Origin of the sequence: Bradyrhizobium forestalis (assembly GCF_002795245.1) — a bacterium.
GTDB lineage: Bacteria > Pseudomonadota > Alphaproteobacteria > Rhizobiales > Xanthobacteraceae > Bradyrhizobium > Bradyrhizobium forestalis.
This window is the reverse complement of sequence record NZ_PGVG01000049.1, coordinates 1-46,220: the sequence shown is the minus strand read 5'-3', so window position 1 is coordinate 46,220 and position 46,220 is coordinate 1. Positions and strand designations below refer to the sequence as shown.

36 protein-coding genes are annotated in these 46,220 nt (G+C 65.5%); 13 read left to right on the top strand and 23 right to left on the bottom strand.

Annotation, left to right across the window (positions count from 1 at the left end):
• Positions 1-126: 126 nt before the first annotated feature.
• The 3 genes from CVM73_RS34340 to murJ all read right to left on the bottom strand — a co-directional run bounded on the left by CVM73_RS34340 (position 127) and on the right by murJ (position 3,392).
• Positions 127-621, bottom strand: coding sequence for a universal stress protein (locus CVM73_RS34340; RefSeq protein ID WP_100236197.1), 495 nt, complete (start codon positions 619-621; stop codon positions 127-129).
• Between the two features lie 104 nt (positions 622-725).
• On the bottom strand, positions 726-1,778 hold the full coding sequence (gene trpS / locus CVM73_RS34335) for a tryptophan--tRNA ligase (RefSeq protein WP_100236200.1): 1,053 nt from the start codon (positions 1,776-1,778) through the stop codon (positions 726-728).
• Between the two features lie 81 nt (positions 1,779-1,859).
• Positions 1,860-3,392 carry a murein biosynthesis integral membrane protein MurJ gene (gene murJ, locus CVM73_RS34330; RefSeq protein WP_100236196.1) on the bottom strand — a complete coding sequence of 511 codons (1,533 nt, stop codon included), beginning with the start codon at positions 3,390-3,392 and terminating at the stop codon, positions 1,860-1,862.
• 125 nt (positions 3,393-3,517) lie between these two features.
• Between murJ and CVM73_RS34325 the strand changes: the two genes are divergently transcribed.
• Positions 3,518-4,519 carry an adenosine kinase gene (locus CVM73_RS34325; RefSeq protein ID WP_100236195.1) on the top strand — a complete coding sequence of 334 codons (1,002 nt, stop codon included), beginning with the start codon at positions 3,518-3,520 and terminating at the stop codon, positions 4,517-4,519.
• A 264-nt stretch (positions 4,520-4,783) separates the two neighbouring features.
• Here CVM73_RS34325 and CVM73_RS34320 read toward each other — a convergent pair whose 3' ends face one another.
• Positions 4,784-5,980 (bottom strand): serine hydrolase domain-containing protein, encoded by a 1,197-nt coding sequence (locus CVM73_RS34320; RefSeq protein ID WP_100236194.1) that lies wholly within the window; start codon positions 5,978-5,980, stop codon positions 4,784-4,786.
• Positions 5,981-6,330: 350 nt separating this feature from the next.
• Here CVM73_RS34320 and CVM73_RS34315 point away from each other — a divergent pair, with 350 nt between their 5' ends.
• Both CVM73_RS34315 and CVM73_RS34310 read left to right on the top strand, forming a co-directional pair.
• Positions 6,331-6,651, top strand: coding sequence for a hypothetical protein (locus CVM73_RS34315; protein ID WP_100236193.1), 321 nt, complete (start codon positions 6,331-6,333; stop codon positions 6,649-6,651).
• 282 nt (positions 6,652-6,933) lie between these two features.
• Positions 6,934-8,427 (top strand): NAD-dependent succinate-semialdehyde dehydrogenase, encoded by a 1,494-nt coding sequence (locus CVM73_RS34310; protein WP_100236192.1) that lies wholly within the window; start codon positions 6,934-6,936, stop codon positions 8,425-8,427.
• A gap of 193 nt (positions 8,428-8,620) precedes the next feature.
• Here CVM73_RS34310 and CVM73_RS34300 read toward each other — a convergent pair whose 3' ends face one another.
• From CVM73_RS34300 to CVM73_RS34285, 3 genes are all read right to left on the bottom strand, one after another.
• A complete protein-coding gene (locus CVM73_RS34300; protein WP_100236190.1) occupies positions 8,621-10,837 on the bottom strand; it encodes an SLC26A/SulP transporter family protein in 2,217 nt (738 codons plus the stop codon).
• Between the two features lie 358 nt (positions 10,838-11,195).
• The gene (locus CVM73_RS34290) at positions 11,196-12,110 is read right to left on the bottom strand and encodes a phosphoribosylaminoimidazolesuccinocarboxamide synthase (RefSeq protein WP_100236188.1); all 915 of its coding nucleotides are present in this window, start codon (positions 12,108-12,110) and stop codon (positions 11,196-11,198) included.
• 63 nt (positions 12,111-12,173) lie between these two features.
• The gene (locus CVM73_RS34285) at positions 12,174-13,091 is read right to left on the bottom strand and encodes a pirin family protein (protein ID WP_100236187.1); all 918 of its coding nucleotides are present in this window, start codon (positions 13,089-13,091) and stop codon (positions 12,174-12,176) included.
• Between the two features lie 335 nt (positions 13,092-13,426).
• Between CVM73_RS34285 and CVM73_RS34275 the strand changes: the two genes are divergently transcribed.
• Complete coding sequence (locus tag CVM73_RS34275) at positions 13,427-14,482, top strand: helix-turn-helix domain-containing protein (protein ID WP_100236185.1); 1,056 nt, start codon at positions 13,427-13,429, stop codon at positions 14,480-14,482.
• A 146-nt stretch (positions 14,483-14,628) separates the two neighbouring features.
• Positions 14,629-16,056, top strand: coding sequence for a serine hydrolase domain-containing protein (locus tag CVM73_RS34270; RefSeq protein WP_100236184.1), 1,428 nt, complete (start codon positions 14,629-14,631; stop codon positions 16,054-16,056).
• Positions 16,057-16,263: 207 nt separating this feature from the next.
• On the opposite strand, the gene CVM73_RS34260 is transcribed toward CVM73_RS34270, so the two are convergent.
• Complete coding sequence (locus tag CVM73_RS34260) at positions 16,264-17,631, bottom strand: MmgE/PrpD family protein (RefSeq protein WP_100236182.1); 1,368 nt, start codon at positions 17,629-17,631, stop codon at positions 16,264-16,266.
• A 123-nt stretch (positions 17,632-17,754) separates the two neighbouring features.
• On the opposite strand from CVM73_RS34260, the gene CVM73_RS34255 reads away from it, so the two are divergent.
• Positions 17,755-18,870: an FUSC family protein gene (locus tag CVM73_RS34255; protein WP_100236181.1), complete on the top strand. Its 1,116-nt coding sequence runs from the start codon at positions 17,755-17,757 to the stop codon at positions 18,868-18,870.
• On the opposite strand, the gene CVM73_RS34250 is transcribed toward CVM73_RS34255, so the two are convergent.
• From CVM73_RS34250 to dnaA, 10 genes are all read right to left on the bottom strand, one after another.
• Positions 18,871-19,359, bottom strand: a complete 489-nt coding sequence (locus tag CVM73_RS34250) for a DUF2867 domain-containing protein (protein ID WP_100236180.1) — start codon at positions 19,357-19,359, stop codon at positions 18,871-18,873.
• Entirely contained in the window at positions 19,356-20,750 is a 1,395-nt protein-coding gene (locus tag CVM73_RS34245) for an MATE family efflux transporter (protein WP_100236179.1), read from the bottom strand. The genes CVM73_RS34250 and CVM73_RS34245 overlap by 4 nt, the downstream gene beginning before the upstream one ends.
• A gap of 255 nt (positions 20,751-21,005) precedes the next feature.
• Positions 21,006-22,301, bottom strand: a complete 1,296-nt coding sequence (murA, locus tag CVM73_RS34240; protein WP_100236178.1) for a UDP-N-acetylglucosamine 1-carboxyvinyltransferase — start codon at positions 22,299-22,301, stop codon at positions 21,006-21,008.
• Positions 22,302-22,442: 141 nt separating this feature from the next.
• The gene (locus CVM73_RS34235) at positions 22,443-22,910 is read right to left on the bottom strand and encodes a hypothetical protein (RefSeq protein ID WP_100236177.1); all 468 of its coding nucleotides are present in this window, start codon (positions 22,908-22,910) and stop codon (positions 22,443-22,445) included.
• 260 nt (positions 22,911-23,170) lie between these two features.
• Positions 23,171-25,606, bottom strand: a complete 2,436-nt coding sequence (gene gyrB, locus CVM73_RS34230; protein ID WP_100236176.1) for a DNA topoisomerase (ATP-hydrolyzing) subunit B — start codon at positions 25,604-25,606, stop codon at positions 23,171-23,173.
• 452 nt (positions 25,607-26,058) lie between these two features.
• A complete protein-coding gene (locus CVM73_RS34220; protein ID WP_100236175.1) occupies positions 26,059-28,218 on the bottom strand; it encodes a hypothetical protein in 2,160 nt (719 codons plus the stop codon).
• 141 nt (positions 28,219-28,359) lie between these two features.
• A complete protein-coding gene (locus CVM73_RS34215) occupies positions 28,360-29,103 on the bottom strand; it encodes a hypothetical protein (protein ID WP_100236199.1) in 744 nt (247 codons plus the stop codon).
• A 109-nt stretch (positions 29,104-29,212) separates the two neighbouring features.
• Positions 29,213-30,349, bottom strand: coding sequence for a DNA replication/repair protein RecF (gene recF, locus CVM73_RS34210; protein WP_100236174.1), 1,137 nt, complete (start codon positions 30,347-30,349; stop codon positions 29,213-29,215).
• Positions 30,350-30,551: 202 nt separating this feature from the next.
• On the bottom strand, positions 30,552-31,670 hold the full coding sequence (dnaN, locus tag CVM73_RS34205) for a DNA polymerase III subunit beta (protein WP_100236173.1): 1,119 nt from the start codon (positions 31,668-31,670) through the stop codon (positions 30,552-30,554).
• A 268-nt stretch (positions 31,671-31,938) separates the two neighbouring features.
• Positions 31,939-33,348, bottom strand: coding sequence for a chromosomal replication initiator protein DnaA (gene dnaA, locus CVM73_RS34195; RefSeq protein ID WP_027572414.1), 1,410 nt, complete (start codon positions 33,346-33,348; stop codon positions 31,939-31,941).
• A gap of 1,101 nt (positions 33,349-34,449) precedes the next feature.
• Between dnaA and CVM73_RS39885 the strand changes: the two genes are divergently transcribed.
• Entirely contained in the window at positions 34,450-34,599 is a 150-nt protein-coding gene (locus CVM73_RS39885) for a hypothetical protein (RefSeq protein WP_158237642.1), read from the top strand.
• A 23-nt stretch (positions 34,600-34,622) separates the two neighbouring features.
• On the opposite strand, the gene rpsT is transcribed toward CVM73_RS39885, so the two are convergent.
• Complete coding sequence (gene rpsT / locus CVM73_RS34185; protein WP_024338506.1) at positions 34,623-34,889, bottom strand: 30S ribosomal protein S20; 267 nt, start codon at positions 34,887-34,889, stop codon at positions 34,623-34,625.
• A gap of 421 nt (positions 34,890-35,310) precedes the next feature.
• Between rpsT and CVM73_RS34180 the strand changes: the two genes are divergently transcribed.
• From CVM73_RS34180 to CVM73_RS34170, 3 genes are all read left to right on the top strand, one after another.
• Complete coding sequence (locus tag CVM73_RS34180) at positions 35,311-35,628, top strand: hypothetical protein (RefSeq protein WP_100236171.1); 318 nt, start codon at positions 35,311-35,313, stop codon at positions 35,626-35,628.
• 164 nt (positions 35,629-35,792) lie between these two features.
• Positions 35,793-36,449, top strand: coding sequence for a peptide-methionine (S)-S-oxide reductase MsrA (msrA, locus tag CVM73_RS34175; RefSeq protein ID WP_100236170.1), 657 nt, complete (start codon positions 35,793-35,795; stop codon positions 36,447-36,449).
• 274 nt (positions 36,450-36,723) lie between these two features.
• A complete protein-coding gene (locus CVM73_RS34170) occupies positions 36,724-37,470 on the top strand; it encodes a polysaccharide biosynthesis/export family protein (RefSeq protein WP_100236169.1) in 747 nt (248 codons plus the stop codon).
• Positions 37,471-37,624: 154 nt separating this feature from the next.
• Here the strand turns inward: CVM73_RS34170 and CVM73_RS34165 are convergent, their stop codons facing one another.
• The 3 genes from CVM73_RS34165 to CVM73_RS34155 all read right to left on the bottom strand — a co-directional run bounded on the left by CVM73_RS34165 (position 37,625) and on the right by CVM73_RS34155 (position 39,601).
• Complete coding sequence (locus CVM73_RS34165) at positions 37,625-38,299, bottom strand: dienelactone hydrolase family protein (protein WP_100236168.1); 675 nt, start codon at positions 38,297-38,299, stop codon at positions 37,625-37,627.
• Between the two features lie 177 nt (positions 38,300-38,476).
• Positions 38,477-38,812 carry a hypothetical protein gene (locus CVM73_RS34160; RefSeq protein ID WP_100236167.1) on the bottom strand — a complete coding sequence of 112 codons (336 nt, stop codon included), beginning with the start codon at positions 38,810-38,812 and terminating at the stop codon, positions 38,477-38,479.
• A 24-nt stretch (positions 38,813-38,836) separates the two neighbouring features.
• Positions 38,837-39,601 (bottom strand): alpha/beta fold hydrolase, encoded by a 765-nt coding sequence (locus CVM73_RS34155; protein ID WP_100236166.1) that lies wholly within the window; start codon positions 39,599-39,601, stop codon positions 38,837-38,839.
• A 356-nt stretch (positions 39,602-39,957) separates the two neighbouring features.
• Between CVM73_RS34155 and CVM73_RS34150 the strand changes: the two genes are divergently transcribed.
• The 3 genes from CVM73_RS34150 (at position 39,958) to CVM73_RS34140 (ending at position 44,241) form a co-directional block, all read left to right on the top strand.
• Positions 39,958-40,449, top strand: a complete 492-nt coding sequence (locus tag CVM73_RS34150; RefSeq protein ID WP_036002624.1) for a (2Fe-2S)-binding protein — start codon at positions 39,958-39,960, stop codon at positions 40,447-40,449.
• Positions 40,446-42,740 (top strand): xanthine dehydrogenase family protein molybdopterin-binding subunit, encoded by a 2,295-nt coding sequence (locus CVM73_RS34145; protein WP_100236165.1) that lies wholly within the window; start codon positions 40,446-40,448, stop codon positions 42,738-42,740. The genes CVM73_RS34150 and CVM73_RS34145 overlap by 4 nt, the downstream gene beginning before the upstream one ends.
• A 406-nt stretch (positions 42,741-43,146) precedes the next feature.
• Complete coding sequence (locus CVM73_RS34140; protein WP_100236164.1) at positions 43,147-44,241, top strand: HD-GYP domain-containing protein; 1,095 nt, start codon at positions 43,147-43,149, stop codon at positions 44,239-44,241.
• Between the two features lie 107 nt (positions 44,242-44,348).
• On the opposite strand, the gene CVM73_RS34135 is transcribed toward CVM73_RS34140, so the two are convergent.
• Positions 44,349-45,929 (bottom strand): ATP-dependent acyl-CoA ligase, encoded by a 1,581-nt coding sequence (locus CVM73_RS34135; protein ID WP_100236198.1) that lies wholly within the window; start codon positions 45,927-45,929, stop codon positions 44,349-44,351.
• Positions 45,930-46,220 lie beyond the last annotated feature (291 nt).

Genomic DNA, 46,220 nt, shown 5'->3' with positions numbered 1-46,220 from the left:
GGGGTGGGGTGATCTCTCAACACGGGCAGTATTCTGCGAGGAGAGACCGTCACCCCACCCCGTCTCTCATCTTCGCTGCGCTCAGATGTGAGCCGACCCTCCCCCTCCAGGGGAGGGTAAGAGAGCCTACGACAGCGAATCCACGCTTTGGTCGCTCAGCGCGCCCGAGATGATCGTCACCGGCACCGGGAACGTGCCCAGCGCATGTGCGAGCAGTGAAACCAGCGGGCCCGGCCCCTCCGCGCCGGGACTCGCGGCCAGCACCAGCATGGCGATGTCGGGGTCCTCGTCGATCACCGCGAGCAGCTGTTCCATCGCGGCGCCTTCCCGAATCACCCGTTCCGGGGTGATCGCGGCGATGCCGTTGGCTCTACCGGCGGCGCGGTCGAGCGCGGCCTCTGCCGCCTCCTGCGCCTCGGCGCGCATGATGTCGGCGACACCAAGCCATTCCTGCGTCTGCTCCTCGGGCTCGATGATGCGCAGCATCACCACGCCGCCGCCGGCGCGGATCGCCCAGCGGCTGGCGTAATAGACCGCGCGATCCCATTCGGCGCTGTCGTCGACGATGACGAGGCATTTGGGCTTGTGACCCGGCTCGTAGCAAAGTCGCTTGCTGGTCATGCATGTCCCGGAATCTGCATGGCCGCATGCTGCCACACTCCCTCAATGTTTGGGAGAGGCGAAGCGGCCGGCGCCGTGGCGCCAGCCGGTCTTGCGGTCGTGCCTCAGCGCCGGCGGATGAAGCCGACGATGTCCTTGGACAGCTTCATGGTCTCGTCGGCGATGGCGCGGGCCCGGTCGGACCCGTCGTTCAGGATCGTATCGATATGGCCGGGGTCGGCGACGAGGCGCTTCATCTCGCCCGCAATCGGCGCGAGTTTTGTCACGCACAGCTCCGCCAGCGCGTTCTTGAAGCTGGAGAACTGGCCGCCGCCGAAATCCCTGAGCACGTCGGCCTTGGGGCGCCCGGAGAGCGCGGCGAAGATGCCGACGAGGTTGTCGGCCTCGGGGCGCGCCTCCAGGCCCTTCTCCTCCGTCGGCAGCGGCTCCGGATCGGTCTTCGCCTTGCGGATCTTCTGCGCGATGGTGTCGGCATCGTCGGTCAAATTGATGCGCGAATTGTCTGAGGCATCCGACTTCGACATCTTCTTGGTGCCGTCGCGCAGGCTCATCACACGCGTTGCCGGGCCCGTGATGAGGGGCTCCGGCAGCGGGAAGAACAAGCCGTCATTGGCGCCTTGCGCGCGGATGGAATCGCCGAAATCATTGTTGAACTTCTGCGCGATGTCGCGCGAGAGTTCGAGATGCTGCTTCTGGTCTTCGCCGACCGGGACGTGGGTGGCACGATAGAGCAGGATGTCGGCGGCCATCAGCACGGGATAGTCGAACAGCCCGACGGAGGCATTCTCGCGATCCTTGCCGGCCTTCTCCTTGAACTGGGTCATGCGGCCGAGCCAGCCCATGCGGGCGACGCAGTTGAAGATCCAGGCGAGCTCGGCATGGCCCGAGACCTGGCTCTGGTTGAACACGATGTGCTTCTTGGGGTCGATGCCGGCCGCGATGAACGCCGCGGTGACCTCGCGGGTGTTGCGCGAGAGCTCGGCCGGTCCGCCCCAGACGTCGACGCCTTGCGTGATCGCGTGCATGTCGACGACGCAATAGATGCAGTTGTGAGTTTCCTGCATCTTCACGAAGTTGACGATTGCGCCGAGATAATTGCCGAGGTGCAGATTGCCCGTCGGCTGGACGCCCGAAAAGACCCGTTCAACGAATGGCATGGTCAGCCTTCCCATAGGTATTCGGCCGTCGTTTCCAACAGCGGCGCTGCGCCGTCAAGGGTATTTCGCTGGGCTCGCGGTTTAGCTGGGCCGTTTCAGCGCGCTAACCGCCTCGCGCCAGGAGGCGGCACCGAGGATCTGCAGCAGCAGGCCGTAGACGACGATTCCGGCCGCGATCTGCACGCCGAGCGCGACGAATTTGATGAAGCCATGGGTCTCGGCAGGCACAAGGCCTCTGGTCAGCCAGAGCAGGGCGCCCATGACGATCGCGGCCAGCACGATCCGCGGCAATCGCGTGCGGGCGCTCGCGTCGACCGAGAAGCCGAACTCGCTCGTGCCTTTCCGGAGCAGCGAGAGCCCGCTGCTCCAGGCGCCGGCCGCGATGCTTGCCGCAATCCCGCTCGTGCCGAAGGCATGGCCGAGCAGGACAGCAAGCACGACAGCGACCACAAAGCCCTTGGCGGTGGCCATGAGCGGCGTCATCGTGTCGCTGCGGGCATAGAAGGCCGGCGACAGCGCCTTGATCAGAACATGCGCCGGCAGGCCTAGCGCCAGCCACATCAGCGCGCGCGCGGTGGCCGCGCTGTCCGCCGCGCCGAAGGCGCCATGCTCGAACAGCAGCCGCACGATCGGCTCGGCCAAGACGATCAGGCCGAGGGTCGCCGGCAGCGCCAGGCCGGTCGCCAGCTCCAGCGCGCGGGATTCGGCATGCGCCACCGCGTCGCGATCGCCGCTGCTCACGGCGCGCGTCAGCTCCGGCACCAGCACCGTGCCCATGGCGACGCCGACGATGCCGAGCGGCAGCTCGATCAAGCGGTTGGCGAAATAGAGCCAGGACACCGCGGACGGCGTCGCCGAGGCGATGATCGCGCCCGCGATCATCAGCCATTGCGGGCCCGAGCTCGCAATCATGCCGGGGATCGCCTTGGCGAAGAAGCCGCGCATTTCTTTGTCGAAACTCACGCGCAACGGTGCCGCGAGGCGTCCACTCCGCTGCGACAGAAGCATCAGCAGTTGCAGCAGGCCGGCGATACCGACGGTGGCCGCCAGCATCCAGGCCGCGAAGGTCGCGTCGGCATGCCCGACGAGCAGCGCTGCGATCGCGGCGATCAGCGCGATATTGAACAGCAGCGGCGAGAAGGCGGTTAGCGCAAAGCGCCCCTGCGCGTTGAGCAGTCCCATCAGCACGGTGACGGGACCGGCGAAGGCGAGATAGGGCAGCATCAGCCGCGCGTTCTCAACCGCGAGGTCGAGCGTGCCGCTGCCAAGGAATCCTGGCGCGATGACCGTGATGACCAGCGGCATCGACAAAGCGATCAGGATCGAGATCGCGATCAGGGCGGCGCTGACCGTGCCGAGCACGCGGCCGGCAAATGCGGAGGCGGCCTCCTCGCCATCGCGGTCCCGGGCGCGCAGCCAGGCCGGGATCAGCGCCGCGTTCAGCGCGCCCTCGCTGAGCAGCCGGCGCACCACGTTGACGAGCTGAAACGCCGCCAGAAACGCGTCGGCCACAGCGCCGGTGCCGAGCAGCGCCGCGATCAGGGAATCCCGGGCAAAACCCAGCAGCCGCGAGGCCAATGTTCCCGTCGAGACGGTGAGGAAGGAGCGGATCATTGCTCTCGAGAATACCGTTGCTTGCCCGCGAAGGCCCGGTCGTGATAGGCCGCGAGCTCAGATTTCAGGCCGACAGGAAGCGGATTTCCGCAGGGATCGCAATCCGGCAAACAGGATCAAGGTGAATGGCTGACGTGAAATATGACGTTCTCGGCATCGGCAACGCGCTGTTCGACGTGCTGGTCAGGACCGACGAGGCCTTTCTGGCCAAGCATGGCATGGCCAAGGGCAGCATGTCGCTGATCGATGAGGCGCAGGCGGCCGCCATCTACAAGGACATGGGTCCGGCCACGGAAGTCTCGGGCGGCTCGGCTGCCAACACCATCGTCGGCATCGGCAGCTTAGGGGCACGCGCCGCCTATGTCGGCAAGGTCAAGGACGACCAGATCGGCAACCTCTATATCCATGACATCCGTTCCGCCGGCGTCGCCTTCAACACGCCCGCCGCCACGGACGGCCCCGCCACCGGCTGCTCCTACATCCTGGTCACCGGCGACGGCGAGCGCACCATGAACACCTATCTCGGCGCCGCGCAGGATTTGTCGCCCGCCGACATCGACCCGGCCGAGATCGCTGCTGCCGGCATCGTCTATCTCGAGGGCTATCTCTGGGACCCCAAGAACGCCAAGGATGCCTTCGTCAAGGCGGCCAAGATCGCCCATGACGCCAAGCGCAAGGTGGCGCTGACGCTGTCGGATTCCTTCTGCGTCGACCGCTATCGCGACGAGTTTCTCGCGTTGATGCGTGGCGGCACCGTCGACATCGTCTTCGCCAACGAGTCCGAGCTGCATTCGCTCTACATGACCTCTGACTTCGACACCGCGCTGAAACAGCTGCGCAACGACGTCAATCTCGGCGTCGTCACCCGCAGCGAGAAGGGCTGCATGGTGGTCTCGGTGGAAGACGCCGTCGCAGCTCCAGCCTTCCCGGTCGACAAGGTGATCGACACCACCGGCGCCGGCGATCTCTTCGCCGCAGGCTTCCTCTATGGCCTGGCGCGTAACTTCGGCTACAAGCAGTGCGGCGAGCTCGGCGCGCTAGCGGCCGCCGAAGTGATTCAGCACATCGGCGCAAGGCCGCTGGTGTCGCTGAAGGAGCTGGCCGGCCAGCGTGGGCTGACGGTTTAAGTTTCGCTCTCTCGGCGTCATTGCGAGGAGCCCTTGCGACGAAGCAATCCAGAGTCTCGCCGCAGAGGCAGGCTGGATTGCTTCGCTACGCTCGCAATGACGATGTGGACGCAAGCGCGCGCCTCATCCTCCACTGTCATCGCCCGGCTTGACCGGGCGATCCAGTACTCCGAGGCGTCAGTGGTTTATCGAGAAGCCGCGGCGTACTGGATTCCCCGCCTTCGCGGGGAATGACAGTGTTCGCGTGGTGCGAGCGTCAACCCCTCACGCCGCCTTCTGCCCGCTTCCGGCAGCATCGAGCCCGGCATAGACCCCGCGCTCGAAGCCCGCGAACGCCTCCAGGCATTTCGCATCGGCGAACGGCAACAGCTGCATCAGGATCACGCCGGTGACGTCGCGCGAGGGATCGATCCAGTAATAGGTGTTGGCGAGCCCTGCCCAGGCGAGGCTACCCGCGCTGCGGCCCTCGGCGGTCTTGGCGGTGTTGATCATGAAGCTGAGGCCCCACTTCTTCACCTGCTCCGGATAGAGATCGACGTCGTTGGTGTACATCGGCGCCGCCGTCGTCATCTTGCCCATGGCGAGATCGCCGATGTGGTTCTGCGCCATCGTTGCGACGGTCTCGGCTTTCAGCACCTGGTTGCCGTTGCCGCGGCCCTTGTTCAGGATCATCTGGGTGAACTTGATGTAGTCGGCCGCAGTCGAGTAGAGGCCGCCGCCGCCCATGTGGAATTCCGGCTCCTGCTCGAGCTCGAACGGGATCGATGCGAGCTGGCCGTCCTCGCCGCGCGCATGCATGCCGACGAGGCGTTTGCGCATGTCGTCGGTGATCTTGAACGCGGTGTCGCGCATGCCGAGCGGGGTGAACAGATTGTCGCGCAGATAGGCGTCGAGCCGCTTGCCGCTGACGGACTCCACCGCCTTGCCGACGAAATCGATGTTGGTGCCGTATTCCCAGCGCGTGCCGGGGTCGGTCATGATCGGGGTCTTCAGCGCCGCATTCTGGCAGGTGGTGATGGCGGGAATGCCGTTCTTGTCCAGATAGACCGCGAGATCGCCGTTCCACATATTGTAGCAGAAGCCGGCGGTGTGGGTCATGAGGTGGCGCAGCGTGATCGGTCCCTTTGCCGGCCGCAGCTTCGCCTCGCCCTTGGCATCAAACCCTTCGAGCACCTGCGGCGCGGCGAGATCGGGCAGCACATCGCCGATCGGCGCATCCAGCGACAGCTTGCCCTGCTCGACCAGCTGCATCGCGCCCGCTGATGTCACCGCCTTGGTCATCGAGGCGATCCAGAACACGCTGTCGATTGTCATCGCATCGGGCTTGGACAGATCGCGCTTGCCGAACGCACCCTGATACAGCACGTCGTTACCGCTGGCGGCGATGGCGACCACGCCCGGAATCTCCTTGGTCTCGCTCTTCTGACGCAGAATCTCATCGATCTGTGCTTGGCTTTGCATGACGTTTCCTCGGGTTTGATTATTGTTGGAAGTGATCGATTGTCCTCCCGCATGCCCGGCGCGGCAAGCGCATCTATGGACCTGCGCCGGTCGCGATGTCGTGACTTGACCATCTTGGTCCCACGCAGGACGACAACGGGGCTGAAGCGGCGACGCAGCCTCACAATCTGTGGTGGATTGCCGAACTTCGCCCTGACCTGAGACGGGCTGCAGGCGATATGTTTCGTGAGTTTTCGGACACCTGAAACATTTCGTGAGTGGCCGCGTTCGGCGCCCGGCCCAATCCATGGGCCGACTAAGACTTGATGCAAATGTTGCCGGCCGTGGATGGGCGGCGAGGGGGACCTCAGATGATTTCGACCTGGAGCGAATGGAAGCGCTATCCCCGTGCGGGACGCGGCGAGAACCTGGAGGCGCCGATTTCGCCCGGCATTTACGAGGTCCGCATCGCCGGCACCGGCGCACTCTATTCCTTCGGCGCGGTCGACAATCTGGCGCAGGCGCTGGCGCTGCTGCCGGTCGGCTCGAAATCCTGGTTCGGCCGCCGTGACACCTCTCATGTCCCCGATCTCGAATACCGGACGTGCGCGACGTCCACGAAGGCGGACGCCAAGGCCGCGGCCGAGCGTATGATCGGCCGGCGCGAGACCTATATGAGCGGCGCGGCCTGATCATCCCCCCGGCGACGGTGCCACACCTCTCCCATAGGGAGAGGTCGCGCCGAAGGCGCGGGTGAGGGGTTACACTCTCTCGTGGGACCCGCGCCCCCTCACCCGATTTGCACGGGATGATGCTTCGCATCGCCCGGAGCAAATCGACCTCTCCCCGCTGGGGAGAGGTGAAGGGACCGCGCTCTCAGCTTAGCTATCAGCAGATGTGCGTTGCGGGGCGGTGCATTGCGCGCCGTCTGTCCCTATATTCCGGGCCGATCCGATCGCCCAGGGAGAAACGCCATGACCCAGACCGCCGCCACACGCGCCCCGCAAGCCAAGCCCCATTTGCGCGACCGGCTGAAGGACCCCTCGCTGCTGAAGGAGGCCTGCTACATCGACGGCGCCTGGGTCGGCACGCCGGTCTTTGCCATCAACAATCCCGCCACCGGCGTCGAGCTCGCCAAGGTTCCGCAGCTAGGTGCTGATGACACCACCAGGGCGGTCGAAGCCGCCGAGCGCGCCTTTCCCGCCTGGGCCAAGCACACTGCCAAGCAGCGCTCCAACATCCTGCGCAAATGGTTCGAGCTGATCATCGCCAACCGCGAGGACCTCGCGCTGATCCTCACCTCCGAGCAGGGCAAGCCGCTCACCGAGGCGCTCGGCGAGGTCGATATCGGCGCCGCCTATATCGAGTTCTTCGCCGAGGAGGCGCGTCGTGTCTATGGCGAGACCATCCCGACGCAGCGGCCCGATGCGCGGTTGCTCGCCATCAAGCAGCCGATCGGCGTCTGCGGCGCGATCACGCCGTGGAATTTCCCGAACTCGATGATCACACGCAAGGTCTCGCCGGCGCTGGCCGCCGGCTGCACCGTCGTGCTGAAGCCCGCCAACGAGACGCCGCTATCCGCACTGGCACTGGCTGTGCTCGCCGAGAAGGCCGGCATCCCCAAGGGCGTGCTCAACATCATCACGGGTGATGCGCCGCCGATTGGCAAGGTGCTGTGCGAGCATCCGGCCGTTCGCTTCGTCGGCTTCACCGGCTCGACCGCGGTCGGCAAGATCCTCTACCGGCAGGCCTCCGTCGGCGTGAAGCGACTCGGCCTCGAGCTCGGCGGCAACGCGCCGTTCATCGTGTTCGACGACGCCGACATCGATGCCGCGGTCGAAGGCGCCATCGTCTCGAAATACCGCAACATGGGCCAGACCTGCGTCTGCCCCAACCGCCTCTATGCCCAGGACAAGATCTACGACGAGTTCGTGCAGAAGCTGTCGAAGAAGGTCGCGGCGATGAAGATCGGCGACGGCACCGAGAGCGGCGTCACGCAAGGGCCCTTGATCAACATGAAGGCGGTCGACAAGGTCGAGCGCCACATTGCGGATGCCGTCAAGCGCGGCGCCAAGGTCGTCACCGGCGGCAAGCGCAGCGAGCTCGGACGCTCGTTCTTCGAACCGACGGTGCTGGCCGACGTCAAGCCGGACTCGCTGGTGTCGCAGGAGGAAACCTTCGGCCCGCTCGCGCCTGTCATCCGCTTCAAGGACGAGGCTGACGTCATCGCGATGTGCAACGCCTCGCCGTTCGGTCTCGCCTCCTACTTCTATTCCCGCGATCTCGGCCGCGTCTGGCGCGTCGCCGAAGCGCTGGAGTCGGGCATGGTCGGCGTCAACACCGGCCTCATCACCACCGAGGTCGCGCCCTTCGGCGGCGTCAAGGACAGCGGCCTGGGACGCGAGGGCTCGCATCACGGCATGGAAGAGTATGTCGAGATCAAATACGTGATGATGGCGGGGGTTTAAGCCCGGCTCTCTCTTACACCGTCTTGGCCGGGCTTGACCCGGCCATCCACGGTTTACTCCGCGGTACAAAGAACGTGGATGCCCGGGACAAGCCCGGGCATGACGATCTCCGGTTTCGTAGCCCGGATGAGCGCAGCGACATCCGGGACGACCGGTCCCGCATATCGCTGCGCTCATGCGGGCTACGCGACGCTCACCGCCGCAGCACCGCGATCGTCCGGTTCGCAAACGTCAGCCGCTCGGCCATGACCGACACGAAATAGGTCAGCAGCTTGTGGCTGAGCGCTGGATCCTCTTCCTTGATCGCGTCGAACTGGTGCGTGTTGAGCACGTAGAGCACGCTGCCGATTTCGGCCTGGATCGTCGCGCTGCGCGGGGTGTTTGACACCAGGCCCATCTCGCCGATCGTGGTGTAGCGGCCGAGGCTGCGTACGCGCGTGGTGCGGTCGTCCTCGGCGGGCACCATGATGCCGACGCGGCCGTCGAGGATGAAGTGCATGGAATCGGCGGGATCGCCGGCCTGCACGATGATTTCGCCGGCGTCGACCTCGATGCGCTGGCAGCGGTGGATCAGCGCGTCGGCATCGTCCTCGCTGCCGAGAATCCCCGCGAACCAGTCGCGCAGGCTGGCTTCTTCCTGCGCCAGGCCCTGATGCTGCGCGATGATCTCATTCTCGCACCATTCCAGCGCGTGGTCGAGCTCGGCAATAATGGTGACGCCCGCGCCGACGAAGTCGCTGGAGCGCAGCACCTTCTCGGCCGCAGCCGACAGATGCACCAGGATCAGCTCGACGCCGAGATCGGCCGCGCTGCGCTTGATCTGGGCGAAACTGTAGGCGGCCGACGAATCCACCCCGGTGACGAGCTTGAAGTCGAACAGCAGATAGCGGCACTCCGGGCGCTTCTGCAGCAGACGCTTGACGTGCTGGTAGAGCCGGTTGGCGGAGCCGAAGAATAGATAGCTCTGCAGATTGAGCCCCTGGATGTTGCCGCCATGGGCCAGCAGCACCTCCTGGTCGTCACGCGAGCGATCGAGCGAGGACCGGTATTCCGAGCCGTCGAAACTGTACTTGATCGACTCCACCCGCGCCGCGCTGAACGCAAACGTCGCGCAGCCGATGATCACGCCGATCAGGATGCCCGGCACGAAGCCCCAGGTGACGATGATGACGATGATGGCGATGAGCGAGAGATATTCGAGCTTCGAAAGCCGCCTGCGCGATTCGACGATCCATTTGTGCAGCTGGTCGGCGCCGAGATAGAGCAGCAATCCGCCGAGCACGAATTTCGGGATGTAGCCGAGTAATTCGGGGGCGATCGCGAGCATGAGCAGCGACAAGGCCGAGACCGTGAGGCCGGACACGCGGCCGCGACCGCCGCTGGAGAAATTGAGGATCGAGCGGCTGACCGAGATGCAGCCGGCATAGCCGCCGAGCACCCCGGTCAGCATATTGGCCGCGCCGGTGACGTTCAGCTCGCGCTCCAGATTGGCCTCGCGGTGCATGGCCACCTCGATGCCGGTGGTGTTGAACAGCGTGCTGGATGCGGTGACGAAGATCACGGCGACGAGATTGCCGAGCAGGTCCGGCACGGCGAACCAGGGATATTGAATGAAGCCGTCGGTGTGCCAGGGCACCATGAAGGAAGCGGCCGGCGGCGGCCGGAAGGTCCAGCCGAGCGCGCGGGCTTCATCGGGCGAGATGCCGGAGATCCAGAACGCCAGATGCGCCGTGAGCACGCCGCCGACCAGAATGATCGGCAGTCCGAACGGGCTGCGCGAGCGGTGCCAGATTAGATAGAGCACCAGCGCCATGGCGCAGGCCGCGCCCAGCTCCGACAGCGCGACACCGTCGGCGAAGCGCCGCAGCGTCGCGAGCTGCACGGGATGATCGGTGATCACCCGGATCGCGCCCATGACGATCAAGAGCCCGGTGGCGCCGAGGAAGCCTCCGACCACGGGATAAGGCACGTAGCGGATGGCGCGGCCCAACCGCGTCAGGCCCAAGCCGCACAAGACGACGCCAGTCAGCACGGTGGACAGGCACAGCGTGATCAGGACGGGTGAGAGCAGCGGCGCCGACGGATCGGCCGCCGCGATGCGTTCGACCAGCGAGGCCGCCAGGATTCCCGTCACCGCGGCGGTCGAGCTGTCGGGTGCGGCAATTGCGAAGGGCATGGAGCTGCCGAGTGCGATGACCGCCGCAAGCACCGCCGAGCTGATGAAGGTCGCGGCGATTCCGTAGGACAGGTAGGGCGACAATGGTCCGGCGAAGATCAGCAGCGAATAGGACAGTCCGAAAGTGACGGTCAGGACGCTGGCGGCACTTCCGCCCAATATGTCGTTGAGCGCCCGCTTGATGGCCGGATTGAATCGAGAGGTCGGACTGAAAATGATTGCTGGATCGGTCACGCCGTTGCGCTCGCCCCCTGAAAAAGTCCGTCGTAGAGGACTACGGGCTTAACGCAACAGGATTCTTGTAATTATGAAATATCCGACAGTTGTGCCATGGTCTTCTGGGGATGCCGTTCACACCATGTGAATGGTCAATCATAGGGTGGACGGGAAAACCGAAGCCTCCACAACCACCGCTGTCATTCCCCGCGAAAGCGGGGAATCCAGTACGCCGCGGCTTCTCCGTATCACATCGCCGTCTCTGGAATACTGGATCGCCCGGTCAAGCCGGGCGATGACGGTTGAGGGTGCGGCGCGCAGGTTCCCAGCCCCACCCCTGCTGCACTCGCAATGACGGAGCGCGCGGCAGCAGCCGCTAAATCTTCAGCTCTTTCCCTGTCACGCGCCGGTACGCTTCCAGATACCGCTTGCTGGTCGCGTCCACCACGCTCGCGGGCAGTGGCGGCGGTGGGGCGTCGCCATTCCAGCGGCCGGCGCGGCGCTCGATGTCGAGATAGTCGCGTAGGGGTTGCTTGTCGAAGCTCGCCTGCGGCTGGCCGGGCTTGTAGGCGTCCACTGCCCAGAACCGCGAACTATCGGGCGTCATGACCTCATCGATCAGGATGATGCGGCCTTCCTTGTCGCGGCCGAACTCGAACTTGGTGTCGGCGATGATGATGCCCTGCTCGCGGGCGAGCTCCTCGCCGAGCGTGTAGATCGCGCGCGTCATGCTCTCCAGCGTGTAGGCGACCTCGTCGCCGACCACCTCGCGCATCCGCGCGATCGTGATGTTCTCGTCATGGCCGCTCTCGGCCTTGGTCGCCGGGCTGAAGATCGCAGGCTCCAGCTTCTCGCTCTCGACCAGGCCTGCCTTCAGCTTCTCGCCGGCCAGCGTGCCGCTCGCGGCATATTCCTTCCAGGCCGATCCCGAGAGGTAGCCGCGGATCACGCATTCGATCGGGAAGACGGTGGTCCGCTTGCACAGCATGGCGCGGCCGAGGATCTCGGCGCGGTGCGGTTTCAGCGCCGGCACGGCCGCAATGATCTCGTCCGTGTCGGCGCTGATCATGTGATGCGGCACCACGCCTTCGAGCTCGCCAAACCAGAACGCGCTGATTTGCGTCAGCACCGCGCCCTTCATCGGAATGGTCTCGCCCATCACCACGTCGAAGGCGCTGATGCGGTCGGTGGTAACGAGCAGCAGGCGGTCATCGTCGACGGCGTAGATGTCGCGCACCTTGCCGCGTCCGATCTTGGGCAGGGGCAGGTCGCTGGAGAGCATGGTGGTCATCGGCAGAGCCTTCGCACAAGGAATCCAGCCGCACTTGGTTGCGCGGCCGGACACCGGATTAGCCTATTCCGGCAGCGGAATGAACTCATGTTCCTGCGGAACTGCCGCGAAGCGGCCGGTTTTCCAGTCCTGCTTGGCCTGCTCGATCCGCTCCTTGCTGGAGGAGACGAAATTCCACCAGATATGGCGCGGGCCTTCCAGCGCGTCGCCGCCGAGAAACATCATCCGCGTCGCCTTGAGCGCCTTCACGGTGATGCGGTCGCCGGGCCGGAAGATCAGCAGCCGCGGCCCCTCATAGCGCTCGTTCGCGATCTCGACCTCGCCGTCCACCAGGTAAATCGCGCGCTCCTCATGATCGGGATCGAGCGGCACCGTCGCGCCCCCGACCGCCGTGACCTCGGTGTAGAACCAGGGCGACACCATCGCGACAGGCGAGGCGATGCCGAAGGACGAACCCGCGATCACGCGTGCGGTGAAGTCGCGCTCGGAGATCATCGGCAGGTCGCCCGCCGCATAATGCTGGAACGAGGGTGCGATCTCTTCCGACCCGGTCGGCAGTGCGATCCAGCTCTGCAGGCCGAGCATCTTCTGGCCCGCGGCGCGCTGCGTATCCGGCGTGCGTTCGGAATGCGCGATGCCGCGGCCGGCGGTCATCAGATTCATCGCGCCGGGCGCGATCTCCTGGACGTTGCCCTCGCTGTCGCGATGCATGATCATGCCGTCGAAAAGGTAAGTGACGGTGGCAAGCCCGATATGCGGATGCGGCCGCACGTCCATGCCCTTGCCGGAGACGAACTGCACCGGTCCGAAATGGTCGAAGAAGATGAAGGGGCCGACCATCTGCCGCTTGCCATGCGGCAGCGCCCGCCGCACCGCGAATCCGTCGCCGAGATCGCGCGTCCGCGGCACGATGACGAGATCGAGCGCATCGCAGGATTTGGGATCGCCGAGCACGGGATCGTTGTCGGGCATCCAGCTCATGGGTAGGCTCCTTTTTGGCTTTCTTGGGCGTGATCGTAGCAGGAATTTGCAGCGCCGTCGCGACAAAGGCCGGGCCGGACGTCACGTCGCAACAGTGCCACATACTCCGCTGTCAACGCCTTGCTCCGCTGTCATCGCCCGCGAAGGCGGGCGATCCAGTACGCCGCGGCCCATCGGTTCAATCACAGCCGTCTCGGAGTACTGGATCGCCCGGTCCTAGTGCGCAATTGCGCACTGGCCGGGCGATGACAGTTGAGAGTGAGGATGGTCCTTGAAAAAGCAAGCCCAACGACCGATGGTCGGCTGACTTCAACCGCGACCGATCGCACCTACCGATGACTCTTGCCGCAACCGAGCTTGCCTTTCGCTCCGCCAGCGTCACGCTGCTGCTGGTGCTGGCGGCGTCATTGATCTCTGATTTCCGCAGCGTTCTCGCTGCCCGCCTCGGCGCGGCCTTCGCGCTCGGCTCGGCCGCACATGCGGCGAGCTATTCGGTCGGCGTATCGTCGCTGGTTCCGGCATGGCATGCGCCGCTGATCGCGCTCTCGACCGGCAACATCGTGGTGTTCTGGCTGTTCACGCGCGCGCTGTTCGATGACGAATTTCGCCTGCAATGGTGGCATGGATTGATCTGGGTGGCGGTGACTGCCTTCAGCTTTGTCGGGTGTCTCTGGATCGCACCCAGCGGGAACATTCGCCTCTCCGTGATCGCGGTCGATCTGATCGTGCTCGGTTTCATCGCGCTCGCAGTGGGGCAGACGATCGCTTCGTGGTCGGCGGATCTGGTCGAGCGCCGCCGCAAGGTTCGCGTTTTCATCGTCTGCGCCGCCGCGCTCTATGGCGGGGTGAATGCGCTGCTCCAGATTCTCGTTGCCGGCAGTGCGGGCGATGTCGCCAACACGATCAATGCCGGCGTGCTCGCCTGCATCGTTGCGGCCATCGCCTGGGCGATGATGCGTGTCGACGGCGTCGATCTGTTTCCGGCGTCGGTGGCCGCGCCGACAATTCTGGCTCAACCCGCGAAGGGCGATGAATCCGCCGACCAGAAGCTCGTCGATGCCCTGATGCGGCTGATGGCGGACGAGCGGATTTATCGCCACGAGAGCATCACCATCGGCGTGCTCGCGAACCGGCTCAAGATTCCCGAATACCGGCTGCGCCGGTTGATCAATCAACGGCTCGGCTATCGCAACTTCAATGTGTTCCTCAACAACCACCGGATCGAGGAGGCCAAGGCCGCACTCGCCGACCCCGCCCAGGCCGAGGTCCCCGTCATCACCATCGCCATGGACGCCGGCTTCCAGTCGCTGGGGCCGTTCAACCGCGCCTTCAAGGCAGTCACGGGCGTGACGCCGACGGAATATCGGCGGCTCAAGGTTGATACGGCTTAGATTCTTAGGCCATTGAAATCACTTAAGAATTCCGAAATCAGCCAGCCTCAGATCGGTTTCGACGAGGTCGTTTTCGAATCCGGCGAGCGCCCATCGCTCGTATCAGGCTCCTTCTCCGCCACACGCCCCGCAGCCGGAGAAAGCCCGTGACCCGTCGCCGCAAGATCATCCTCGCTACCACCGCCATCGCCTGTGCCGGTCTCGCGCTCGGCGCGGCGCGGGCCCGCGATGTGCCCAAGGTTGCTACCGGCTTCATCGCCGACACGCTCTGCTCGGAGACCTTCGTCTCCGGACTCGATCCCATGCGCGACCTCGCCGAGACCGCCGACGCGATGCCGGGCGCGGGTCTGCTCACCTGGGCGATGGATCTTCAGGTCGATCGCACGCGCAAGGATGTCACGGTGTCCCTGTTCGGGATCGGCCGCAGCCATGCCGTCTATCGCGAGGGACTTGGTTGCACGCTCGAGCACGGCCAGGGGATCGTCGACGTCGGGTTGCCGCCCGACGATGAGCAGCCCGCGCTGCTCCCCGATATCGCCGGCCCCGGGATCGTGGCTCCACAAAGAGAGGGCCTATCAGCTGCGCTCGACCGCGCCTTCGCCGAGCCCGCGCAGCCGCCCTACCGCCGCACGCGCGCGATCGTTGTGATGAAGGCCGGCCGCATCATCGCCGAGCGCTATGCGGACGGCATCGGACCGGAGACGCAGCTGCTCGGCTTCTCCATGACGAAGTCGGTGATGTCTGCACTGACGGGCATTCTCGTGCGCCAGGGCAAGTTGAAGCTTGACGGGCCCGCGCCAATTGCCGACTGGCAAAATCTGGATGATCCGCGTCATGCCATCACCATCGACCAGTTGCTGCGTCACACCGCCGGCATCGCGCTCGGCAGCTCGTTGCAGGCCTCGCTGGGCTCCGTGCTCGAACCGGTCAACACCATGAAATTCGCCGAGGACGATATGGCCAGCTTCGCCGAGCGCGCGCCGCTTGCGACCGCGCCGGGCACGGCGTGGAATTATCACGACGGCAACTTTCTCATCCTCGCGCATCTGCTGCGCGATGCCGCCGGCGGAGAGCCCGCCGATGCGCTCCGCTTCGCGCGCCGCGAATTGTTCGCGCCGCTCGGCATGGTCAACGTCACGCTTCAGCTCGACGTAACAGGCACGATCGAGGGTTCGAGCGAGATGCTGGCCTCCGCGCGCGACTGGGCGCGCCTCGGCCAGCTCTACCTCAATGACGGCGTCGCCGGCGGCAAGCGCATCTTGCCGGAGGGATGGGTGAGCTACTCGTCCTCACCGACGCCAAATGCTTGGGTCGGCATCGGTGCCGGATTCTGGACCAACCAGGGCGACAGCTTTGGCGCGAAGTTTCGCGTGGAGCACGGCTGGCCGCGCGATGCCTTCTTCGCCAAGGGCACGATCGGGCAATACACCATCGTGATCCCGTCGGAGAAGCTGGTGATCGTACGGCTCGGCCGCTCGCCGAACGCGCCGGCGCAAGCCGACGGCGTGTTCGATCTGGTGCGCGATGTGGTGGCAGCGACGCGCGAGAAGGGGAAGCTCGCTGGGGCGAATTGAGAGGTGCGGAGCGCTGTCCCTTACCCGCCCCTGGAGGGGGAGGGTCGATCGCGTGAAGCGCGAGCGGGGTGGGGTGATCTCTCCGCTCGGGCACTGTTGGATGCGGAGGGACCGTCACCCCACCCCGTCTCATATTTCGCTGCGCTCAATATGAGCCGACCCTCCCCCTCCAGGGGAGGGTAAGCAGACCGGCGCCGCCGCGACCTCCTACCTCCCCAGCTCCGTTGCCTGCGCCACGCGGTCGAACCGCTCCAGCGTCATGATCGCGTCGGCAAACTTCTCCGCGCGCGCATTCAGCACCGGGCGGGCCAAGGTCAAGAACTTCTGCTGCATCGCCTGCGTGTCCGGGAACGAGGTCGGCTCGCCGGACGGATCGGCATAGAGCCGCTCATGCACACCATCGTCCGTGGTGATACTCACGCGCGCGCCGAAGGGATGGGTGCGGCCGATCTCGAGGCGATCGTCCTGCACCACGTCGAACTTGTCGGCGAGCGCGTCGATGGCGGCGTCCCCAAGGCGGTTGTAGTCGTCCCAGCCGAACGAGCCCTGGTCGAGCGCGAGCGCGCCGGTGAAGAACATCGAGAACTGGCCGCCGACGATCGAGCGCGGGTGGCGGTTGGTCGCGGCGTCGCCGGTCAGCGTGATGCCGTTGCGATGCAGGCCGATCTCGACGCGCTTGACCTGGTCGGGCGTCAGATTGTGCTCGCGCCGCATCGCGATCAGCGCGTCGATCGCCGCATGGGTGTAGCGGCAGCTCGGATAAGGCTTCACGCCGATCTTCATGGTCTCATAGCTCTTGCCGAGCTCGGCCACCGCCTTGTCCGGATGGGCGTCATCGGTGTAGCCGGCGAGCAGGCCGTGCTTGCCCTCGACTGACTCGGTCGCGCCGACGAAATCGTTGCGCGCCAGCGTTGCGGCGATCACGCCGTTCATCGCGGCGGCGCCGACCTGGTAACGCTTGTTCCAGGCGCCGTTGACCAAAAATTGCAGCGAGCCCGCGGCCTGGCTGCCGGAGACGCCGAACGCGGCGATCAGCTGCGTCTCACTGAGGCCGAACAGCTTGCCGGCCGCCGCAGCCGCGCCATAGGTGCCGGCGGTCGCGGTCGGGTGGAAGCCGCGCGCGTAGTGCGAGGTCGGATCGAGCGCGTTGCCGAGCCGGCAGCAGACCTCGTAGCCGGCAACGATCGCCGTCAGCACGTCGCGGCCCGACGCGCCGACCATCTCGCCGATGGCGAAGGCGGCCGGAACCACCGGCGCGCTCGGATGCAGCGAGGAATCGGCGTGGGTGTCGTCGAAGTCGAGGGAATGGCCGAGCGCGCCGTTGAGCAGCGCAGCGACCGCCGGCGTCCAGGTCTTGGCATCGCCGAATACGGTGGACTCGCCCCTGGTGTCGAGCGCCAGCGCCTCCAGCATCTTCAGCATCGACGGGGTCGATTCCGCCTCGCGCCGTGCCCTGATCGCGCTGCCGAGGAAGTCCAGCGTCAGCACCTTGGCGCGCTCCAGCACCTCCGCCGGAATATCCTGGTATTTCAGGTTGAAGACGTAGGCAGCGAGCGTTGCGGTTTCGTGGGCCATCGTGTTTCCTCGTTTTGGCCGGCAAGTTAGGCGGGCTGATTTGGCCTTTCAAGCGGCCTTGCGGCCGCGGGCATCAGCTATGCTTTTGCTTGGCGTATGAGGATCGGACCGGGATATTCGGGCATGGCATTCGCGGCGAAGGTGTTCGAGAAGATCCGGTCGCGGCGCACGCAACTGGGGCTCGCGATCCGGGTCACGGTGGCCGCCACAGCGGCCTATGCGATCGCGACCGCCTTGCATCTGCTGCTGCCGCTCTGGGCGGTGCTGACCTCGCTGATCGTGACCCAGATGAGCGTCGGCCGCTCGCTGAAGGCGACGCGCGACTACATGCTCGGAACCATCGGCGGCGCGATCTATGGCGGCGCCATCGCGATCCTGATTCCTTATTCGAGCGAAGCGGGACTTCTGGGATTGCTGGTCCTCTCGGTCGCTCCGCTCGCCTTCATCGCCGCGATCAATCCGAGCCTGAGCGCCGCCACGGTCACCGCCGTGATCGTGCTGCTGGTTCCGACCATGCATCATTCCGATCCCATGACCTCGGCGATCGACCGCGTCAGCGAGGTCGGCGTCGGCGCCGTCACGGGATTGCTCGTCTCCTTCCTGGTGCTGCCTTCGCGCGCGGTGCGGCAGATCCGCGCCAGCGCGGCGACGCTGCTCGAACTGATCGCCGATGCCTTCACCGAGCTGCTCGCGGGTCTCACGCGCGGCCGCGACAACGACGCGCTGCACCGGATCCAGGACGGCATCGGCACGGCCATGGTCAGCCTCAATGCGATCGGCTCCGAAGCCGAGCGCGAGCGCGCGGCACGCCTGTCGAGCGGGCCGGATACCGGACCGTTGCTGCGAACCATCCTGCGGCTGCGCCATGACGTCGTGATGATCGGGCGCGCCACCGTGGTGCCGCTGCCGGCCGACGTGCAGACGCGGCTCGCAGGCCCGCTGACGGAGGTCTCGACCGTGATCGCGCGCTTCCTCCGCTCGGCAGCTAGCGCCTTGCGCGAAGGCGCAGGCGCGCCGCCGATCCATCCGGTCCACGTCGCGCTCCAGCATTATGCCGAGGCGGTCGCCGCCGTGCGCCAGGACGGCCTGCTCCGCGGCCAACCCGGCGACACCGCCGAGCGCTTCTTCGCGCTCGGCTTCTCCCTGGAGCAGATGCACCAGAACCTGTGCGACCTCGATCGCGTCGTCGGCGAATGGTCGGAAGCGTCGGGCGACAAGTCCGCGCGGGTCGCGGAGTAACTAGCGGGCCGGCTCCACGATGCGTCCCATCATGCCGCGGACCACCAGCTTGTGGAAGGGCATGATCAGCGCGAGGTAGGTCCGGCCGAGCAGATTGTGCGTGCGCACCAGCGTGGTCGAGGTCACCTCGCGGCTCGCGCCATCGCCCGCCACGTCGACCACGATGCGGAAGTCGAGATGGGAATCGTTGAAGCCGGCGACCAGCCGCTCCGGCGTCTCGCTCACCACCGGAAACAGGCCGATCAATCCATGCGGCGCCGGCGCGCCTTCGCCCGATGTCTTCAGCCCGAACGGCGTCACCAGAATGTTGCGCAGGCGCAGCAGCACGTCGATCCAGCGTGGTCCGTGCAGCACCATCCGGACGCAGGCCTCGCGCGCATCGACCGTCGCCGCGCCGATCTCCACGCGAAACGCATCGATGAATTGAGCGCCTGCCAGCACCGCGTCGGCGTCGACCTCAGGCGCGACTTCGTGGACCCTTCCCTTCATTCCGCCAATCTGCGCGCCAGCATCCGGAAGCGCAAGATCAACAGGGCGGCATAGACGAACGAGCCGATCGAGAACCCGATCCAGACGCCGACCGCGCCCAGCCCCGCGTGGAAGGCAAGCACCCAGGCGACGGGAAAGGCGACGCACCAATAGCCGATCGCCGCGAACACCAGCGTCATCCTGGTGTCATTGATGCCGCGCAGCGCGCCGCCCATGATGGTCTGGAGGCCGTCGGCGATGAAGAAGCTCGCGCCGACCAGCAGCAATGTCGCCGTCAGCTCGACCGTTGCCGCGCTGGCCTCGCTGCGGCCGAAGAACAGCCGTCCGAGCTCGTAGCGGCCGAGAATGATTGCAACGGTCAGGGCGGCGACGAACGCGATCCCGAGCACGGCGGCGGCCAGGCCCGCGCGCCTCACCGCAACCATGTCGTCGCGGCCGAAGGCATGACCGACCCGCACCGTCGCCGCCATGCCGATGCCGAGCGGCACCATGAACAGCACGGCGGTGACCTGGAGCGCGATCTGATGCGCGGCAATCGCGGCGGTCGAGATCAGTCCCATCAGCAGCGCCGCCGAGGAGAACAGGCCATACTCCAGCAACAGGGAAAACGAGATCGGCGCACCGACCGCGACGAGCTGACGCATCAAGGGCCAGTCGATCCGCCACAGACGGGCGAGCGGATGATAGTCCGCGAACGGCTTTCGCAACCCGGCGATCGCGAGCGCGGCGAGGAACGTGCCGAGATTGACCAGCGTGGTCGCAAGCCCGGCGCCGAACAGGCCGAGCTCCGGCAGGCCGAACAGGCCGTGGATCAGGGCGTAGACCAGCGCGGCATTCACCGGGATCGCCGCAACCGTGATCCACAGCGGCGCCTGCGGCCGGTTCACCGCGCTCATCATGCTGCGCAGCGCAATGAAGCCGAGCGCCGGCGCAATACCCCAGGCGAGGCCGTTCAGATAGTGCTGCGCCAGCGCGGCCGATTGCGGCATTTGACCGAGCGCGAGCAGGATCTGCTCGCCATAGAGCGGCGAGGCCATCATCGGCAGCGAGATCAGCAGCGCGGCCCACAGGCCGACGCGCAGGGAGCGGCGGATGCGCCTGACGTCGCCGGCGCCGAACGCCTGCGCGGCCAGCGGCGACACGGCGGACGTCAATCCGAGCCCGAAGGTGAAGCTGACGAAATAGACCGTATGCGCCAGCGCCGCCGCGGCCACCGCATCTTCGCCGAGTCGGCCGATCATCGCGAGATCGGTCGTGATCATCGCGATCTGCCCGAGCTGGGTCAGCATCATCGGCACGGCGAGGCGCAGCGTCTCGACGAATTCTTCGGCAAGATGATTTGGCGGCGCGCCGGCTTGCGGCTGCGCTTGATATTGGACGGTGTCGAGCATGGCCGGTCAGTAGCACAGCCACACGTCGAAAACATGGCTGACGTGTCCCGGACGCGCGAAGCGCGAGCCGGGACCCAGCAGAAGCGACAGGCACCGATGTTGCGGCGTGGGCCCCGGCTCAGCAGCGCATCGCTGAACCGGACGATGCTTCGCATCGCCGGGGAAGCGCTGCGCTGCGTCCGGGGCACGAGACGGTGTGCGAAGTGCGACGCTGCTTCTTCTCCCCCTCCCCGTTCTTACTGGGAGAGGCGAAGATCAGCTCTTCCTCTCCGGCACGCGCTTGATCTTCGCGCCCAGTGCGTTCAGCCGTTCCTCGATGCGCTCATAGCCGCGCTCGATCTGGTCGGCATTGTTGATGGTGGAGGTGCCCTCGGCGCAGACGGCGGCGAGCAGCATCGCCATGCCGGCCCGGATGTCGGGCGAGGTCATCGGCGCGCCGCGCAGGCGGCTGGGTCCGGCGATAATGGCGCGGTGCGGGTCGCACAGCACGATGCGCGCGCCCATCGCGATCAGCTTGTCGACGAAGAACATCCGCGATTCGAACATCTTCTCGAACATCAGGATCACGCCCTCGCATTGCGTGGCCGTGACGATCGCGATCGACATCAGGTCGGCCGGGAAGGCCGGCCATGGCTGGTCCTCCAGCTTCGGCACGTGGCCGCCGAAATCGTCCTGGATCTTCAAGGTTTGATTGGAGGGCACGATGAGATCATCGCCCTCGACGCGGCAGACGATGCCGAGCCGCTCGAAACCCATGCGGATCGAGCGCAGATGCTCGACACCGGCGCGCATGATGCGCAGCGGCGAGCGTGTCACGGCGGCAAGTCCGATCAGCGAGCCGACCTCGATATGGTCGGGCTGGATCCTGTAGGTCGCCTCCCCCAGCGTCGCCTGCCCGTGCACGATCATGGTGTTGGTGCCGATGCCTTCGATCCTGGCGCCGAGCGCGACCAGGAAATAGGCGAGGTCCTGGACATGCGGCTCGGAGGCCGCGTTGCGCAAATAGGTGACGCCGTCGGCGGCGACCGCCGCGACCAGCGCGTTCTCAGTGGCGGTGACGCTCGGCTCGTCCAGGAACACGTCCGCGCCGGCGAGTTTTGGCGCTCGGAATTCGAGCCGGTCGGTCGCGGTGACCTTTGCGCCCAGCTGCTCCAGCGCCAGCACATGCGTGTCCAGACGGCGGCGGCCGATGACATCGCCGCCCGGCGGCGGCAGCATCACTTCGCCGCAGCGGGCGAGCAGGGGGCCGGCGAGCAGGATCGAGGCGCGGATGCGCACGCACAGCTCGGGGTCGAGATCGGCGGCGCGGATGCTCTTGGCGTGGATGTGAAGCGTGTTGCGGGCGGTCCATTCCGCCGATGCGCCGACCGAGCGGATCAGCTCGACCAGCGTCTCGGTGTCGCGGATCCGCGGCACGTTCTCCAGCGTCACCGGGTGCTCGGTGAGCAGCGCGGCGGCGATGATCGGCAACGCCGAATTCTTGTTGCCGGACGGCTCGATCGAGCCCGAGAGCCGGTGACCGCCCTCGACGATGTATTGGATGGGCGCCACGTCGGTTTTCTCCGTCCTGTTGCGGTGGGGCGGGCTGCTTCGGGGGCGGAAACTACCGAGAATTGAGCAGGGTAGCAATTCTGCACTTGTCACGGCGGAGCGCCGCTCATCGGACCCGAACGGTTCCGCTGAACCGGGCGTTTAGAACAACCCGATGATATTCGCCACCACATAAAGGATCACGATCAGCATCAAGACGCCCATGGCCAGGAACGAGATCTCGATGGCGATGGCGCCAGTCCCGAGCGCGGCCGCGACTCCGGCCAGCAGCCTCTCCTCGCGGAATACGAGGGCAAGGACCGAGAACAGGATGGCGAGCAGGCCGAGCGAGATCGCACCGATCGAGGATGCCTCCCTCAACTGGCTTCCCGTCGATTTCTCGCGCGGCGGCGCTTGATATTCGACGCCCTTGACCCGCGCGATCAGGCGGTCCTTGAGGCGGTGACCGGTATCGACAATCACCTTGTCAGCCGGCGGAGGGGGATAGATCGCGGGTATGACCCAATGCGGCAAGACGGCCGCGATCAGCGCCAGCACGCCGACGATGCTGCCGATGATGCCAAGCCGGCGCGAGGGCGCAGTGGAACTGGTCGGCGCGGAACTGGTCATGGCGTGAGGGCTTCCCGGCCGAAGCGGCCAACGGGTTCATGCTCCTTCGTCGCAATGGCAGGTGGTGAGGTTCAGGTGTGTCCTCACCTCTCCCCGACGGGGAGAGGTCGGATTGCGTAGCAATCCGGGTGAGGGGCTGCGGCACCCAGTGAGACCAGAACCCCTCACCCGGATCGCATCTCGCGATGCGCTCCGACCTCTCCCTACGGGAGAGGTGATCGGTGCGCGCAATTGGCACCGCCAAACCAAAACGCGTCGCGTCAGATATCGATCGTCGCGCTCAGCGAATGCTCCTGAATGAAGTCGCGGCGCGGCTCGACGACGTCTCCCATCAGCTTGGTGAAGATGTCGTCGGCCTCGTCGACCTCCTTGACCTTCACCTGCAGCAGCGAGCGCGCCTCGGTGTCGAGGGTTGTCTCCCAGAGCTGCTCAGGATTCATCTCGCCGAGACCTTTGTAGCGCTGCAGCGTGATGCCCTTGCGGCCCGCATCGGTCACGGCTTCGAACAGGTCGACCGGACCGTGGACCACGTGCTCGTTGTCCTTGCGCCGCAGCTTGCCGGAGCGGGCGTAAACGTCCTGGAGCTTGGTCGTGTACTCGTCGAGCTTGCGGGCCTCTGCCGACCCGAGCAGCGCGTCGTCGATGACCGCGGCCTCCTTGACACCGCGCACGGTGCGCTCGAACAGGAAGCCTTGGCCTTCGACGAACTGCCCGACCCAGCCGCGTTCGACCTCCTCGGCCTGGTTGTCCAGCCGGCTCGCGATGTATTGCGCCGCGGCCGTGGCCTTCTCGGGATTGCCGTAGATCTCCTTGTTCAGCACGCCGGTGATGGCGGCCTGCTCGACCACCTTGCGGTTATAGCGGCTGTGCAGGTTGCGCAGGATGCTGCGGACGACGCGGGCGTCGTCGACCAGCGCGCGCAAATCGCGCCCGGAGCGGTCGCCGCCGGTACCGGGGATGTACACGCAATCGTCGAGACCGGCGTCGATCAGATAGTCTTCCAGCGCGCGCTCGTCCTTCAGGTACTGTTCGGACTTGCCGCGTGAGACCTTATAGAGCGGCGGCTGGGCGATATAGAGATAGCCGCCGTCGATGATGTCGCGCATCTGCCGGTAGAAGAAGGTGAGCAGCAGCGTGCGGATGTGGGCGCCGTCGACGTCGGCGTCCGTCATCACGATGATCTTGTGATAGCGCAGTTTCTCGACCGAGAAATCGTCGCTGATGCCGGTGCCGAGCGCGGTGATCAGCGTGCCGATCTGCTCGCTCGACAGCATCTTGTCGGGACGAACGCGCTCCACGTTCAAGATCTTGCCGCGCAGCGGCAAGACGGCCTGGAATTCGCGGTTGCGGCCCTGCTTGGCGCTGCCGCCTGCCGAGTCGCCCTCGACGATGAAGAGTTCGGACTTGGCCGGATCCTTTTCCTGGCAGTCGGCGAGCTTGCCGGGCAGCGAGGAGACGGAGAGCGGGCTCTTGCGCGTCAGCTCGCGCGCTTTTCGCGCAGCTTCACGGGCAGCGGCGGCCTGGATCACCTTGCCGACGATCATCTTGGCTTCGCTCGGGTGCTCCTCGAACCAGGCCTGAAGCGCCTCGTTGAGGACGTTCTCGACCACGGGACGCACTTCCGAGGACACCAGCTTGTCCTTGGTCTGCGACGAGAATTTCGGATCGGGCACCTTCACCGACAGTACGGCGGTGAGGCCTTCGCGGCAGTCGTCGCCGGTCAGCGCGATCTTTTCCTTCTTGGCGTTGGCCTCGGCATAGCCGTTGACCTGGCGCGTCAGCGCGCCGCGAAAGCCGGCGAGATGGGTGCCGCCGTCACGCTGCGGGATGTTGTTGGTGAAGCACAGCACGTTCTCGTGGTAGCTGTCGTTCCACCACAAAGCGGCCTCGACGCCGATGCCGTTGGCTTCCGAGCGCACCATGATGGGCGTCGGCACCAGCGCCTTCTTGTTGCGGTCGAGATATTTGACGAACTCCTCGACGCCGCCGGAATAGTACATTTCCTCGCGCTTCTCGACCGCATGTCGTGTGTCGGAGAGGGCGATGTGAACGCCGGAATTGAGGAAGGCGAGCTCGCGCAGGCGATGCTCGAGGGTGGCGAAGTCGTATTCGATGTTCTTGAAGGTCTCGTTCGAGGCCAGGAACGTCACCTCGGTGCCGCGCTTTCCCGGGGCATCGCCGACGACCTTGAGCGGCGCCACGGCATCGCCATGGGCGAACTCGATGTAGTGCTCCTTGTTGTCGCGCCAGATGCGAAGCATCAGCTTGCTCGACAGCGCGTTGACGACGGAGACGCCGACGCCGTGCAGGCCGCCGGAGACCTTGTAGGAGTTCTGGTCGAACTTACCGCCGGCATGGAGCTGGGTCATGATGACCTCGGCCGCCGAGATGCCTTCGCCCTTGTGGATGTCGACGGGAATGCCGCGGCCGTCGTCGCGCACAGTGACGGAATTGTCGGCATTGAGGATGACATCGACACGCGTGGCGTGGCCCGCGAGCGCCTCGTCGATCGCGTTGTCGACGACCTCGTAGACCATGTGGTGCAGGCCCGAGCCGTCGTCGGTGTCGCCGATATACATCCCCGGGCGCTTGCGGACGGCATCGAGACCCTTGAGCACGCGGATCGATTCCGCGCCGTAGTCGCTCGCGTTGGAGGGCTCGTTTTCGGCACGCGGCTGCCGAGCAGGTTCTGTCATGAGAGGCCTTTGAGATGTCGCCCGAATCAGCGGCGCAAAAGGCGCTGATTTGCAGGGCTATTTGTGCCACGAAAGACCGCTTGCGCCTAGCGCAAAGTATCTCCCGGCAACCCTTTGAGCAGATAGGGTTTTTTGGCCGGTTTTCAAGGCTTTTGGAGGGCGATTTCGGGCGCTGCAAAAAGCGCGATTCGAGGGGCCGTTTCGGGTTGCGAAAGGCGTGGATTTTGCGGGCAGGAAGGGTGGTTCCGAGAGGCCCGGAACAGATCGTTCGAGCCCTTGCTTGAATCGGCCGGAGCCCCAGGCTCGGTGCAACCTCTCCCGCTCGCGGGCGAGGTCGGCGCATCGCGCCGGGTGAGGGTTCTCTCCTCCTGGGGGTTCTCGACCGAGGCGAGACCCTCACCCCAGCCCTCTCCCGCAAGCGGGAGAGGGAGCGCACCGGCTTCGTGGAGGCCTCAGTACATCTGCAGCGGCAGCATGTCGCCGCTCGGCCCCACCAGGAGGCCCCAGGCCTCGCCGGCGGCAACGGTCAGGGACTCGCTACGCGCCGGGCGGCCGGGCAGGCGTAGCGCGTACTGGTATTTGCCGGGCGGCAGGTCGAGCATCGGGCCTTTCGGCGATTGCGGGCCGCCGGCGCCGGCCGCGATCTTCACCGTCTGATTGTTGATCGTGAGCGAGGCTTCCTTCGGCCCGATATTGCCGAGCATGAGTCTCGCCTGTCCTGCCTTCGGCATGATGTCGGCCTTGACCGCGGCATCCGCATTCTTCTGCGCCAGATTGACCGTGGTCTCGCCCTTGGCGCGGCCGAGCTTGAGCACGGCCGGGCCCTGCGGCGAGGTGAAGTCGATCTGCGCGCGGTCTGCGGACACGATCGCGCCGTCGGTCTTTTCCTGCCAGCCGAGCTTGGACAGCTCCGCACGGTAGAAGGCGAGGACCTCGTCGAGCGAAGCGGGGATGCTGGCCTCCAGCTCGCGGCGGAACGGCGTCTCGCTGCCTGGCATCTTTGTGGTGGCGAGCGATTTCGACGATCGCTGCGTCGGCACCGGCAGCTGGGATTCGGGGTCGGGCTTGAGCGGCTCGGAGGATTTGGCCTGCACGTCCGGGCCGGCGGCAGGCTTGGCCGCTTCCGTCACGAGGCCCGATCCGTCGGCGCGGACATTCACCTTCGGGCCCATCTGCATCACCGTCATCGAGATCGACTTGCCGCCCCTGGAGAACGCCATCACCGCCATGTTGGGCTGGTTGATGACGGAGGGTTGCTCTTTCCAGCCTGCACTCTTCAGTGTGGTACGGTAGAACGTGCTGAGCGCCTTCACGCTCGAGGTGGACGAGAATTCGAGCCTGCCGTCGCCGCCTTCGAACGTCACATCTTGCGCGGTCTCGGGCAGCGGCACCGGCGCCTTGCCGTCGGCGCGCGCATTGAGCGGCGCATCGGACAGGGAGGCGGCCTGCGTCTTGCGCCTGGCCTCGTCAGCGGCGATGAGCTGCTGAGCCGCACCCAGCGCGTCGCCAAGGAACTTCTCGTCGGCCTCCTTCTTCGCCTTGGCGCGGGCGGCAAGCGCTGATTCCTTCACCTGCGCAGTCAGGCTGATCATGGTGAAATCATATTTGCGGCCGAGCCGCAGCACGCCGGTTTCCTCCGCCGAGGAAATCTTGATCGCGACCTCGTCGCCGGGCGCAAGCGGCGCGCTGCCATCTTCCTGCCAGCCGCGCGCGGCGAGCTCGCGATGATAGAAGGCGCGCACGGCAGGCAGCTCGGCCATCGCGGCGGCCGAGATCTCGCGCTTGTTGAAGCTTGCGCTGCCAAGGCTCCGCGCAGATTTGGTCGGCTTGGGCCGCGGCAGGCCGGCCATGTCATCGTCGGCCTCGAGCACCTCCGGCAGCGCGAACGGCGCCACCCGGATCTCGACATTGGTCCTTCCGTCGTCGCGGCGCGTCAGGGTCAGCATCACCGGCTTCTGCTTGTAGAATTGCGTCGTGTCGCCGTCGGGATGGTCGTAGAAGGCACGCACGCCGTTCGGCACCGACCCGCCGAGATCGGCATTCGGCCAGCGCGATGCCGTCTCGGGCGTGAGCTTGCGCCATCCCAACGCCGTCATCTCCTTTGTAAAGAACTCCGAGGCGGCATCGAGCGCGCCGGGCGCGATGCAGCCGAGATAGGGCCGGGTCTCGTCGAACATGAGCTCGGTCGCGCCGTCCGGAAAAGGCACGTTGGAATAGATCCGGTTCGGCGTGTAGGACACGGCGGACTGGTCGGGACGTCCGCGCGCCTGCGTGAAGGATATGCGCAGTCCCTGCCGCCCTCTCTTGAAAGTCAGCGCGGTGCTCTTCTCGTCCAGCGGATACACGTAGGGCACCCAGCCGTCCGCGCTCAGCAGCTTCTTCGTAGCCTCCGACGTGGCGGCAACCGGGGTCGGCACGGTGTATGTCACACGGTAGGTGTCCGGGCGCGAGGTGTCCTCCACCGCGCCGTCCAGCCGCGGCAGGGTATGGACATCGACGATGCCCTCGTCGGCTGCGCTCGCAGGACGTGGGGCAGGCGCCATTGCGAGCACGCCGCAGGCAACCAGCAGCCACCTTGCCGGGACTTGCGCCCCGCGCCGGATCATCGGCATCGTCGAAACTCCCGGATTTTGGCGCGTCCTCATGCCCGCGCAATTGCAGGCTGCGAGCCCATCGGCGCGGCCTCAGACGAGAAGTCGCGACAGGAACCGGCCAGGTTCAACAGGCGGCGCGATAGGCACAGCCGACAGGGCTCAATACAGCTGGAGCGGTGGCCATGCCTCTCCATCGCGCCCGACTGTGAGCTCCCAGGTATCGCCAGCTGCGACGGTGAGCATGTTCGTGGTGGCCTGACGGCCGGGCACGCTCAGTCCGTAGGCGTATTTGCCAGGCACGAGGTCCAGCGCGACGGCATTTGCGCCGGCGGGCCGCGGAATCGTCCGCTCGTTGATCGCAAGCACGGCTTCGTTGTCGCCGATATTGCTGAACACCAGCTTGGCCTGGCCGGGTTCAGGCAGGACGTTCGCCCGGGCCGCGACTGCCGAATTCTTCTGCACGAGATGCACCGAGGTGCTGCCGTCCTTGCGGTCGAGCTCCAGCGCGGCCGGCCCGATCGGTGAGACGAAGGCGAGGCGCGCGTGATCGGCGCTGACCACCGCATCATCCTGCTGCTCCTGCCAGCCGAGCTTTCGAAGCTCGGTACGATAGAAGGCGAGCACGTCGCCGAGCGCTGCGGGCACGCGGGCTTCGAGCCTGGTCCGGAGCGGAGCCTCGACGCCGGGCATCACGGTGGTGTGGATCGCCCGATAGAGGTAGCGGGTTGGCGCAGGCAGCTTGGCCGCGGGATCCAGCGTGAGTGCGGCCGAGAACAGCGGCGGCAGCGTAGACACGAAGGCGCCGGCGCTTGCCGCGAGCAGGCAGCTTGCGAGGAGAGCGAGGCCGCACGCAATAAGTTGCCATCGTGCCGGAGCTTGCGCCCCACGCCCCACCGTCGCCATGCTCGTGCTCCAAGGATATCGCGCCAGTCTGAAATCCTGCGCGATGGCTGCTTCTTGCAGCCACAAGCAGCTAGTCGCGGCCGCAAACGGGCGGGTTCAATGCGGCGGCCTAGCTTCGGGCCGAGACTCGTCCGCTCTCGACGTCAAAGACTTCGCCGCCTGCGCCGATCTCGACGAAAGCAGCAGGATCCGCGCCGGTCAGCCACACCTGCGCGCCGAGCTTCTTCAGCTCCTCGAACAGCGCCGCACGGCGGTTCGGATCGAGATGCGCGACCACCTCGTCGAGCAGCAGCAGCGGCACGATGCCGGTCATCTCGGCGACCAGCGTCGCATGCGCGAGCACGAGGCCGATCAGAAGCGCCTTCTGCTCGCCGGTGGAGGCATCGCGCGCCGGCATGCTCTTGGGCGCATAGACGACCTGCAGATCGGTGAGGTGCGGGCCGTCGGTGGTGCGGCCGGCAATCGCATCGCGCGGACGGTTGTCGCGCAGGATCTGGCGGTAGCGGTCCTCGACCGAGGTCGCGGTCTCCTGGAGCAGCGCGTTCTCCATCCAGCCGTCGAGCGCGATCTGCGCCGAGGGGAAGGCGGATTCCTGCGCGCGTGCGTTGAGCATCCCGGTGAGCCTTGCCGCGGTCTGGCCGCGCGTTGCCGCGACCGCGACCGCAAGCTCCGCCGTCTCGCGCTCGATCGCGTCGCACCAATGGTCGTCGTAATTGCGCGTCTCCAGCAGGCGGTTGCGCGAACGCAGCGAGCGCTCGAGTGCGTTGATGCGGCTGGAATGCTCGCTGTCGATGGCGAGCACCAAGCGGTCGAAGAAACGCCGCCGTTCGGAGGCTGCGCCCATGAACAGCCCGTCCATCGCCGGCGTCAGCCACACCATGCGGATGTGGTCGCCGAAGGCGCTGGCCGAACCCACCGGCTCGCGGTCGATGCGGCAGCGCCGGCTGACTGCGCTGTCCGGGCGCGGCGCGTCGATGCCGGTGCCGAGTGTGGCGAGCCCCAGCGCGCCCTCGACCTGCGCCGACACCGCCCAGGAGCCGTCGCCCTGGTTGTCGGCGACATCTTCCAGCGTGGCGCGGCGCAGACCCCGTCCCGGCGACAGGAACGAGATCGCCTCGATGCAATTGGTCTTGCCCGCCCCGTTCGGCCCGACCAGCGCCACCATGTCAGCCGCCGTCTCGAGCCCCGCCGCCCGGTAATTGCGAAAATGCGTCAGCGTCAGGCGATGAATGCGGGAGGGGGTCATGTTCTATTCGTCATGGGCGCGCGCTCTCCCTTTGCGGGAGCATGCCGTAGGGTGGGCAAAGGCGCGCTCTGCGCGCGCCGTGCCCACGTCTGGCCGCGATCTGCGCCGCTGCATGGTGGGCACGCTTTCGCCTTCGCTCTTCGAGCTGCGGCGCGAGCATTGCCCACCCTACGGCTCCGATGGATGGTCGAGAGGGCGCCCCTCACACCCGCATCGGCATCAGCACGTACAGCGCGCTCTTGTCGTCGCGGTCTTGCACCAGGGTGGGCGAGCCGGGGTCGGCGAGACGGAGCGTTGCGACGTCGCCTTCGATCTGGGCGGCGATGTCGAGCAAATAGCGGGAGTTGAAGCCGATATCGAGGGCGTCGGCGGCGTATTCGACCTCGAGCTCTTCGGTCGCGCTGCCGGAATCCGGATTGGTCACCGACAGCACCAGCTTGCCCGCCGACAGCGACAGTTTGACCGCCCGCCCGCGCTCGCTGGAGATGGTGGAGACGCGGTCGACCGCGTTCTCGAAATCCTTCTTGTCGACGACGAGCTCCTTGTCGTTGTTCTGCGGGATGACGCGGCCGTAGTCGGGGAAGGTGCCGTCGATCAGTTTTGAGGTCAGCACGACGTTACCGATCGTGAAGCGAATTTTTGCCTGCGACAGCTCGATCGTCATCTCGGTCTCGGTGTCCTCGATCAGGCGCTGCACCTCGCCGACGGTCTTTCGCGGCACGATCACGCCGGGCATGCCCTCGGCCCCCTTGGGCTGCACCAGATCGAGCTGGGCGAGGCGGTGGCCGTCGGTCGCGACGCCGCGCAGCGTTGCGGCCTTCGCCGTGCCGGCGGCGTGCAGATAGATGCCGTTGAGGTAGTAGCGCGTCTCTTCCGTGGAGATCGCGAACTGGGTGCGGTCGATCAGCCGCTTGACGTCCTTGGCGGCGAGCGAGAAGGAGTGCGACATGTCGCCGGCGGCGAGATCCGGGAAGTCATTCTCCGGCAGCGTCTGCAGCGTGAAGCGCGAGCGGCCGGCGCGGATCGCCAGCACCGCGCGGTCGCCATCGGCTTCCAGCACGATCTGCGAGCCGTCAGGCAGCTTGCGGACGATGTCGTAGAACATGTGCGCCGGCACGGTGGTGGAGCCCGCGGTCGCGGTTTCCGCCGGCAGCGTCTCCGTCACCTCGAGGTCGAGGTCGGTCGCCTTCAGCGACAATTTGGCGTTCTCGGCCCGGACCAGCACGTTGCCGAGGATCGGGATCGTGTTGCGGCGCTCGACCACGCGGTGGACATGGCCCAGCGATTTCAGGAGTTGCGCGCGTTCGACCGTAACCTTCATTGCACTACTCGCCCGATCCCCAAGGAAAACACAGCGTTGGAAAAAGCCGGGCAGCCGAAAAGCGCCGCGGCACCGAAGACCCCCGGTGGGCTGGGTCATCCACCCGATATGACCAAAGCCGTCAGGGTCGCGCAAGGTGGCTCGGATGGCCCGCGGATTCAAGGGATCGGGGGCCAGTTCCGGACGATTCCCACGATTTACCGCCCAAACGAAAACCGCCGCCCGGGCATGGCCGAGGCGGCGGCAGAATGGCAGGAGGCCTAGGCCTTTATTCCTGAAGCTGGCGCTTCAGCGACTCGACCTCTTCGGACAGCGCCGTGTCCTTGGAGACCAGCGCCTCGATCTTGCGCACCGCGTGCAGCACGGTGGTGTGGTCGCGCCCGCCGAAGCGGCGGCCGATCTCGGGCAGCGAGCGCAGGGTCAGCGTCTTGGCGAGGTACATCGCCACCTGGCGCGGACGGACCACGTTGGCGGTGCGGCGCGAGGACAACAGGTCGGAGCGGCTGACATTATACTGCCGCGCCACCACGCGCTGGATGTCCTCGATCTTGATCCGCTTGGGCTCCTGCGGCCGCACCAGGTCACGCACCTCGTGCTCCGCCATCTCCAGCGTCACCGGCCGGTTGTTGAGCTTGGAATGCGCGAGCAGACGGTTGATCGCGCCCTCGAGGTCGCGGCCGTTATGGGTGATGGTGCGCGCCAGATAATGCAGCACCTCCTCGGGCACCTCGAACGTCGCATGATGGGCGCGGGCCGCCGCGACGCGCGACTTCAGGATGCCGTGGCGCAGCTCCTCGCCGAGCGAGCCCATCTCGACCACGAGTCCGCCGGCGAGCCGCGAGCGCACGCGGTCATCGAGGCTTTCGAGGTCGGACGGCGGACGGTCGGCCGCGATCACGACCTGGCGGCCGGCGTCGATCAGCGCGTTCAGCGTGTGACAGAACTCGGCCTGCGTCGACTTGCCTTGCAGGAATTGGAGATCGTCGATCACGAGCACGTCGATGCCGCGCAGTGCTTCCTTGAAGGCCAGCGCCGTCTGCGTCTTCAGCGCAGCGACGAAGCCGTACATGAATTTCTCCGCCGTGAGATACAGCACCTTGCGCTCGTTGCCGGAATTGCCGGCCCAGGTCACGGCCTGCAAGAGATGTGTCTTGCCGAGGCCGACGCCGGCATGAATGTAGAGCGGGTTGAACATGACGGGATCGCCGCGACGTCCCTCGGCGACCTGACGCGCGGCGGCATGCGCCAGCGTGTTGGAGCGGCCGACGACGAAGCTCGCGAAGGTCAGGCGCGGATCCAGCGGCGAGCCGCCGAGCGCGTCGTGATTGGCCGAGACCGGCGCGGTCGCGGTCGAGCGCAGCTCCGGCGTCGGCGCGCGGCGCGCCTCGACCGGCGCGGGCGCTTCCTTCGGCTGCGCCACCGGACGCACCGCGGAGCGAACGGTGAGGTCGATGCGATGCACTTCCGGCATCTCGGCCTGCCAGCACGACAGCACGCGCTCGGCATAATGGGCCTGGATCCAGCTCTTCAGGAATCGCGTCGGCACCGAGAGCCGCACGCTCTCGTCCTGCACGCCTTCCAGATCCATGCGTGCAAACCAGCTCGTGTAGACGTCCTCGCCAACGCTCGAGCGCAGCCGACCCTTCACGCGTGACCAGCGATCCTGTTCCATTGTCATCGTCAGAAAACTTCTCTTGAGAGATATAGTTGCGTTGTGAGCGCCATGCAGGGTTCCTGCCACGGTCCCTGAAGTGGCGCGACCTCGAGCGAGTCCATCGTCAGGCATGGCTCGACCATTCGGCGCGAACGCCGCAGGTCAGATCAGCGATGTCAGAGATGGAGGGGTCGCGAGGTCAGCGCGTACTCGGCGCTCCGTCACACGCGGGGGGCTGGAGATCCGACGGAGCTGGAACGGCATCGCTGGAATAGGAAACGTGCTTCAATACCGCGTTGAGTCCGTAAGACATGATACCTCCCCGTCCTGCCGTGATCGCTCACGACAAGGTCCTGCGTGTCCTGAAGACAACCGCGCCGTACTCCTGTCGCGGATGCCTGCCCAATGTACTGGTCGTCCGCTCGACTTCGCCACCTTGCGGCGCCGGGGTAGCGTTGCGATGTCTCTCATTGCGCTTGGCGCGAGCGAGAAGATCCCGCTTGGAGACATTCAGACAAATAACTACCATTCCCACATTGCTATGGGTTTTGTACCGACATCGCTTGTTGAAGCGTCGCCTACGTGCACATCGCCGCCGATTTGCACGCTCGCCCCGTTTCCTAAACCGCGCTGGTCTGAAGATCGTGGGCGCCGCTGACGACTTAAGGAATACACTAAGCGGAAAGACTCGCAACGAAATTGATTCACACTTGAGGCACCAAAAAACTTGACCTCGGTTAACGCCGCGCGCGACTTGTTCACAGGCTGCGAAGCAAGTTTTTGAATCCGTGCACAGAATCGAGAATGCCGCAGCTCATGTGACAATTCCCGGCCACCGCCAAAATTTTTTTACAAATTCGTCACGCGCTCGACGTGCGGGCGAATTTTCCAAATGCTTGTCGTTGCTATGTTGATAAGTGATTATTGAGTCATCGCTTTTCGAGACTCGTTTTGCAGGGTAACTCCACCGTGACACACCTTCCGGTGAATCTACGGTGTGCAGAGCCCTTCTCGGTCGCGGATTCAATTCGAGCCCGCGGCACAGCAGTTTTTGCAACGCAGTGAAGTTTGCGCCGTTGCAGTACACCGTCCGGTAGAACTACGGGACGAAGAATAACGCAGACGATGCAAATCGTCCAAGCGAAGATCGAGCTTCGCGTGACTGCTTGCGTGAATATGACAGTCAACAAAAAAGCCCGGCGCGATGCCGGGCTGTTTGACGCGCTGACCGGGTCGACCGATCAGATGATGCCGCGAGATGATTTCGCGCGATGACTTCGCAAGACTACTTCGCAAGACTACTTGGCGAGCTTGGCGATCTGCGCGGTGAGGCGCGAGACTTTGCGGCTGGCGTTGTTCTTGTGAATGATGTTGCGCTGGGCGGCGCGCATCAAGGCGGGCTCGGCAGTCGCGAGTGCCTTCACGGCAGCAGCGCGATCGCCGCTCTTGATGGCTTCCTCGACGGTGCGCACGGCGCCGCGCATCTGGGTGCGGCGCGACTTGTTGACGGCGGTGCGGCGGGCGATCTTGCGCGTCGCTTTCTTGGCGGAAGTGGTATTGGCCATGGTCTCAATGTCCTTTGCGGGTACCGGTCGCGTCTTGGTCGGATAGCGCCGGCTTGCTTGACCGCGTAATCGACGCTCGGATTTAGGGTGTTCGGTTGCTGGCCGTTCCCGGAACATGAGCGACGGCCTTGCGGCTGTCTCTGAGGCTCCAAAGAGTCTTCAACCCCAAGAGAGTCTTGAAGCTCAAGGTGCCTGCAACTGCTCAAAGAACAGCGGCGGCAGGATTGCGCCCACCGCCAATTGGCGCCCTTATAGAGAGGGTCTTTAGCACCGTCAACGCTTTCGGAGCTGGAAATCCGGCCTTTGGCGGCCTGGATGGGCGCCCTAACGCCCTGAAGAGGTTGAATTTCTGCCGTCGCCCGGCTATTGGCTGGCAACGTTCCAAGAGGTCGTCCGATCGGACGGCTATCGTAGGTGAGGCATGATCCGCGGCTTTTTCCGACTGATTGGGCTGTTGCTGCTCGCCGGCGGGTTCATCTTCATGGTCTATGACGGCGCCCGCTGGGTGGCGGACCAGTCCCTCAAATTCACCCGGTTCGGCCAGTTCTGGAACGACATCAATCAGGCCAGCCAGTCGGCGTTCCGCACCTGGGTCGAGGCCAAGGCGCCCTGGCTCTGGACCTCGGTGATCCGCCTTGTGCTGGAGCAGCCGGTCTTCGCCGTCCTCGGCATTTTGGGCATCCTGCTGATGATCCTGTTCCGTCCGCGCAAGCCGTTGATCGGCTATTCCCGGGATTGATCTTCAATTCCCGTCGCGACTGAGCCTGGAGCTGGCGGCCGCGTAACAGGGCTGCCTCTGGCCGCGTAGATGCCTATAGTCCCACCTCATCGCGAGCACGGCGCCTGAGCTGCCTGGTTTCCCGCTTGGCTCAAGCGACGGACAGCTCGCTTCGGAGATCCGTCATGCTGTTCATGCGCAAGACCACCGCATTGCCGAGCGCAACTGAGGTGCTGCCGGGCCGTACGCAGGCCATCCCGACCGCGATCACCCATTTCGTCAACGGCGCGACGCTGAAGCCGCCTTATCCGGGCGGCCTCGAGCAGGCGGTGTTCGGCCTCGGCTGCTTCTGGGGCGCCGAGCGCAAGTTCTGGGAGCTCGGTGACGGCGTCCACGTGACTGCCGTCGGCTATGCCGGCGGTCACACGCCGAACCCGACCTATGAGGAAGTCTGCTCGGGCCGCACCGGCCACACCGAAGTGGTGCTGGTCGTGTTCGATTCGAACAGGATCTCTTACGAGAAGCTCGTGAAGACGTTCTGGGAGAGCCACAACCCGACGCAGGGCATGCGCCAGGGCAACGACGTCGGCACGCAGTACCGAAGCGCGATCTACACCTATTCCGATGCGCAGCAGAAGGCGGCAGAGCAGTCGAAGGCGCTCTATCAGAAGGCGCTTTCCGCCAAGGGCCTCGGCACCATCACCACCGAGATCGCCCCCGCCGGCGAATTCTATTTCGCCGAGGATTACCATCAGCAATATCTGGCGAAGAATCCCGCCGGCTATTGCGGCCTCGGCGGCACCGGCGTGTCTTGCCCGATCGGCGCGGGCGTGAGCGCGTAGTCGTAAGTCGACGAAGCCTGCGACCCTTACCCTCCCCTGGAGGGGGAGGGTCGATCGCGCGCAGCGCGAGCGGGGTGGGGTAACGGTCTCTCCACGTCCAACAGTGTTCGTGTGGAGAGATCACCCCACCCCGCTACGCATTCCGCTTCGCTTCATGCGTAGCGACCCTCCCCCTCCAGGGGAGGGTGGCCGCCGTCACCGGCGCTCCCGCAAACGCTTTATTAACCATAACCGGTGCATCACTGGACCCGTCTCGTTTCGAGGGATAGGTCCGGTGCCGGTTGCACGCGCGTTTAGATGGTCGATCTTGGCAGCGTCCTTGGCAGCGTCCGCCGCGCTCGCCCTGGGCGGCTGCATGCAGACCGCGAGCCCGGTCGCGATGGTGCAGCCCCGTCCCGATCTCGATGCGATGGCCTATGGCCAGCCCTATAGCGCGCCGCAGCCGGTTGTCGTCGCCGACGGCGGCGGCGCCATCGGCGCGCTGCGCAATTCCTTTGCCGCCTCGCCCGCACCCATGCCGGTCGGCTACGGCGCGCCGATGGCAGCGCCGGTGCGCAATGGCGCCTCCTACCATCTCGACGCCGGCGACAAGCTTCGCGTCGTGGTCTACGGCCAGGAAGGTCTCACCAACAGCTATTCGATCGACGCCGGCGGCTCCATCACCATGCCGCTGATCGGCGCCGTGCCGGCGCGCGGCCGCACCACGGCGGGCCTTGCCGGCGAGATCGCCGCACGTCTGCGCAACGGCTACATCCGCGAGCCCTCGGTCGCGGTCGAGATCGAGGCCTATCGTCCGTTCTTCATTCTCGGCGAGGTCCTCGCGCCCGGCCAATATCCTTATGTGCCGAACATGACGGTCGAGAGTGCGGTCGCCATCGCTGGCGGTTTCTCGCCGCGCGCCAAGCGCGACATGGTCACCGTCACGCACACCGAGAACGGTGGCGCCATGCGCGCCGTGGTGCCGCTCGGCACGCCCCTGGCACCGGGCGACACCGTGTTCGTCGGCGAGCGCTGGTTCTAGCACCTTCGTCATTCCGGGGCGCGCGTAAGCGCGAGCTACGGTGCGCAATTGCGCACCTGAGAATCCATTCCTCCACCGACTCCGCGGCCTAATGGATTCCGGGCCTGCACCCCTTCGCGGCGCATCCCGGAACAACGGCGGAGAGACGTGCGCGCTACCGCGTCAAATGCTTCGCGAAGAACGCCATGCTGCGCGGCCAGGCGATGTCGGCGCTGGCCTTGTCGTAGCTGGCGCGCTCGTCGCAATGGAAGCCATGCTGGGCGCCCGGATAGATCAAGACCTCGACATCCGGCCGCTTGGTCTTGATGGCCTCGACGTCGGTCAGCGGGATGCCGGCATCCTTCTCGCCGAAATGCAGCTGCGTCGGCACCTTCGGCGTCTCGTCGGCAAAGCGCAGGACCGCGCCGCCGTAATAGCCGACCGCGGCCTTCAGGCCGGTCAATCGCGTCGCCGCGACGAAGGCGATGCTGCCGCCGAGACAGAAGCCAATGATGCCCACGGGCCCAACGCTTCTGGCGGCGTCGATCGCCGCCTGCGTATCGCGCAGCATCGCGGCCCAGTCCGGATTGGCCACGAACTTGCGCGCCTCCGCAATCTCGTCCGGCGAATAGCCCGACTGGAAGTTCGGCGACGTCCGGTCGAAGATCGACGGCGCGATCGCGACATAGCCTTCCCCAGCAAGGCGGTCGCTGACGGAGCGGATGTGGTGATTGACCCCAAAAATCTCCTGGATCACCACCGCCGCGCCTTTCGGCGTGCCTGAGGGATCAGCGCGATAGGCGCCGAGCTGGAAATTGTCGGAGGCCGTCAGCTTGATGTCCTGTCCCACGCGGGTCGTCCTTCCTGGTTGGTTTTCGACTACGAATTCCGCTCTCTCTCCTCATCCTGAGGAGCGCGTCTTAACGCGCGTCTCGAAGGATAGAGGCCCGAGCTGCGAGAGGCGGGCCTGCATGGTTCGAGACGCGCGCAAGGGCGCGCTCCTCACCATGAGGATCGAGAGCTGGGCTCACTCCCACATCCAGTTCTCGCCGTAATCCTCCTTCCATCCTGCCAGACTTCCATGGCGGAATTGCAGGAACAGGCGGTGGCGGTAGGGGATCAGGCCGCTGCCGCCGATGTTGCGCAGCGCGAGATAGATCTCGTTGCCCGGACGTCCCCGCACATATTGCAGCGGCTGCCCGAGGGCGCGCGCGGTCTGTTCGGCATCCATGCCGAAGGCGAGCGGCGTGTTGTTCGACAAGGTCGCGGCGAAGGGCTGGCGCGGCGGCACCGCACCGAACGGCTCGGCTTGCGCAGATATCGACAGCAACATCGTGCACGCAGCCAGCATCATCAGCTTCATCGCCTACGTCCTTGCTTGATCGACCTATGCCGGCAAGTTCTTCAGGAAAGGCGCGACCGCGTCAACAAAAGCCTGGGGTTGATCGATGTTGACGGCGTGTCCGGCGGCGGGGATCACGACCTTTTGTGCGCCGGGGATCTTTGCCGCCATGTAGTCGGACGCGGCGAGGAACGGCGTGTCGTCGGCGCCGACCACGATCAGTGACGGCACCTTGATCTCGGGCAACAGCTCCATCACGCGCGCATCGCGCTGGGTCAGCATGCCGCGCGCGGCAAGCGCCAGCCCCCTGGCGTTACGATGGCTCGCGGTGGCGCGCTCGCGCGTCGCCGATTTCAGCACATCGAGTCCTTCGCGGTCGAGCCTGTCGGCGGTGACAAGCGCCCGCGCGTTCCAGGCCTCGCGCGCGTCGTCCTTCTTGAAGCCGGGGCCGGTGTCGATGATCAGCAGCGCGCGGGCCCGCTCCGGATGTGCACGATAGAACGCGAGCGACATGTAGCCGCCGAGCGAGAGACCGCCGATGATGGCCCGCTTTGCGCCGACCGCATCGAGGATCGCCGCCATGTCACCGACAGTCAGCGCTTCGCTATACGCGTTGGGATCGTCGGGATAATCGGACTGGCCATGGCCGCGCATGTCCCACAAGATCAGCTTGTGATCCTTGGCGAGCGCATCGACCTGGCCATGCCACATCGCCGAGGTCGAGGAATAGCCATGGGTCAGCAGCAGCGGCGGTCCATCGCCATGAACCTCGTAGTAGATCTCGATGCCATCCCGATTGATCTTCGGCATGTTTCCGCCCTTTTGTTTTATTCTGGCCGCGACCTCAGTGCTTCCCTCTCCAGGGAGAGTAAGGCTCGCCGTTGGCTGCATTCTACTTTGCCAAGTTACCTGGAAGAAACTGCCTGAATGCGATGGCACGCATGTCTGACACACGCGCTGTTGTGTCCAGTGGCTGCGTCGGCGCGGTTGGCGCGGCGCACAACGAGTACGTGTCGGGGTGGTTTTTTCGACTGCTTCCAAATTGCATTTGCTTCCAGTGCTGAACGTGATCATTCTCGCTGCCAAGGCTGACGCCAGTCCGGTGGGCGTCCGCCGCACAAATTGCCGCCGTAAGCGGCTTCATGCACCGGCAGGGGAAGACGCCTATGCCAACACTCACCATCAACGGGCGGAGTCTGTCCGTGGATGCGGCGAATGACACGCCGCTCCTCTGGGCGATCCGCGAGCAGTTGCAGATGACGGGCACCAAGTTCGGCTGCGGTGCCGGGCTGTGCGGTGCGTGCACCGTTCACGTCAACGGCGAAGCCGTACGTTCGTGCCAGACCATGGTTGGCGACGTCGCCGGCAAGAAGATCACCACCATCGAAGGGCTGTCCGCCAAGGGCGATCATCCCTTGCAGAAGGCGTGGATCGCCGAGCAGGTGCCGCAATGCGGCTACTGCCAGTCCGGCCAGATCATGCAGGCGGCCTCACTGCTCGCGAAGAATCCGAATCCGACCAAGGAGGAAGTGGTCGCGCATATGGACGGCAATCTCTGTCGCTGCATGACCTATTCGCGGATCCAGAAAGCGATCATGCGCGCCGCATCCGAGATGCGCACCGCGTCCGCCACCTCGAGCGAGCGGAGGCCCACATGAATAGCCACGTGAAGAACCTCACGCCCGAGACGACCGATCTCAGCCGCCGTTCCTTCCTGGTCGGGACCGCCGCGACCGGCCTCGTGCTCGGCTATGCCGGCGTGCCCGGCATCGAGTCTGCGGCGGCTGCGGCGCCCGCCAATTTCGAGCCGAGCGTCTGGTATGCGATCTCGCCGGATGGTCTCGTCACCGTGACCTGCGGCAAGGCCGACATGGGCCAGCACATCGCCTCCACCATGGCGCAGATCGTCTGTGAGGAGCTGGGCGCGAAGTGGAGCGACATGCGCGTGCAGCTCGCCTCCAACGATCCCAAGTTCAACGATCCCGTGCTGGGCGCGCAGATCACCGGCGGCAGCTGGTCGACCATGATGAACTTCGAGGCGATGAGCCGCGCTGGCGCCGCCGGTCGCATCGCACTGACCGAGGCGGCGGCCGCCGCCATGGGCCTGCCGCCTTATTTCAAGGATCAGCTCGTGGTCCGCGACTCCGTGATCTTGCATCCGAAGTCGAAGAAGCAGATGACTTTTGCGGAGATCGTCAAGAGCGGCAAGGCGACGAAAGCCTTCACGCCGGACGAGCTGAAGGCGATCAAGCTGAAGACGCCGGATCAATACACCATGGTCGGCGTCTCGGTGCCGCAGCTCGACATCCCCTCCAAGACCAACGGCACGGCCAAGTATGGCATCGACGTGATGCTGCCGGGCATGGTCTACGGCAAGGTGGTGACCCCACCTGTGCGCTTCGGCGCGACCGTGAAATCAGTCGACGACAGCGAAGCCAAGAAGGTGCCGGGCTTCATCAAAGCCGTCATCCTCGACGACAAGACCGGAACCACCTCCGGCTGGGTGGTCGCGGTGGCCAATACCTACGCCAATGCACGCAGGGCGGCGGATGCGCTGAAGATCGCCTATGACGGTGGTCCGAATGCAAAATTGTCGAGCCAGTCGCTGCTCGATGAAGCCAAGCGGCTCCAGAAGTTGGAAGATTCCGGCCAGTTCTTCGTCAAGGACGGCGATCCCGTTGCTGCCTTCGGTTCGGCGGCCAAGGTGGTGGAGGCGGAATACACCACCAGCATCAACATCCACGCGCCGCTGGAGCCGATGAACGCCACCGCGGAGTTCAAGGGCGACATCCTGCACATCTATTCCGGCAACCAGTTCGCGACGCGCTCCGGCGCGATCGCGGCAGGCGCGGCCGGGATCGATCCGAAATTCGTCGTCATGCACCAGCATTGGCTGGGTGGCGGCTTCGGCCGGCGGCTCGATGCCGACATGATGATTCCCGCCGTGCAGGCGGCGAAGGCGGTCGGCAAGCCGGTGAAGGTGATCTATTCGCGCGAGAACGACATGACGATGGATTTCTCGCGTCCGCTCACCTATCAAAAGGTCAAGGCCGGCGTCGACGGCGATGGCAAGCTCATTGCGATCAGCCACGATGTGGTCTCGGCCTGGCCGACCGCGCGCTGGGGAATCCCTGACTTTCTCACCCCCTCGGTCGATAAGAAGGGTCCGCTCGATTCCTTTACGGTGAACGGGGCCGACTTCTTCTACACCGTGCCCAACCATTATGTGCGCGCGATCAAGAATGAGCTCGCGCACAATGCCACGCCGTCCGGGCAGCTTCGCTCGGTGGCGCCGGGCTGGACCTTCTGGGCGGTCGAAAGCATGATCGACGAGATCGCGGCGGCGACGGGCAAGGATCCCGCCCAGTTCCGCATCTCGCTGCTCGACGGCGCCGGCAAGAACGACGGCGGCGCGCAGCGCTTGCGCAACACGCTGCTCGCCGCGATGGGACTCTCCGGCTACGGCACCAAGCAATTGCCGAAAGGCGAGGGCATGGGCGTTGCCTGTGTGTCGTCGCAGGAGCGCGCGTCCGCGAGCTGGACGGCGTGCGTGGCTCATGTCGCCGTCGCGCCGTCGGGAGCCGTGACCGTGAAGAAGCTCACGGTCGCAACCGACGTCGGCACGCAGGTCCATCCCGACAACATCCGCGCCCAGGTCGAGGGTGCGGCGCTGTGGGGCCTGTCGCTGGCGATGTACGAGAAGGCGACGCTGAAGGACGGTGGCATCGAGCAGACAAATTTCGACAGCTACACGCCCTTGCGCATGAGCCAGACGCCCGAGGTCGCGGTTGCCGTGATCGCCAATGGCGAGAAGGCCACCGGCGTCGGCGAGCCCGCGGTGACGGTGGTGGCGCCGGCCATCGGCAACGCCATCTTCAATGCCAGCGGTGCCCGCGTCCGCGCTCTGCCGATCACGGCGGAGGCCGTGAAGGCGAGCATGAAGGCGTAAGGCCGGGCGTGATTGCTGAATGAGATGATCCGCCGGAGGCAACCTCCGGCGGATTTTTGCACATTTGCATCTCCACACTCATTGTCATGCCCCGGCTTGACCGGGGGCATCCAGTACGCCGCGGCTCCTCCGTATCCCCCGGCGTCTCGGCGTACTGGGTCGCCCGGTCAAGCCGGGCGACGACAGCGGGGGCGGGGCGAGGGCGGAGAAAATTCCCCTTTATTTTCAATATCCGTTCTACTGTGCATGGGGTTGTTTTCCGACTTTTGATGGCAACCACCACGCCGGAGCGATTCCTAAAATTGCACCCAATTCCCCAAGGTTCCATTGAGCACGCCTCTTAAGGCCCGGAGAACCTGATCCGGCTTAGGCTGACGCCAAATCCTGTCCGTGCTTTGGGGAAGTCATGAACGCCTCAGCCAAACCCGCCGCCAAACGTCGGCTTCTGCTCGCCTCCGACCGGAGCGACGGAAGCAGCGAGCTCGCCAGCATTTTGAAAGCGGTCGGCGATGTCTCGACGGTGACGACGGAGGCGATCCCGGCCCAGCCGGCGCGCGATCTCTCCGGCCTCGTGGTCGACATCAACCTGCGCTCGCCCGAGAGCGTGCAGCGGGTGCGCAACAAGCTGCGCGGCGATGCCTACCGTTCGATGCCGCGGCTGTTCGTGCTCGCCGATGCCCTGCATCACGGCACCATGCAGGCCTGGGCGTTAGGGGCCACCGACACCATCTCACGGCCGCTCCAGGCGGACGCCATCCTTCAGCGCATCCGCGCCGCCTTCCCGGACACCGCCGCCTATGACGCGACCGATCGCGGCAAGACGCTCAACCGCGGCGTCGAGGCGGCGCATGCGGTGCTGACCAAGATGTTCGAGAAGCTGCCGCTCGGCGTGCCCCTGACCTTCGACGATGTGATTGCGGCCGAGAGCAAGATCCTGAAGGCGATCAAGCATTCCTCGCTGCGTGAATGGCTCACCACGGTCGGCTGTCATCATGTCGGCAGCTATCGCCACTGCCTGTTCGTCACCGGCTTCGCGGTCGCCTTCGCCCAGCATCTCGGCATGCGCGAGGATGATCAGCGCCGCCTGACCCGCGCCGCGCTGCTGCACGACGTCGGCAAGGCCTTCGTTCCCTCAAGTCTGCTCGACAAGCCGGGCAAGCTCACCGACGAGGAGATGACCGAGGTCCGCCAGCATCCGCGCCGCGGCTATGACGCGCTCGCCGCGCAAGGCGGCTTCCCGCCGGAGATGCTCGACGTCGTGCTGCATCATCACGAATTCCTCGACGGTTCCGGCTATCCGAACGGCCTGTCGTCGAACCAGATCAGCGACATCGTGCGGCTGACGACGATCGTCGACATCTACGCCGCCCTGGTGGAGAAGCGCGCCTACCGCATGCCCTTCACCCACTCCCGCGCCTTCACCATGATGGAAGGCATGGGCGGCAAGCTGGACCAGCAGCTGCTGCAGGCGTTCAGGCCCGTGGCGCTGGGGTCGTTTTAAGCAAGGTGCCGTAGGGTGGGCAAAGGCGCATCGCGCCGTGCCCACCACCTATCCACATACGTGAAGAGAATGGTGGGCACGCTTCGCTTTGCTACGGCAGCGCGTTGCTATCCCACCATCTTCCTGAGCTCCGCCTTCGCCACCTTCTCCAGCGTCGAGCGCGGCATGTCGTCGACGAGCCTGATCTCGCGCGGCAGCTTGAAGTCGGCGAGGCTCTTGCGGCAGGCTTCCATCACGCGATCATGCAGGTCGGGTGCAGCCTTCGCGACGCCGCCTTGCGGGATGATAAAGACGACCGGCACCTCGTCCAGCATCGGATGCTTCTTCGCCACCACCGCGGCCTCGCGCACGCCCGGAACGAGCGCGATCACCTGCTCGATCTCGGAGGCCGCGACGTTCTCGCCGCCGACCTTCAGCATGTCCTTGGCGCGGTCGCCGAACTTGATGAAGCCGTTCTCGAGTCGCTCGACGCGGTCGCCGGTGAGGAAGAAGCCGTGCTCGTCAAAACTCTCGCGTGTGGCTTTCTCGTTGTGGAGGTACTCGGCGAACAGCGACAGGCCGGGAATGCCCTTGATCGCGAGATTGCCGGTGTCGCCGATCTCGGTCGGCCGTCCCTCGTCGTCGGTGATGCGGATCTGATACTCGGGCGCGGCGCGGCCGATCGACATCGGGATGTTGGGCTGATCGACCTCGCCGACGATGCCGTGGGTGATTGTTTCGGTCATGCCCCACCAGCCGATCATCTTGACGCCGAAGGCGGCGAAGGCCGGCGGCTCGTTGATCGCGGTGCCCCACAGGCGGAATTTGTGGTCCTTCGGGATCTCCTGCTCGAGCAGCGCTTTCATGCAGAACGGAATCGTCGAGGTCCAGGTCGCGCCGTGCTCGCGCGCGACGCCCCAGAACCGGCTCGCGGAGAAGCGCGGCTGGATCACGCAAGTCGCCCCGACCCACAGCGTCGCCAGCATGGAATAGGCCAGCGCGTTGGTGTGGAACAATGGCAAGTACGCCTGGTGCACGTCGCCGGCGTGAAGGTCCTCGTGCGCGGCGTTGATCTTGGCGCCCCACAGCGCGTTGGCATGGGTCCACAGCACCGCCTTCGGCCGTGATGTCGTGCCAGATGTGTACTGCACGCTGCATGGCGCGAGCGGATCGGTCGCGCGCCTCGGACGCTCGGCGCTGTCGGCGAACAGCGATTCGAAGCTGTCGCCGCGCGAAGCCGCTTGCGCCGGCGCCGCGCCCGCATCGTGCGAGGTCACCGCCATCCAGCGAATGTTGCGGCAGTTCTGCGCGACGATTTCCGCATAGGCCGGCTGCGTGATCGCGGCGACCGCGCCGCAATGATCGGCGAAATATTCGATCTCGGCCGGCGCCGAGCGCGTGTTGGTGGTGACCGCGATGGCGCCGAGCTCGACACAGGCAAACCAGGCCAACATCGCCTCGATGCAATTGTCCAGGTGAATGAGCACATATTCGCCGGGCTTGACGCCGCGCCTGGCGAGCCCTGCCGCGAGCGCACCGACGCGCTCGTGAAACTCGCCGTAGCTCCAGCGCCGCGCCGGCGCGTCGAACGGCGCCCAGATCAGGAACGGATGATCACGCCGGACCTCGGCGCGCAGCTTGAGCAGCCAGGGCACATCGAGCCCGTCGAACGGGCCCACGATTCCGGCCGTGGTTTGTTGAACTGGCATGGCTCCTCCCGGTGCAGCCTGCATCTTGCTGGCGGCTGTCTTTGGATGATTGCGTCTTCCTGCCATCCGATGGCGCGGGAAGCAAATCGGAGGGGAGGGGCCATGGGTGCACCATGCCTTGTGAGGCGCGCGCACTCTCTCCTCCGTCATGGCCGGGCCTGGCCCACGGCTGTCCGGTTCGATTGTTATGGACAGGGTGCATGACGTGGATTCTTCTGTGTTTCGAGCGCTTCGCACACGTTCGAGACACGGAAGGAGGTCCCCGCCATGCGGCACCAGAATAGCGTATTT

Bases quoted from the DNA above. Each gene is read 5' to 3' on its own strand.
- CVM73_RS34315 (WP_100236193.1), top strand. From the start codon at position 6,331: ATGATTTCGACCTGGAGCGAATGGAAGCGCTATCCCCGTGCGGGACGC.
- CVM73_RS34220 (WP_100236175.1), bottom strand. From the start codon at position 28,218: ATGCCGATGATCCGGCGCGGGGCGCAAGTCCCGGCAAGGTGGCTGCTG.
- CVM73_RS34135 (WP_100236198.1), bottom strand. From the start codon at position 45,929: ATGCCAGTTCAACAAACCACGGCCGGAATCGTGGGCCCGTTCGACGGG.
- CVM73_RS34140 (WP_100236164.1), top strand. From the start codon at position 43,147: ATGAACGCCTCAGCCAAACCCGCCGCCAAACGTCGGCTTCTGCTCGCC.
- dnaA (WP_027572414.1), bottom strand. From the start codon at position 33,348: ATGACAATGGAACAGGATCGCTGGTCACGCGTGAAGGGTCGGCTGCGC.
- CVM73_RS34340 (WP_100236197.1), bottom strand. From the start codon at position 621: ATGACCAGCAAGCGACTTTGCTACGAGCCGGGTCACAAGCCCAAATGC.
- CVM73_RS34160 (WP_100236167.1), bottom strand. From the start codon at position 38,812: ATGAAGCTGATGATGCTGGCTGCGTGCACGATGTTGCTGTCGATATCT.
- trpS (WP_100236200.1), bottom strand. From the start codon at position 1,778: ATGCCATTCGTTGAACGGGTCTTTTCGGGCGTCCAGCCGACGGGCAAT.
- CVM73_RS34310 (WP_100236192.1), top strand. From the start codon at position 6,934: ATGACCCAGACCGCCGCCACACGCGCCCCGCAAGCCAAGCCCCATTTG.
- CVM73_RS34290 (WP_100236188.1), bottom strand. From the start codon at position 12,110: ATGACCACCATGCTCTCCAGCGACCTGCCCCTGCCCAAGATCGGACGC.
- CVM73_RS34235 (WP_100236177.1), bottom strand. From the start codon at position 22,910: ATGACCAGTTCCGCGCCGACCAGTTCCACTGCGCCCTCGCGCCGGCTT.
- CVM73_RS34325 (WP_100236195.1), top strand. From the start codon at position 3,518: ATGGCTGACGTGAAATATGACGTTCTCGGCATCGGCAACGCGCTGTTC.
- murJ (WP_100236196.1), bottom strand. From the start codon at position 3,392: ATGATCCGCTCCTTCCTCACCGTCTCGACGGGAACATTGGCCTCGCGG.
- CVM73_RS34215 (WP_100236199.1), bottom strand. From the start codon at position 29,103: ATGGCGACGGTGGGGCGTGGGGCGCAAGCTCCGGCACGATGGCAACTT.
- CVM73_RS34275 (WP_100236185.1), top strand. From the start codon at position 13,427: ATGACTCTTGCCGCAACCGAGCTTGCCTTTCGCTCCGCCAGCGTCACG.
- CVM73_RS34320 (WP_100236194.1), bottom strand. From the start codon at position 5,980: ATGCAAAGCCAAGCACAGATCGATGAGATTCTGCGTCAGAAGAGCGAG.
- CVM73_RS34180 (WP_100236171.1), top strand. From the start codon at position 35,311: ATGATCCGCGGCTTTTTCCGACTGATTGGGCTGTTGCTGCTCGCCGGC.
- CVM73_RS34245 (WP_100236179.1), bottom strand. From the start codon at position 20,750: ATGCTCGACACCGTCCAATATCAAGCGCAGCCGCAAGCCGGCGCGCCG.
- CVM73_RS34150 (WP_036002624.1), top strand. From the start codon at position 39,958: ATGCCAACACTCACCATCAACGGGCGGAGTCTGTCCGTGGATGCGGCG.
- CVM73_RS34255 (WP_100236181.1), top strand. From the start codon at position 17,755: ATGGCATTCGCGGCGAAGGTGTTCGAGAAGATCCGGTCGCGGCGCACG.
- msrA (WP_100236170.1), top strand. From the start codon at position 35,793: ATGCTGTTCATGCGCAAGACCACCGCATTGCCGAGCGCAACTGAGGTG.
- CVM73_RS34145 (WP_100236165.1), top strand. From the start codon at position 40,446: ATGAATAGCCACGTGAAGAACCTCACGCCCGAGACGACCGATCTCAGC.
- CVM73_RS34155 (WP_100236166.1), bottom strand. From the start codon at position 39,601: ATGCCGAAGATCAATCGGGATGGCATCGAGATCTACTACGAGGTTCAT.
- CVM73_RS34285 (WP_100236187.1), bottom strand. From the start codon at position 13,091: ATGAGCTGGATGCCCGACAACGATCCCGTGCTCGGCGATCCCAAATCC.
- CVM73_RS39885 (WP_158237642.1), top strand. From the start codon at position 34,450: ATGCAAATCGTCCAAGCGAAGATCGAGCTTCGCGTGACTGCTTGCGTG.
- CVM73_RS34260 (WP_100236182.1), bottom strand. From the start codon at position 17,631: ATGGCCCACGAAACCGCAACGCTCGCTGCCTACGTCTTCAACCTGAAA.
- dnaN (WP_100236173.1), bottom strand. From the start codon at position 31,670: ATGAAGGTTACGGTCGAACGCGCGCAACTCCTGAAATCGCTGGGCCAT.
- rpsT (WP_024338506.1), bottom strand. From the start codon at position 34,889: ATGGCCAATACCACTTCCGCCAAGAAAGCGACGCGCAAGATCGCCCGC.
- recF (WP_100236174.1), bottom strand. From the start codon at position 30,349: ATGACCCCCTCCCGCATTCATCGCCTGACGCTGACGCATTTTCGCAAT.
- gyrB (WP_100236176.1), bottom strand. From the start codon at position 25,606: ATGACAGAACCTGCTCGGCAGCCGCGTGCCGAAAACGAGCCCTCCAAC.
- CVM73_RS34250 (WP_100236180.1), bottom strand. From the start codon at position 19,359: ATGAAGGGAAGGGTCCACGAAGTCGCGCCTGAGGTCGACGCCGACGCG.